At 69.9% G+C, this 57,671-nt stretch carries 49 protein-coding genes and 1 pseudogene (2 of these 50 running past the window's edge); 30 read left to right on the top strand and 20 right to left on the bottom strand.

The features are described 5' to 3' along the window. The 6 genes from pufC to ACFE8Y_RS01675 form a co-directional block, all read left to right on the top strand. Positions 1-957, top strand: partial view of a photosynthetic reaction center cytochrome PufC gene (gene pufC, locus ACFE8Y_RS01700; protein ID WP_375462645.1) — the 3' portion only. 168 nt of this gene lie to the left of the window's left edge; 957 of the gene's 1,125 nt are visible here — the last part of the coding sequence; its start codon lies off the left edge, out of view; its stop codon occupies positions 955-957. Between the two features lie 542 nt (positions 958-1,499). Next, positions 1,500-3,272 carry a type I secretion system permease/ATPase gene (locus ACFE8Y_RS01695; protein WP_375462644.1) on the top strand — a complete coding sequence of 591 codons (1,773 nt, stop codon included), beginning with the start codon at positions 1,500-1,502 and terminating at the stop codon, positions 3,270-3,272. A 2-nt stretch (positions 3,273-3,274) separates the two neighbouring features. Next, positions 3,275-4,627 (top strand): HlyD family type I secretion periplasmic adaptor subunit, encoded by a 1,353-nt coding sequence (locus ACFE8Y_RS01690; protein WP_375462655.1) that lies wholly within the window; start codon positions 3,275-3,277, stop codon positions 4,625-4,627. A gap of 173 nt (positions 4,628-4,800) precedes the next feature. Further along, on the top strand, positions 4,801-4,926 hold the full coding sequence (gene ykgO / locus ACFE8Y_RS01685; protein ID WP_003601867.1) for a type B 50S ribosomal protein L36: 126 nt from the start codon (positions 4,801-4,803) through the stop codon (positions 4,924-4,926). A gap of 110 nt (positions 4,927-5,036) precedes the next feature. After that, on the top strand, positions 5,037-5,639 hold the full coding sequence (locus tag ACFE8Y_RS01680; RefSeq protein WP_375462643.1) for a tetratricopeptide repeat protein: 603 nt from the start codon (positions 5,037-5,039) through the stop codon (positions 5,637-5,639). 8 nt (positions 5,640-5,647) lie between these two features. Beyond that, positions 5,648-6,667: an alpha/beta fold hydrolase gene (locus ACFE8Y_RS01675; RefSeq protein WP_375462642.1), complete on the top strand. Its 1,020-nt coding sequence runs from the start codon at positions 5,648-5,650 to the stop codon at positions 6,665-6,667. Between the two features lie 9 nt (positions 6,668-6,676). On the opposite strand, the gene pyk is transcribed toward ACFE8Y_RS01675, so the two are convergent. From pyk to ACFE8Y_RS01660, 3 genes are all read right to left on the bottom strand, one after another. Then, positions 6,677-8,113, bottom strand: coding sequence for a pyruvate kinase (pyk, locus tag ACFE8Y_RS01670; RefSeq protein ID WP_375462641.1), 1,437 nt, complete (start codon positions 8,111-8,113; stop codon positions 6,677-6,679). 180 nt (positions 8,114-8,293) lie between these two features. Beyond that, the gene (locus ACFE8Y_RS01665; protein WP_375462640.1) at positions 8,294-8,722 is read right to left on the bottom strand and encodes a DUF1036 domain-containing protein; all 429 of its coding nucleotides are present in this window, start codon (positions 8,720-8,722) and stop codon (positions 8,294-8,296) included. A 19-nt stretch (positions 8,723-8,741) separates the two neighbouring features. Beyond that, on the bottom strand, positions 8,742-10,049 hold the full coding sequence (locus tag ACFE8Y_RS01660) for a glycerate kinase (RefSeq protein ID WP_375462639.1): 1,308 nt from the start codon (positions 10,047-10,049) through the stop codon (positions 8,742-8,744). A 159-nt stretch (positions 10,050-10,208) separates the two neighbouring features. On the opposite strand from ACFE8Y_RS01660, the gene ACFE8Y_RS01655 reads away from it, so the two are divergent. The 14 genes and pseudogenes from ACFE8Y_RS01655 to ACFE8Y_RS01590 all read left to right on the top strand — a co-directional run bounded on the left by ACFE8Y_RS01655 (position 10,209) and on the right by ACFE8Y_RS01590 (position 28,118). Further along, on the top strand, positions 10,209-10,988 hold the full coding sequence (locus ACFE8Y_RS01655; RefSeq protein WP_375462638.1) for an N-formylglutamate amidohydrolase: 780 nt from the start codon (positions 10,209-10,211) through the stop codon (positions 10,986-10,988). A gap of 58 nt (positions 10,989-11,046) precedes the next feature. Then, complete coding sequence (locus ACFE8Y_RS01650) at positions 11,047-11,355, top strand: DUF1244 domain-containing protein (protein WP_375462637.1); 309 nt, start codon at positions 11,047-11,049, stop codon at positions 11,353-11,355. Between the two features lie 67 nt (positions 11,356-11,422). Continuing rightward, positions 11,423-11,701 carry a DUF2312 domain-containing protein gene (locus tag ACFE8Y_RS01645; RefSeq protein ID WP_375462636.1) on the top strand — a complete coding sequence of 93 codons (279 nt, stop codon included), beginning with the start codon at positions 11,423-11,425 and terminating at the stop codon, positions 11,699-11,701. Between the two features lie 486 nt (positions 11,702-12,187). After that, on the top strand, positions 12,188-13,189 hold the full coding sequence (locus tag ACFE8Y_RS01640) for a hypothetical protein (RefSeq protein ID WP_375462635.1): 1,002 nt from the start codon (positions 12,188-12,190) through the stop codon (positions 13,187-13,189). A 733-nt stretch (positions 13,190-13,922) separates the two neighbouring features. Then, the gene (locus tag ACFE8Y_RS01635; protein WP_375462634.1) at positions 13,923-14,522 is read left to right on the top strand and encodes a hypothetical protein; all 600 of its coding nucleotides are present in this window, start codon (positions 13,923-13,925) and stop codon (positions 14,520-14,522) included. Positions 14,523-14,524: 2 nt separating this feature from the next. Next, positions 14,525-16,765, top strand: a complete 2,241-nt coding sequence (locus ACFE8Y_RS01630; protein ID WP_375462633.1) for a Mu transposase C-terminal domain-containing protein — start codon at positions 14,525-14,527, stop codon at positions 16,763-16,765. 173 nt (positions 16,766-16,938) lie between these two features. Beyond that, on the top strand, positions 16,939-17,883 hold the full coding sequence (locus ACFE8Y_RS01625) for an AAA family ATPase (RefSeq protein WP_375462654.1): 945 nt from the start codon (positions 16,939-16,941) through the stop codon (positions 17,881-17,883). Between the two features lie 50 nt (positions 17,884-17,933). Next, positions 17,934-18,311 (top strand): annotated as a pseudogene (locus ACFE8Y_RS01620) (TniQ family protein); the annotation flags it as partial. A 39-nt stretch (positions 18,312-18,350) separates the two neighbouring features. Continuing rightward, positions 18,351-18,668 (top strand): hypothetical protein, encoded by a 318-nt coding sequence (locus ACFE8Y_RS01615; protein ID WP_375462656.1) that lies wholly within the window; start codon positions 18,351-18,353, stop codon positions 18,666-18,668. Between the two features lie 40 nt (positions 18,669-18,708). Beyond that, positions 18,709-19,794 (top strand): hypothetical protein, encoded by a 1,086-nt coding sequence (locus ACFE8Y_RS01610; RefSeq protein WP_375462632.1) that lies wholly within the window; start codon positions 18,709-18,711, stop codon positions 19,792-19,794. Positions 19,795-19,904: 110 nt separating this feature from the next. After that, entirely contained in the window at positions 19,905-21,197 is a 1,293-nt protein-coding gene (locus ACFE8Y_RS01605) for a hypothetical protein (protein ID WP_375462631.1), read from the top strand. Next, entirely contained in the window at positions 21,194-24,754 is a 3,561-nt protein-coding gene (locus ACFE8Y_RS01600; protein WP_375462630.1) for a hypothetical protein, read from the top strand. The genes ACFE8Y_RS01605 and ACFE8Y_RS01600 overlap by 4 nt, the downstream gene beginning before the upstream one ends. Then, complete coding sequence (locus ACFE8Y_RS01595) at positions 24,747-27,401, top strand: RNaseH domain-containing protein (protein WP_375462629.1); 2,655 nt, start codon at positions 24,747-24,749, stop codon at positions 27,399-27,401. Before ACFE8Y_RS01600 ends, ACFE8Y_RS01595 begins: the two co-directional genes overlap by 8 nt. Positions 27,402-27,773: 372 nt before the next feature. Continuing rightward, positions 27,774-28,118 carry a hypothetical protein gene (locus ACFE8Y_RS01590; protein WP_375462628.1) on the top strand — a complete coding sequence of 115 codons (345 nt, stop codon included), beginning with the start codon at positions 27,774-27,776 and terminating at the stop codon, positions 28,116-28,118. A 465-nt stretch (positions 28,119-28,583) separates the two neighbouring features. On the opposite strand, the gene ACFE8Y_RS01585 is transcribed toward ACFE8Y_RS01590, so the two are convergent. The 5 genes from ACFE8Y_RS01585 to ACFE8Y_RS01565 form a co-directional block, all read right to left on the bottom strand. After that, positions 28,584-29,885, bottom strand: a complete 1,302-nt coding sequence (locus tag ACFE8Y_RS01585; RefSeq protein WP_375462627.1) for an O-acetylhomoserine aminocarboxypropyltransferase/cysteine synthase family protein — start codon at positions 29,883-29,885, stop codon at positions 28,584-28,586. Positions 29,886-29,947: 62 nt separating this feature from the next. Continuing rightward, entirely contained in the window at positions 29,948-30,334 is a 387-nt protein-coding gene (locus ACFE8Y_RS01580; RefSeq protein ID WP_375462626.1) for a response regulator, read from the bottom strand. 86 nt (positions 30,335-30,420) lie between these two features. After that, the gene (locus tag ACFE8Y_RS01575) at positions 30,421-30,744 is read right to left on the bottom strand and encodes a YnfA family protein (protein ID WP_375462625.1); all 324 of its coding nucleotides are present in this window, start codon (positions 30,742-30,744) and stop codon (positions 30,421-30,423) included. An 80-nt stretch (positions 30,745-30,824) separates the two neighbouring features. Beyond that, on the bottom strand, positions 30,825-32,135 hold the full coding sequence (locus ACFE8Y_RS01570) for a sensor histidine kinase (protein WP_375462624.1): 1,311 nt from the start codon (positions 32,133-32,135) through the stop codon (positions 30,825-30,827). A gap of 281 nt (positions 32,136-32,416) precedes the next feature. After that, positions 32,417-34,048, bottom strand: a complete 1,632-nt coding sequence (locus ACFE8Y_RS01565) for an ABC1 kinase family protein (protein ID WP_375462623.1) — start codon at positions 34,046-34,048, stop codon at positions 32,417-32,419. A gap of 167 nt (positions 34,049-34,215) precedes the next feature. Between ACFE8Y_RS01565 and ACFE8Y_RS01560 the strand changes: the two genes are divergently transcribed. Continuing rightward, positions 34,216-35,496: an O-acetylhomoserine aminocarboxypropyltransferase gene (locus ACFE8Y_RS01560; protein WP_375462622.1), complete on the top strand. Its 1,281-nt coding sequence runs from the start codon at positions 34,216-34,218 to the stop codon at positions 35,494-35,496. A gap of 122 nt (positions 35,497-35,618) precedes the next feature. Further along, positions 35,619-36,533 carry a manganese catalase family protein gene (locus ACFE8Y_RS01555; RefSeq protein ID WP_375462653.1) on the top strand — a complete coding sequence of 305 codons (915 nt, stop codon included), beginning with the start codon at positions 35,619-35,621 and terminating at the stop codon, positions 36,531-36,533. A 331-nt stretch (positions 36,534-36,864) separates the two neighbouring features. Here the strand turns inward: ACFE8Y_RS01555 and ACFE8Y_RS01550 are convergent, their stop codons facing one another. The 5 genes from ACFE8Y_RS01550 to ACFE8Y_RS01530 form a co-directional block, all read right to left on the bottom strand. After that, positions 36,865-37,332, bottom strand: coding sequence for a YidB family protein (locus tag ACFE8Y_RS01550; RefSeq protein WP_375462621.1), 468 nt, complete (start codon positions 37,330-37,332; stop codon positions 36,865-36,867). A 78-nt stretch (positions 37,333-37,410) separates the two neighbouring features. Then, on the bottom strand, positions 37,411-38,355 hold the full coding sequence (locus ACFE8Y_RS01545) for a GAF domain-containing protein (protein ID WP_375462620.1): 945 nt from the start codon (positions 38,353-38,355) through the stop codon (positions 37,411-37,413). Positions 38,356-38,372: 17 nt separating this feature from the next. Next, positions 38,373-39,173 carry an ABC transporter ATP-binding protein gene (locus ACFE8Y_RS01540; protein WP_375462619.1) on the bottom strand — a complete coding sequence of 267 codons (801 nt, stop codon included), beginning with the start codon at positions 39,171-39,173 and terminating at the stop codon, positions 38,373-38,375. Positions 39,174-39,184: 11 nt separating this feature from the next. Next, positions 39,185-40,066 (bottom strand): nitrate ABC transporter permease, encoded by an 882-nt coding sequence (gene ntrB, locus ACFE8Y_RS01535; protein ID WP_375462618.1) that lies wholly within the window; start codon positions 40,064-40,066, stop codon positions 39,185-39,187. Next, positions 40,066-41,373, bottom strand: coding sequence for a CmpA/NrtA family ABC transporter substrate-binding protein (locus ACFE8Y_RS01530; RefSeq protein WP_375462617.1), 1,308 nt, complete (start codon positions 41,371-41,373; stop codon positions 40,066-40,068). The genes ntrB and ACFE8Y_RS01530 overlap by 1 nt, the downstream gene beginning before the upstream one ends. A gap of 464 nt (positions 41,374-41,837) precedes the next feature. Between ACFE8Y_RS01530 and ACFE8Y_RS01525 the strand changes: the two genes are divergently transcribed. Then, on the top strand, positions 41,838-43,121 hold the full coding sequence (locus ACFE8Y_RS01525) for an MFS transporter (protein WP_375462616.1): 1,284 nt from the start codon (positions 41,838-41,840) through the stop codon (positions 43,119-43,121). 97 nt (positions 43,122-43,218) lie between these two features. Here ACFE8Y_RS01525 and ACFE8Y_RS01520 read toward each other — a convergent pair whose 3' ends face one another. Both ACFE8Y_RS01520 and ACFE8Y_RS01515 read right to left on the bottom strand, forming a co-directional pair. Beyond that, positions 43,219-44,409, bottom strand: a complete 1,191-nt coding sequence (locus tag ACFE8Y_RS01520; protein ID WP_375462615.1) for a hypothetical protein — start codon at positions 44,407-44,409, stop codon at positions 43,219-43,221. A gap of 119 nt (positions 44,410-44,528) precedes the next feature. Continuing rightward, the gene (locus tag ACFE8Y_RS01515) at positions 44,529-45,329 is read right to left on the bottom strand and encodes a hypothetical protein (RefSeq protein ID WP_375462614.1); all 801 of its coding nucleotides are present in this window, start codon (positions 45,327-45,329) and stop codon (positions 44,529-44,531) included. A gap of 401 nt (positions 45,330-45,730) precedes the next feature. Between ACFE8Y_RS01515 and ACFE8Y_RS01510 the strand changes: the two genes are divergently transcribed. The 7 genes from ACFE8Y_RS01510 to ACFE8Y_RS01480 all read left to right on the top strand — a co-directional run bounded on the left by ACFE8Y_RS01510 (position 45,731) and on the right by ACFE8Y_RS01480 (position 52,881). After that, on the top strand, positions 45,731-46,144 hold the full coding sequence (locus ACFE8Y_RS01510) for a winged helix-turn-helix transcriptional regulator (protein WP_375462613.1): 414 nt from the start codon (positions 45,731-45,733) through the stop codon (positions 46,142-46,144). A gap of 286 nt (positions 46,145-46,430) precedes the next feature. Further along, positions 46,431-47,480: a ketopantoate reductase family protein gene (locus tag ACFE8Y_RS01505; protein WP_375462612.1), complete on the top strand. Its 1,050-nt coding sequence runs from the start codon at positions 46,431-46,433 to the stop codon at positions 47,478-47,480. Positions 47,481-47,484: 4 nt separating this feature from the next. Then, positions 47,485-47,790: a hypothetical protein gene (locus tag ACFE8Y_RS01500; RefSeq protein ID WP_375462611.1), complete on the top strand. Its 306-nt coding sequence runs from the start codon at positions 47,485-47,487 to the stop codon at positions 47,788-47,790. 99 nt (positions 47,791-47,889) lie between these two features. After that, positions 47,890-48,585, top strand: a complete 696-nt coding sequence (locus ACFE8Y_RS01495; RefSeq protein WP_375462610.1) for a response regulator transcription factor — start codon at positions 47,890-47,892, stop codon at positions 48,583-48,585. After that, positions 48,585-50,036, top strand: a complete 1,452-nt coding sequence (locus tag ACFE8Y_RS01490) for an ATP-binding protein (protein ID WP_375462609.1) — start codon at positions 48,585-48,587, stop codon at positions 50,034-50,036. Before ACFE8Y_RS01495 ends, ACFE8Y_RS01490 begins: the two co-directional genes overlap by 1 nt. A gap of 129 nt (positions 50,037-50,165) precedes the next feature. After that, entirely contained in the window at positions 50,166-51,680 is a 1,515-nt protein-coding gene (locus ACFE8Y_RS01485; protein WP_375462608.1) for a DUF1800 domain-containing protein, read from the top strand. A 13-nt stretch (positions 51,681-51,693) separates the two neighbouring features. Continuing rightward, positions 51,694-52,881 carry a DUF1501 domain-containing protein gene (locus ACFE8Y_RS01480; protein ID WP_375462607.1) on the top strand — a complete coding sequence of 396 codons (1,188 nt, stop codon included), beginning with the start codon at positions 51,694-51,696 and terminating at the stop codon, positions 52,879-52,881. 62 nt (positions 52,882-52,943) lie between these two features. On the opposite strand, the gene ACFE8Y_RS01475 is transcribed toward ACFE8Y_RS01480, so the two are convergent. The 5 genes in view from ACFE8Y_RS01475 to ACFE8Y_RS01455 are tightly spaced (each overlapping or abutting the next) and all read right to left on the bottom strand, a layout consistent with a single transcriptional unit that may run on beyond the window. After that, positions 52,944-54,200, bottom strand: coding sequence for a pyridoxal phosphate-dependent aminotransferase (locus tag ACFE8Y_RS01475; RefSeq protein ID WP_375462606.1), 1,257 nt, complete (start codon positions 54,198-54,200; stop codon positions 52,944-52,946). Further along, complete coding sequence (locus ACFE8Y_RS01470; RefSeq protein WP_375462605.1) at positions 54,197-54,910, bottom strand: glycosyltransferase family 2 protein; 714 nt, start codon at positions 54,908-54,910, stop codon at positions 54,197-54,199. Before ACFE8Y_RS01470 ends, ACFE8Y_RS01475 begins: the two co-directional genes overlap by 4 nt. After that, a complete protein-coding gene (locus ACFE8Y_RS01465) occupies positions 54,898-55,953 on the bottom strand; it encodes a radical SAM/SPASM domain-containing protein (protein ID WP_375462604.1) in 1,056 nt (351 codons plus the stop codon). The genes ACFE8Y_RS01470 and ACFE8Y_RS01465 overlap by 13 nt, the downstream gene beginning before the upstream one ends. Continuing rightward, entirely contained in the window at positions 55,953-57,314 is a 1,362-nt protein-coding gene (locus ACFE8Y_RS01460; protein ID WP_375462603.1) for a glycosyltransferase 87 family protein, read from the bottom strand. The genes ACFE8Y_RS01465 and ACFE8Y_RS01460 overlap by 1 nt, the downstream gene beginning before the upstream one ends. Then, positions 57,311-57,671 carry the 3' end of a TIGR04282 family arsenosugar biosynthesis glycosyltransferase gene (locus ACFE8Y_RS01455; RefSeq protein WP_375462602.1) on the bottom strand. It continues 386 nt past the right edge of the window, so only the last 361 of its 747 coding nucleotides appear in the window; its start codon lies beyond the right edge, outside the window; it ends in the stop codon at positions 57,311-57,313. The genes ACFE8Y_RS01460 and ACFE8Y_RS01455 overlap by 4 nt, the downstream gene beginning before the upstream one ends.

Genomic DNA, 57,671 nt, shown 5'->3' with positions numbered 1-57,671 from the left:
GCGGCCAACGTCGCCCCCGAGCCCGCCGACCCGGTGGAGCCCGGCGGCGAGAAGGCCTCGGCGGTCTACGAGAACGTCAAGGTCCTGGGCGACCTCTCGGCCGACAACTTCAACCGCCTGATGGTCTCGATCACCGAGTGGGTGGCGCCCGAGCAGGGCTGCACCTACTGCCACAACACCGAGAACATGGCCGACGACACCCTGTACCAGAAGCGGGTTGCCCGGCGGATGTTCCAGATGGTGCAGCACATCAACAGCACCTGGAAGGAGAAGCACGTCCACGAGGCCGGCGTCACCTGCTACACCTGCCACCGCGGCCAGCCGGTGCCGAAGAACATCTGGTTCGAGAATCCCGGCCCCAACGCCAAGTCGGGCTTCATCGCGCGCAACAACGGGCAGAACATGCCGAGCGCCCAGATCGGCCTGAGTTCCCTGCCCTACGGCGTCTACGCCGCCTTCTACGCCCACAAGAACACCCCGGAGGACGCAATTCGGGTCAACGCCACCACGGCGCTGCCCGAGACCAAGGGCAAGCCGATCCAGGACGCGGAGAAGACCTTCGCGATCATGATCAGCATGTCGCAGTCGCTCGGCGTCAACTGCACCTTCTGCCACAACACCCGCTCGGTGGCGGATTGGAGCACGAGCACGCCCAACCGCGTGGGCGCGTGGCACGGCATCCGGATGGTCCGCGACCTCAACGAGGACTACATGCTGCCGCTGACCTCGACGCTGCCGCCAAACCGCCTCGGCGCGCTCGGCGACGTGCCGAAGATCAACTGCGCCACCTGCCACAACGGCGCCAACAAGCCGCTGAACGGCGCCCACGTGGTCGAGGCCTACCCCGAGCTCGCCGGGCCGGTCGCCTCCATCGACATGCCGACCGGCGTACCGGCACAGCCCACGGCCGCTCCGACGACCGACGATCCCACGGGACCGCCGGCACGCCTGCCCTGAGCCGCCCGCCGGGCCGGATCTCCGGCCTGCACCCGGAAAGAGGAAGGGCCGCCGGACACCCGTCCGGCGGCCCTTCCTCGTAAAGCGCGGGTCAGGGCTTGCGCAGGATCGCGACCGACCGACCGAGCGGCTGCCGCTTCATCAGGCGCGCGACGTAACGCTCGTAGTCCTCCACGAAGTGAACCTGGGCCATGACTGCGGATGTTCTCCCCGTTGGCCGACGTCAAGACTGACCCAGCGCTCGGACCTGTCGACGGACGCTTCGGCCCGGACCGTCGTGGCAAGGTCGATCCGGTCAAGCGGAATACGCGACGGCGACCTGAATTGACACAGCTCGATGGACCGGGGCGGCTCGACCGAGGCGCGCGGGCGCGACCCTGTGCGGAGGCACCGAAACAAGCGGCAAGGATGCACGTGGCCCCGAGCGTGGTCTTGCCGTCGACGCATTCGGACTGGCAAGGTCGCCACGGAAGCGCGCAGGTGCCACTGGGGACCGGCGTCGGCCGGTATCGGCCGGGCGCCTCCTGCGGGAGTGGAGTGTCATGCGGAGGCGGGACTCGGATGAGCTGATCGCCGCGCTCGCGTCGTGCCGGACGGCGTTCGTGGGCGTTGCGCTGATAAGCGGGCTCGTGAACGTGCTCTATCTCACCGGCTCGTTCTTCATGCTGGAGGTCTACGACCGGGTGATCCCGAGCCGGTCGGTGCCGACGCTGATCGGGCTGATAGCGCTGGCGCTGGTGCTCTACGCCTTCCAGGGGGTGTTGGAGGTGATCCGCTCGCGCATCCTCGCTCGAGTTGGGGCGGCCCTCGACGAGGCGCTCAGCGCGCGGGTGTTCGACGTCGTCGTGCGCGCGCCGCTCAAGGGGGCGGTGCCCGGCGACGGGCTGCTGCCCCTGCGCGACCTCGACCAGTTGCGCGCGTTCCTCGCCGGCACCGGACCGTCGGCCTTCTTCGACCTGCCGTGGCTGCCGATCTATGTCGGGATCTGCTTCCTGTTCCATCCGCTGATCGGCGCGGCGGCGCTCGCCGGCGCGGCCTTCCTCGCCACGGTGACGTTCTTCACCGACCGCGCCACCCGCAGGCCCGCCCAGGCCGCGACCGGGCACGCCCTGCGCCGCAACGGGCTGGCCGAGGCCGGACGGCGCAACGCCGAGGTGCTGGCGGCACTGGGCATGCAGGACCGGCTCCAGGCGCGCTGGGCCGCGTCCAACCGCGACTACATGGGCGCGCAGCAGCGCGCGTCGGACGTGGCGGGCGGCCTCGGCGCGATCTCGAAGGTCTTTCGCATGGCGCTGCAATCGGGGGTGCTGGCGCTCGGCGCGTGGCTCGTGATCAACGGCCAGGCGACGGCGGGCATCATCATCGCCTCGTCGATCCTGGTCTCGCGGGCGCTGGCGCCGGCCGAACTCGCCATCGCCAACTGGAAGGGCTTCGTCCAGGCCCGGCAATCCTGGACCCGGCTCGCGGAGCTGCTCGGACGCATCCCCTCGGGCGAGACGCGCCACACCCTGCCGACCCCGTCCCGGAGCCTCGTTGCCGAAGGCGTCAGCGTCGCGCCGCCCGGCACGCACCGCCTCGTCACGCAGGACGTCTCGTTCTCCCTGAAGGCCGGCCAGGGTCTCGGGGTGATCGGCCCGTCCGCGTCCGGCAAATCATCGCTCGCCCGTGCGCTCGTCGGGGTCTGGCCGGCCGCGCGCGGCAAGGTCCGCCTCGACGGCGCAGCCCTCGATCAGTGGGGAAGCTGCGAACTCGGCCTCCATCTGGGCTTCCTGCCGCAGGAGTCCGAGTTGTTCGCCGGCACGATCGCCGAGAACATCGCCAGGTTCGAGCCCGGCGCCGATGCGGGCCTCGTCATCGCCGCCGCCCGGGCGGCCGGCGTCCACGAGCTGGTCCTGCGCTTGGCCGAGGGCTACGACACCCGGATCGGCGAGGGCGGGGTGGGGCTCTCGGCCGGGCAGCGCCAGCGGGTCGGGTTGGCGCGCGCCCTCTACCGCGACCCCTTCCTCGTGGTGCTCGACGAGCCCAACGCCAACCTCGACAACGAGGGCGAGAACGCACTGACCCAGGCCATCCTCGGGGTGCGCGCCCGGGGCGGGATCTGCATCGTCGTCGCCCACCGGCCGAGTGCGCTCGCCGCCGTCGACCTCGTGCTGATGATGGCCGACGGGCGCGTCCAGGCCTTCGGTCCGAAGGACGAGGTGTTCAAGCGCGTGCTGCGCCCGGCGCCTCCGATCGCCGCGGAGCCGGGCTCGCCGCGGACGGTATCCCTGCCGGATGCGGACCGCGGCGCCCGCACCTACCAGGAAAGCGCATGACCATGCCCGCTCCCGAGATCGTGGTCGCGCCGATCGCGACGCCGCCCCTGCCGCCGCGCGACCGGGCGCAATCCTCGATCCGCCGCCACCTCGCGCTGGCCGTCGGCCTCGGCACCGCCCTCGTGGTCGGGGTCGGCGGCTGGGCCTCGCTCACCGACATCGCCGGTGCCGTGATCGCGCCCGGACAACTCGTGGTCGAGTCCGACGTCAAGAAGGTCCAGCACCCGACGGGCGGCGTCGTCGGCCAGTTGCTCGTGCGCGAGGGCACGCGGGTGAGGGCCGGCGACGTGCTGATCCGCCTCGACGAGACCCAGACCCGGGCCAGCCTCGACATCGTGCTCAAGGCGCTCGACGAGCTGACGGCGCGGCGCGCCCGCGACGAGGCCGAGCGGGACGACGCCGCCGCGGTGGTGTTTCCGCCCGAGCTGCTGGCCCGCAAGGAGGGCGACCCGTCCGTGGCCCACCTCGTCGACGGCGAGGCCCGCCTGTTCAAGGCCCGCGTCGCGGGCCGCGCCGGCCAGAAAGCGCAGTTGGGCGAGCGGATCGACCAGCTCCGCCAGGAGATCGGCGGCCTGACCCAGCAGGCGGCGGCCAAGGAGCGCGAGGTCGCGCTGATCAGCACCGAGTTGACGGGCGTGCGCGAGCTCTACGCCAAGAACCTCGTGCAGCTCTCCCGCGTCACGGCGCTGGAGCGGGAGACCGCGCGGCTGCAGGGCGAGCGCGGCCAGCTCATCGCGCAGACCGCCTCGACCCGGGGCAAGATCACAGAGACCGAGTTGCAGATCCTGCAGATCGACGGCGACATGCGCACGGAGGTCGGCAAGGATCTGGCCGAGATCCGCGGCAAGTGGTCGGAGGCGATCGAGAAGCGGGTGGCCGCCGAGGACCAGCTCAAGCGGATCGACCTGCGCGCGCCGCAGGACGGCACCGTCCATCAGTTGACCGTCCACACCATCGGCGGCCTCGTCACGCCCTCCGAGCCGGCGATGCTGATCGTGCCGTCGGCCGACGACCTCGCGGTCGAGGTGCGTATCCAGCCGCAGGACATCGACAGCGTGCGCCTCGACCAGCACGCCGTCCTGCGGTTTGCCGCCTTCAACACCCGCACCACGCCCGAGATCGACGGGACGGTGTCGCGCGTGTCGGCCGACGTCAGCACCGATGCGAAGACCGGCGCGAGCTACTACACCGCCCGCATCCTCGTGCCCGAGGGCCAGCGCGACCGCCTCGGCACGGTCCGCCTCGTCCCCGGCATGCCGGTCGAAGCCTACCTCCAGATCGGTGAACGCTCGGTGATGAGCTACCTGATGAAGCCGCTGACCGACCAGATCGCCAAGGCGTGGCGCGAGAGGTGAGCGCGATGGGCCGGGGAGGCGGATCGGCGGATCACCTTGCCTCGCGGCAACGAATCCTGATAAGGCCCGTCTCTGCGCGATGCGGCTTCCGCCATCGCCGCGCCCGCTCAAGGGCACGTGCTCCCGACACCCTCGATGGACGGCCGGTCCCATCCGCGCCGCGTGCAAGGCCGATGAAGATTCGCAACTCCCTCAAGTCCCTCCGCGGCCGTCATCGCGACAACCAGCTCGTGCGACGCAAGGGCCGGGTCTACGTCATCAACAAGACCCAGAAGCGCTTCAAGGCCCGCCAGGGCTGAGTCGAAGGCCCGCCTCGGCGGGCCTGAGGCAGGGTGGGCTGCGCCGCGCGCGAGCCGACGCGGCATGCGGGCGCGTTGACGCCCTCGCGCGCACGGCCCAAGCTCCGGACATGCCGCGCACCCGCCTCCTGATTGCCCTCGCCGCGCTCGTCCTCGGCGCAGGCGCCGCATCGGCCGCGCCGCCCGGCCGCGAGACGAGCGGGCCCGAGCCGAAGGCGGCGGAGCGGAAACCGCCGTCGAGCCTGAACGAGCTGTACGACCGCCTGCGGGATGCGGACGACGACGCGGAGGCGAAGGGCGTCGCCACCCTGATCGAGCGGCGCCTCGACCGCTCCGGAAGCGCCACCGCCGACCTCCTCACCGACCGCGCGCGACAGGCGATGACGGCGCAGGACTTCCCGCTGGCCGCCGAGCTGATGGACCGGGTGACCGCGATCGAGCCCGGCTGGTCCGAGGGCTGGAACCGGCGCGCGACGGTGTTCTGGCTGCTGACGGACAAGCACGCTGCCGTGGCCGATCTCCAGCGCGCCCTCGTGCTGGAGCCGCGCCACTTCGAGGCCTGGGCGGCGCTCGGCCGGATCTACCTGTCGCTCGACGACAAGCCGCGGGCGCTGAGCGCCTATCGCCGGGCGCTCGCCCTCTATCCGCGCATGCCGAAACTGCGGGACGCCCTGGAGCGTCTCGCCCCCGAGGTCGACGGCCGCGAGCTGTGAGGCGGGCGGTGTTCGCGCTCGCCGCCCTCCTCGGCCTGTTCGCGACCCTGATCGGCGGGGTCCTCGGCGCGGGTGCGCTGGCGAGCCTGATCATCACGCTGCGCGTCGCGGCCCAGCACCCGCCGGACGGTCCCTTCGTGGCGGTTCCGGGCGGGCGGCTCGCGACGCTCCAGGCCGGTCCGGAGACCGGTGCGCGGGCGACGGTCGTGCTGCTGCACGGCGCCTCGTCCAACGCCGCCGATCCGATGGAGAGCATCGGGCGCCGGCTCGCCGCCGAGGGCTTCCGCGTCGTCGCCTTCGACCGGCCGGGCTTCGGCTGGAGCGACCGGCTGAGCGGTTCGGAGGCCGGCAAGCCCTCGGTCCAGGGCGCCGCCATCGCCGAGGCGCTGGAGCGGATGGGCATCGGCCCGGCGATCGTGCTCGGCCATTCCTGGGCTGGCTCGCTCGCCCTCAGCCTCGCGCTGGATCATCCCGAGCGCGTCGCGGGCCTGATGCTGGTCTCCCCCGTCGCCCTGCCGTTCCGCGAGGACCGCACGCCGCCCTGGTACTGGCGCCTCGCCCTCAAGCCGCCGATCGCGTGGCTGCTCAGTCGGACGATCGGGCCGCCGCTCGGCCTGTACTACCTCGACGCGGCCGCGCGGAACGTCTTCGTGCCGCAGACGGCCAGCGAGGGCTACGTCGGCCGCAGCCGTGCCACCCTGGTGCTGCGCCCCGACACCCTGCTCGCGAGCGTTCAGGACCTGATCGCCCTGCCGGCGGCGCTCGCCGCGCAGGCACCGCGCTATCCGGGCCTGCGCGTGCCCACGGTGATCGTCGCGGGCGATGCCGACCGGGCCGTGACCAGCGCGCTCCAGGCCGAGCCGCTCGCGCAGATGATCCCCGGGGCGCGGCTCGTCACGCTGCCGGGCGTCGGCCACATGGTGCCGTGGGTGGCGACCGAGGCGCTCGCCGCGGAAGTGTCGCGCTTGGCCGACCAGCTCTCGGCCGACCGGCTCGCGCCGGCGCCCGCGGGGACGGTCGCACCGTAGGCGCTTCGCTCAGGCCTTCGCCGCGTGCTCGCGGGTGACGAAGGCGATGCGCACGAGGTTCGTCGCGCCGGGCGTGCCGAAGGGAACGCCGGCCACCACGATGATGCGGTCGCCGATCTCGGCGAAGCGCTCGCGCACGGCGAACTTCGCGGCGCGGAACGCCATGTCGTCGACGTCGCTGGCGTCGTTGGTGACGATCGGGTGGGTGCCCCAGGCCATGGCGAGCCGCCGCGCGGTCTCGCGCTTCGGCGTCAGCGCGATCACCGTGGCGTTCGGGCGCTCGCGCGAGAGCCGGAGCGCCGTCGAGCCGGAATGCGTCCAGGCCATGATCGCGTCGAGGTCGAGGGCGTCGACCATCTGGTGGGCGGCCGCCGCGACGGCGTCGGCGGCGGTGTGGTCGGGCGTCGAGTGCTGCGCCCGGATGATCGACCAGTACAGCGCGTCGCGTTCCACCTGCTCGGCGATCCGGCTCATCATCGCGATGGCCTCCAGCGGAAAGGCGCCGGACGCGCTCTCGGCCGAGAGCATGACGGCGTCCGCCCCCTCGTAGACGGCAGTCGCCACGTCCGAGACCTCGGCGCGGGTCGGCACGGGGGCGGTGATCATCGATTCGAGCATCTGCGTCGCGACGACGACGGGCTTGCCGAGCCGCCGCGACCCGCGGGTGATGCGCTTCTGCACGCCCGGGACCTGCTCCAGCGGCATCTCCACGCCGAGATCGCCGCGGGCGACCATCAGGCCGTCGGAGATCTCCATGATCTCGTCGAGGCGCGCGAGCGCCTGCGGCTTCTCGATCTTGGCCATCACGAGGGCACGTCCTGCGCAGACCTTCTTGACCTCGGCCACGTCCTCCGGCCGCTGGACGAAGGACACCGCGATCCAGTCGGCGCCGGCGTTGAGCCCGGCCTCCAGGTCCGAGCGGTCCTTGTCGGTCATCGCCGGCACGGGGATCACAGTGTGGGGCAGCGACACGCCCTTGCGGTTCGAGATACGGCCGCCGACCTCGACGCGGGTGACGGCGCGGGCCTCGGTCACCGCGGTGACGGTGAGCCGCAGCTTGCCGTCGTCGATGAGAATCGCATGGCCCGGCTCCAGCGCCGAGAGGATCTCGGGGTGGGGCAGGTGGCAGCGGTGCGCGTCGCCCGGCGCCGGGTCGCCGTCGAGGGTGAAGGCCGCGCCGTTCTCGATCATCGCGGCGCCGTCCGCGAAGGTGCCGAGCCGGAGCTTGGGACCCTGCAGGTCGACGAGGATGCCGATCGGGTGCCTGAACTCGCGCTCGACGGCGCGGATCGCCTCGACCTTCTCGGGCAGCTTCTCGCGGGGCAGGTGGCTCATGTTGAGCCGGAACACGTCCACGCCCGCCTGGAAGAGCCGCGCGATCATCTCGGGGGAGTCGGAGGCCGGCCCCAGGGTGGCGACGATCTTCGTGCGGCGGGAGCGTTTCATCGGGCCTCCAGAGGGCGCTTGGGTCGCCGGCCGCGCGTCCCTTCGCGGAACATCATGAAGTCGTGACGACGGGCACAGGGTCAGAAGCACTCCGCATGCTTTCCCGTCAAGGCGAGGTCCCTCCGGCGCGCTCGATCGCGGCCGGCGATCGAGCGCGCCGCACTGCCGGGGCCGCCTCGGTCAGGGCTGCGCGGGCGCCGGCCGGTTGGGGTCGGAGAGCTGGATCGTCCAGCTCTTCTGCTCGCCGGTATCGACCTCGAAGAAGCCGTTGCGGTCGTAGCCGCGGGCGAGGCAATCCTCGACGCCGCGGATCGTGAACTCGGAATCGCGGGTGCACATCAGCGAGCGCCCGCTCCACTCGCCGCCGCGGGCGTAGTCGACCGCGAAGACGTAGTAGAAGCGGGCGGCCAGCGCGCCCTTCAGCAGGGTCTCGCAGGCCTTCGGCGTCAGGTCCCACCAGCCCTCCGTCACCCATCCTTGCGGGTCGCGGTAGCCCAGAGAGACGCCGATCTTGCTGGCGGTGAGATTGCACAGGCGCAGGTCCGCGCGGGCCGGCGACGCGCCGAGGAGCGCGGCGCCGAGGAGCGCGCCGGCGACGAGCGCCCGCATTAAAGCGTCCCAAGAAGAATCAGCCGACGAGGATGATGCGGCAATCGTTGACATTGGTCTTGGTGGGGCCGGGCTGCACGAGGTCGCCGATCGTGGCGAAGAAGCGGGTGGAGTCGTTGTCGGCGAGCATCGCGGCCGGATCGAGGCCCGCCGCGCGGGCGCGCGCGAGCGTCGTCGGGTCGACGAGGCCGCCGGCCGGGTCGGTGGCCGCGCCGCGTCCCCCGTCGGTGCCGTCGGTGTCGGCCGCGATCCCGGCGATGCCGGCCTCGCCGTCGAGGGCGATGGCGAGCGCCAGTGCATATTCCTGGTTGGGACCGCCGTGGCCCTCGCCGCGGATCGTCACGGTGAGTTCGCCGCCGGAGATCAGCGCGGCCCGCCGGCCGGACGCCTTGATCTCCCGGGCCGTCCGCGCGTGCTCGGCGCCGACCTCGCGGGCCTCGCCCTCCAGGTCGGCGCCCAGCATCACCGGCTCGTAGCCCGCGGCCCGCGCCGCGGCGCAGGCGGCCTCCAGCGCGTCGATCGGCCGGGCGACGATGCGGTACGCGGCCCGCGCGAAGGCCGGGTCGCCCGCCTTGGGCGTCTCGTTCCGGGGATCGTTCAGCAGCCGGATCGCCGCCTCGGGCAGCGGGATGCCGCGCCGCGCGCAGACCGCGCGGGCGTCCGCCAGCGTCGAGGGGTCGGGCACCGTCGGGCCGGAGGCGATCACCGCGGGATCGTCGAAGGGCACGTCGGAAATCGCCAGCGTCAGGAGCGAGCGGGCGTTGCGCGCGGCGACCGCGAGGCGCCCGCCCTTGATCCGCGAGAGGTGCTTGCGCACGGTGTTGATCTCGCCGATCGGCGCGCCGGAGCGCAGCAGCGCGCGGGTGATCGCCTGCTTCTCAGGTAGCGTCAGGTCTCCGGCCGGGGCGATCCAGTTGGCCGAGCCGCCGCCCGAGAGCAGCACCAGCACCTCGTCCTCGGGACCGGCCTCGGCGGCGAGCGCGAGCGCCGCCCGCGTCGCCTCGATGCCGGCTTGGTCCGGCACCGGATGCCCGGCCTCGACCATGCGGATGCCGGGCGCCTCCTGCCCGTAGCCGTGGCGGGCGACCGCGAGGCCGACGACGCGCGCGTCCGACAGGCCGTGCCGCTCGCGGTAGAACCGGCTCGCCACCGCGGCCATGCTGCCGCCGGCCTTGCCCGCGCCGAGGATGATCAGGCGGCCCGGGCTCGGCAGCGGCAGATGGGCAGGCAGGCACGTGTCGGGGTGGGCGGCGGCGATGGCGGTGTCGAGGAAGCCGCCGAGGAGCGCTCTCAGGTGGCGGAGGGCGGGATCGGTCTCAAGCGTCATGCGGGCATCCTCGCGGGTCGTGTCCTCATTCGTGCGGTCCTCGCCGCACGGGCGGGGGCGACGGGCCTGTTTCTTGCCGTGGGCGCACGACTCTTGGTACGTGCTCTGCCCGAGCCCCGCTGCGACGGCAAGGGCCGCCGCGCGAGACGAACCGGACCCGTGACCCCGCCCCACAGCATCGATCCGCAGCATCAGCAAGCCCCGCCCCACGCCGTCGAGATCATTCCCGGCGATCCCGCCTGCGGCCTGATCCTGGTCTGCGACCACGCCTCGAACCACGTGCCGGACGACATCGCGCTCGGCGTCGCCGAGGGCGAGTTCCGCCGCCACATCGCCTACGACATCGGCGCGGCGGGCGTGACCCGCGGGCTCGCGGCACTGCTGGGCGCGCCGGCGATCCTCACCCGATTCTCGCGGCTGATCATCGACCCGAACCGCGGCCGCGCCGACCCGACCCTGGTGATGCGGCTGTCGGACGGTGCCGTGGTGCCGGGCAACGCCCGCATCGACGCCGCCGGCAAGGCCGCGCGGATCGCCCGGTTCTACGATCCCTTCGACCGGGCGATCGACGCGGCGGTGGCGGCGGCCGGCGCGACCGGCCGGACGCCGATGCTCCTGACGATGCACAGCTTCACCCCGTACTGGCGCGGCGTGGCGCGGCCGTGGGAGGTGGGCATCCTCTACGACCGGGACGAGCGCCTGAGCGCGGCCCTGATCGCCGGCTTGCGCGCCGACCCCGCCGGGCTGACGGTCGGCGACAATGAGCCCTACGGCGGGGGCTTGCCCGGCGACACCATCGATCGCCACGCCACCGTGCGGGGCTTGGCCAACGCGCTGGTCGAGATCCGGCAGGACCTGATCGCGGAGGAGGCGGGGCAGGAGGCGTGGGCGGCCCGCTTCGCCGGGCTTCTCCGCCCTCTGCTGACCCCGCCCGCTTGACTCGGGCGCTGCCCGCGACGACCTGAGGCAATCCCTCAATGCCGCCCGCGAGATACCGATGACCGAGATCGATCCGACGACGCAGACCGAGCTGGAGGCGGCGGTCTACCGGCGCCTCGTCGCCCACCTGCAGACCCGCACCGACGTGCAGAACATCGACCTGATGAACCTCGCGGGCTTCTGCCGGAACTGCCTGTCGAACTGGCTCAAGGACGCTGCCGACGGCAAGGGCCTTCCGCTCACCAAGGACGCCGCGCGGGAGCAGGTCTACGGGATGCCGTTCGCCGCGTGGAAGGCGAAGCATCAGACCGAGGCCAGCCCGGAGCAGCAGGCCGCCTTCGCCGCGGCCCAGGCCGAGCCCCACTGAGCGGGGCCAACTAAGGTCCCGGTAAGGTTGCTCCCCTAGGAACCGGTGGAGACCTCAGGAGACCACCATGAACGCCCATGCCATGCCGACGACCGGCGACGTGTCATCCTCCGAGGGCGTGGCCGCCGACGAGTTGCGCCAGTTCATCGAGCGCTTGGAGCGCCTCGAGGAGGAGAAGGCCGGCCTGCAGGGCGACATCAAGGACGTGATGGCCGAGTTGAAGGGCCGCGGCTTCGACGTGAAGGCGGTGCGCACGATCCTGCGCATCAGGAAGAAGGATCACAGCGAGCGCCAGGAGGAGGAGGCCATCCTCGAGCTCTACATGCAGGCGCTCGGCATGGTCTGATCGCGATTGTGTGGGTTCACCCATAAAGCCGGACAGTATATTTCGTGTAACAAAATTCCTAACAGACTTTAGATGCCTCGATGAGGGCGTTGCTGCGGTCCGCGGCAACGCCCTTTTTTGTACTGCAAGTAATCATTGCAAAGGCGACGCCTATAAAAAATGCATTTGTCTTAGATTGCCCTAAGCGCTGCGCGTCCTGTGTTTTCCGCAAGTTTCCTGGCATGATGCCCTCGGTTCGTAAAATGGCCTGTGCTTCATATGTACTTCATGCGGATGAAATTACATTCACGCCATTTACGCTTTAATGCGTTTTGCCGCATTCAGGTGTCGCCCCGGCCCGTCGCAATGGAAAGAAATCCCATCGAGCTATGACGGAGGCGCGGAGCATCTCCGTCAAGGGCACGCGGTCCGTTAACCATCGGTTATCAGAAACTCCTTTTTTTACGCTTTGCTACTGTAAATCGGACTTTCAATATATAAGTAGCAATGATGACGGATGGCCTTCGACCCTACACCGATGAGCAAAGGCAGCACCTCGACGCGATGGTGCGGCTCTGGCCCCATTATGCCTTGGCGATGCGCGAGCTCGACGACCTGAGCGGCGGCATGCAGTGGAAGGCTGTTTCCGGGCACACCTACCTGATGCGCTACCGACAAGACCCCGTCACCGGCAAGAAGGTCGTTCGCTCGATGGGGCCAAGGTCACCCGAGACCGAAAAGGCCTACGTTGAATTCACTGCCGAGCGTGAGCGCACCAAGGCTGTGGTCGAGCAGTTGCGCCCGAGGATCGAGACCATGGGGCGGGTCGCCAAGGCGCACCGCCTCGGACGTGTTGCGGCCAGGTTCACCGGTCCCCTGCGCGATCTTTGGCGTTTGGGCCTCATGACTCATTCCGACAGTCGGATCGCGGTCCTGGGCGGCACCGCTTTGTCCTTCTACGAGTGCCTGTTCGGTGTCTTCATGCCCACCTCTCTTCACAAGGACCGGCGGCTCGACCTGATGGTCCGCCACGGTGCCATGGACGAGGATCTCGTCCTTACCGCCGCGGCCTGCCTCGGGCGGAGGGACCGTGTCAGCATCGACCGGGAAGGTGACCACATCGTCCGCCTGGAGCGCGATGACGGCTTGGCCATGACCCTGATCTCCAAGGCGGGCGTCGCCGAAATCCTAGATGGGCAGCCCGACCTAAGCGAGGCGACACGCGAGACCATCCTCGACGGCATCGACCTGCCGCCGACCGCTGGCATGGTCGTCGGCCGCGACGCCACGATCATGGCCATGGTGGTCCTGAATCCTTCCGCCTACGCCCTCGTGAGCCCCTGCATCGCCGATCCCAACGACGATGAGGAACGCAGCTTGTCGACCTCACGCACCGTCCTGGCCGCTGAGCTCATCCGCGGCAGCCGCACCAGCTTCACGTCCGCCCAGGAAGCGGCCCTGGGCGAGATCCTCGAACATGGGTCGGCGATGCATGGCCTGCGATTATGAGCTTAACCTGTCTCCAGCCGTGGCCATATGCCGCAAAGGACATTGCGCGCTGCTTATGGCAGCCGCCGATTTGCGGACGACCCCCCGGGATCGCTCGGACGAGTCCCGGGCCCAGGCCGGCCGATTTCGCGCGTCGTCCAGAGGGGAACATCGCGGACGGCGCCGTTATCAGCGGTTTCCGACGAGTCAAGGTGAACGCGGGCGACAGAGGCCAGGGTCAAATATCGAATCGCGCTAGGTACTTGCGGAGACTTCGCGACTGCGCATCATGACCACGGAAACGAACACACGCGGCGCAAGACTAGGGAGTTTGTGATGACGTGAACTGAAGCGTGGGGCTGCTTGTCGGCCCCAAAAGAAAACCCGCGGCCGGGAAGGGCCGCGGGCTCGTCGTAGAACGCTCCTACAAGCGCCGGCTGGTCGTTCCTGGAAAGACTCCAGTTCGGCGCTCCCAAAGGGAGTGTTTCACGCGAAGGTGGCGAGAGCTGCCTTCGTGATCTGTGGAGACTCGCATGGCCGCCGCGCGGCCGCAAGAGTCCCCGCTTAAGGTCATCGAGCCCTCCTTCCCGACCGCAAAGCCCCGCCAGCCGACGCCCGTGATCCGGGCGCCGAGCAGGCTCGCGTGTGCGTCATCCTGGAGGGAAGCGTGCGGTTCGACATTGTCACCCCGTTCACCGACGTCGCCTTCCGGCCATCCGATTGGCGGCCGGAGGCGTGGCGCAAGGCCGAGGGCATGCACTACGGCTCCGTCACGTCGTCCTTCCCGTCGCGCAAGGCCGACCGGGGCTCGATCTTCTGCGAGAGCACGCTCGAAAGCGACATGGCATGTCTGCTTGAGGTCGATGCAGGCGTGCAGCTTCTTCGTGAGCAGCCCGTCGGCCCGGCCTGGCACGACGGCTACGGCTGGCATGCTGGGACAGCGCGGGATTTCTGGGTCGAGACAGACCTCGGGAATGTCTTGGTGGAGGTGAAGGAGGCACGCGAGCTCGCCGATCCCGACGTCCGTCACCGGCTGAGCCGCATGGCGCTCTCCTACCGCGTCCAGGGCATCTGCATGGTCGTGCGCAGCGAGCGAACGATCCGGGCTCAGCCGCGGCTCGACAACGCCCGCATCCTGCACGGCTACGCCTACGGGGAAAACCGCCGCCTTGAGGCGGACCTGCGCCTCATGCTGACCCGACGGACAGCTCCCATGACCGTCCGGGAGATCCGGGCCGAGATGGGAGGCGATCATGAAACCCTGGAGGTCCTCTGCCGACTGGCCCTGGCCGGCGTGATCGACCTCGACCTCGCACGCCCGCTCGGCTCCGCCACCGTCGTCTCCTGGGGTTGAGCATGGCAGCCACGGCCACAGCCACGGCCGCCCAGTTCGGCGGCATCGTCAAGATCGCGCGGCGTCAGCGCATCCTCGTCGGCAAGGTGGTGCACAGCGTCCGCCAGCGTGTCGACAACACGCGCTTCTCCATCGAGGTCGTCGAGACCGGAGAGGCCTCGACCAAGACGTACGCGTGGCTGGATGAGGGTTGGCTCTCCGGCGAGATCACCATCCTGCCGACGCGGTGGGACGAGCTCGACGCGGGCACCCAAACGCTGCTCCAGACCGAGATGGACGCGGCCACGCCCGAGATGCGCCGCATCGCCTACTATCGCCAGCCCTACGCCGAGGCGCTGGCCGATTGGCAGGAGGGCAAGGCGGACCTCACGAAGACGCTTCACCAGCTCTTCCAGGACATCGCAAACCGTCGCAATGCCTCTTGTGCGCCGCAGGATTATGAGAGGCCGCCCAAGCGGACCCAGCTCTACGATTGGACCGCCCGCTGGAGAAAGGCGGACCGGGACATCCGTGCCCTGCTACCCAACCATCCCGGCCGCGGCAACCGGACTGCCAGGGTCTGCGGAACCCTCGCGGATATTCTCGACGAACTCATCGAGGCCGTGTTCCTCACCCCGATCGCGCGGACGAAGGTCGCCATGTACGCCGCCGCCACGCGGAACATTACGACCCTGAACGACGAGGCTGGCCGGCCCGGCGCGGAGTTGATGACGCGCATCCCGCTGCCGACCAGGACAATGGTCGAGAGGCGTTGCGACAAGCTCGAACTCTACGACAAGGCCTATTATCGCAAGGATCCGCTCAAGGCCGCCCAGGAGCACCTGCCGGTCGGTCTCGGGCCGGTGGCGCATCGGGTGAACGAGCGCTGGGAACTCGATTCCTCGCCGCTCGACATCCTCGTCATCGACGCCGGCACCGGCGCCCTGCTGGGGCGTCCGGTCATCACGGCCGTCATCGATTGCGCGACCCGCCTCATCATCGGCTGGAGGATCTCCTTCGAGGGGGAATCGACGCTCCAGATCATGTTGACGCTCCGGCATGCCATCGCGCCGAAGCTGCCCATTGCAGGAGTGAAGAACCCCAATCCGGGACGGGGCAAGCCCTCGGGTATCTGGGTCGACAACGGCAAGGCACACCGTTCCAACGCCATGACGGAAGCCGGCCGGCAGCTCGGCTTCGAAGTGTTCTGGCTCCCGCCGAAGCGCCCGCGTCTGCGCGGCAAAATCGAGCGCTGGCTCCGTACCCTGGGCGTCAGCCTCATCCACAACCTGCAGGGCACGACCAAGTCGAACCCCAAGGCCCGGGAGCATTACGACGCCGAGAAGGACGCGGTCTTCACCCTGGAAGAGATCACCTGGCTGATCTCCTACTGGATCAACGACGTCTACAACCAGCGTGAGCACCGCGCGACGCGGCGCTCGCTCGTCGGCCTGTGGCGCGAGCTCGCCGAGGAGCTTGCACCGTCGCTTCTGTCCAACGTCGCCGACCTGGATATCCTCCTCACGAAGGTCGAGGACCGGAAGGTGACCCGAAAGGGCATCGAGTGGAACGGCTTGCTCTACAACAGCCCGCTCCTCGCACTCCTCCGCAATCGACCGGATTTCGACCCCGAACAGATCCAGATCCGGGCCGACGAAAACGACATCAGCCACCTTCGCGTACTTGGCCCCGGCATGCCTCGGTACCAGTCGGTCCCGTGCACCAACAAGGCCTATGCCAAGGGCAAGAACCTCCACCGGCACCTCTGCGCGATCAAGCACGCCAAGGTACGTGCGGCCGAGGACCGGCAGCTCACCGAAGGTGATTTCGAGCTTGCCTGGGGCGAGCTCATCCTCGCCGGCAAGACGCTCATGGAGGGCAACGGGCGTCGCAAGACCCTCAAGCGGCTCGGTCGTCTCTTCGCTCTTGGGATCGATCCCGCAGCCGCACGGCCACCCGCCAGCTTCCGGATGGAGGGCGTTTTCGACGACGAGGACGATGACGGCGAGGTTGACGCCAAGCCCGAGGCGATCCTGGAGGCACCTGGGGCAACCAAGGTCGCGGCGCTCTCTGATCCTGTGACCACGCCTGATCCCGATCCGGCACCGGAGCCAGGTCTGGGTCAGGCGCCGCGCCAGGCCAAGCCGCGCGTCGCGCCGAGGAAGCAGCCGAAGCCGGCCAACGAACGCACGCCCTCCGAGCCCGTGCCGGCGCCCGCCACGCCGGTCTCCGCCCCCCTCGACATGGAGGCCGATTATGACTGAGCAGACGGGGCCGCGTACCGCTCACCTCGACGCCGCCGGCGACCTCCTGCCGAAGGACGAGCGCGAGCGCGAGCGCCGCATCATGCGCCTCAAGGCATGGCACCCGCGGACATTGGCCCTGGTGGGGCAGTTCGACTTCTTCGAGAGAATGACCAAGTCGGCACTGGAGGGTTATCCACATCTCCATCCCGGGAAGGCCTGGCGTCGGCAAGAGCCAGTTGCTGCGCAAGATCCGACGCCAGGTGCTCGACCGCGAGGCGGAGGCGTCGGGCTACCGGATTGAGGGTTATGCCCTCCAGGCACCCTGGGGCGACTGGCGCCCGATCCTGCGCGTCGCGACACCACCCGAGGTCACCATCGCGAGCATGGCCACCGCCATGCTGAGAGCCCTGGCCGACGAGGATCCCGAGTACGGCGACAAGGGCGAGAAGACGCGCCGGATCCTGGCGAAGCTCATGGAGCAACGGGTTCGGATCATCCTGATCGACGAATTCCAGCACCTCACGGACCACCGGACCGACAAGTTCGCCTATGCGGCCGCCGACTGGCTCAAGGGGCTTCTCAACGAGGAGGATGCCACCCCCGAGTGGAAGCGGGACGGCTCCGGGTTCTTCGTCCACGCGGTCTTCTTCGGCACGCAAACGATGAACGCCATGTTCGTCGGGAACGGTCAGCTCGCCCGGCGCGGGCGGGGCGTCCATCCTTTCAGGCCGTACGATTGGGTCGATCCGGCGGAGCGCGCGCTGTTCGGCCAGACGCTCGACAAGATCGACCGCATGCTGCCGTTCCCCGAGGCCTCCTTCACGGGCGACGCCATCCGCTTCGACCTCCACCGCGCCACCGACGCGGTGATCTCGCGCATCGCCGCCATCACCCAGCTTGCCGGTTTCAAGGCCCTCGACCTCGGCCAGCCCAACATCACCCCCAACCTCTTCGAACAGGCGTTCGACGAACTCCTCTGGGAGATCGGATCGGACGATTTCTACGCCCGCCCCAATCCCTGGCGCGAGAAGAACCACGAGCCGGGGATCATGAACGCCCCGGCGCCCGATCCATCGAGAAAAACGCGCATCAAGGGCAAGAAGCGGAATGACACCCCCGACTTCTCGAAGAGGTGACCCGACCTGCGAAGCCGCGAACACCCCGACATTCACGGAGGACCGATGCCATGCCTCGGAGGTTCACCCACCGCCTCGGCGCCTATGCGGACGAGCCTGCTCTCGGGTTGGTGCTTCGTCGCGGTCATGAGGCCGGCCTGAGAACGCCCCGGCGCCTCTGGCGCTTCCTCGGGGTCAGCGGGGCAGGGGACGTCAGGCAGGGTCGGCACCTTGCCGCCATCGCGGAGGCGTGCGGGGTCGACCCCGTCGTACTCGCCCATGCCTCTCCCATCGACGGAGCAGAGCGACAGACCCAGTTGCTGGGTCACGACTTGCCCAATGGCGCCCTCCACCGCCTCATGCGGCGCTGGTGTCCCGATTGCCTGTCCGAGGCGGCCTATCACCGGACGGTCTGGGATCTGACGGCGATGGCGCACTGCGTGCGTCATGCCCGCCCCCTTGAGCATCGCTGCCCGGGATGCCGGCGCATGCTGCATTACGACAAGCTCGATCTTACGCGATGCCACTGCCGGGCACGCCTGACCCGCCCGACCTGCGAACCCGTCGAAGAGGGTGCGCTTGTCGTCGACCGCTGGCTTCTCGGACGCGTCGGCCATGGCCCGGTGGCGGAGGACGGCCTGCTGGCCGGCTTACCGCTCGCCGAGGCACTGACGCTCTGCGAACGGCTGGGTGCGCACGCCCTTCATCCGACGGCGACCTACGCCGAGGCATGGCGGCGTGACGAAGCCGCGTCCATCGTGCGTGAGGGTTTCGGCATCGCATCGGGGGGGCCGCCCGTCCCTTGACGCCTTCCTGGATCGGCTTGTCGCCCATCAGCCCGAGCGGATGGCGATCGGCAAAAGGGGCGCGAACCATTGGGGCGCCGGCCTGGCCTATGGCGCCTTCGGGACGTGGATGACGTCCGCGGCCAGGAAGGGCCGCCTGGCAATCGTCGCCGCGACCGCCGCAGACCACGCCGAACGCAACGTCGTCCTCAAGACGGGCTCCGTCGTGTTCGGGCGCGAGATGCGCCCGGGCGGAACTAATCTGGAGGCCGGAAGCAACCTCGCCGGCCTGACCTACGGTCGGTTTCGGCGGCTGGTACGCGGAATGGGCCACTCGACCGAGGGCTCGCAGCAGGGACGCCCGGTACGCTTGAGCGACGCGGTCGCCCGCCAGATCCAGGCCCGCCTTGACGACCGCGTCGATTGCGGGGGCGCCGCCCTGCTGCTGGGCGTCCATCGCTCGGCCGCCGCCGAGATCATCGCCTCGGACCTGTTTCCCCCCTCCCTCGACCCGGAGCGAAGGGCGCGAGGGGAATACACGGTGGAGCGGACGGCCGTGGCGGCCTTCGTGGCCGGCTTCGAGCCAGCCCGCGAGACCGGCGCCCGGCCCGACGATGCCCGCCCGGTCATGAGGGCCGCGACCGCGGCCGGGGCAAGCTTGGTGGAGGTCTTGCGCTGGGTCAGGGAGGGGAGGGTGCCCGTCGTCGGGGTGGACGCGCAAGCGGTCGGTCTGCGGCGCCTGATGGTGCTGACCGCCGACGTGAGCCGCGCCCGCATGCCAGACGCGTCCGGCATGACCAAGAAGGAGGCCGCGGAGCGGCTCGGGACGAAGCGGGAGGCCGTCCGGCAGCTCATTGAGCTCGGTTATCTTCGGGCGGAAAACCATTCCGGCGTGCACTGGATCAGGACGGAGGACGTCCATGCTTTCGAGGCGCGTTTCGTGCGCGGACCCGACGTGGCCGCACGCTTGGGCGTCCATGCCCTGTCAGTGCCGGGGCGGCTTGCCAGGTTTGGGGTCGAGCCGGCCATCGGACGCGACCGGTGCCAGATGACGTTCTACGAGCGGGCGCGGGTGGAAGCTGTCCTGGCGGCTCATCGTAGGCGTGCGGCATGTAGGAGGCATGGTCGATTATCAGCCCAAGCGTGAGAGGTAGCTCAGGTGTGTGGCAGCTAACCAACTCGCCCAACGGAACGTGAGGTTAACCCTCTTGATACAGATGAGACACACGTGTATCGTCTGTCTCGTTGGAGGGTGCTATGTCCGCCGCGAGCAAGTTTCATCAGGATTGCGAAGCTCTGTTCGGCCATAAGCTTGGGTACGGGCGGCGTTGGAAAACGGCGGCTGCACAGGCCCTCGGAATTGGGCGAGCCACCCTCTACCGCTACTTCGAGGACGAGGATGCGGTCGCCCCTGACATCCGCGCCCGGCTCGACGAGCTCGCCGGGGACGCTAAGCCCGTTCGCAGCGACCGCGACATGGTCACACTGTTCGCTCGCGGACTCATGGAGGTCCAGCAACAGGTCGACGCCCAGGGTTGGCTCAAGGATGGCTACCCGCCCGTGCTACAGCGGTCCTTCGATCTAGCCGCGGCCCGCAACATCATGGAGCCGGGCGCCCTCTGGCCCACCGACTTGCGTGCCCTCGCCGCGGTCGCCGAGCAACCGCTCTTCGACTGGGTAACGGATCTCAATTGGGATCCCGACGGCGAGTTCACGGCCGCCAAGCTCATCGAGGATGGCGAGATTACCCCCGCCTGCGTCGAGTTGGCCATGCCGGGCAGAGATCCCGAGACGGAGCTGATCGAGCGGGCCGGCTTCGGCTTGCTACGGTCCGTCTGCGTCGACCGCCGCGATGGCCAGAAGGTCTACGCCGCCTTCCGCCGCGCCGTTGTCGAGCATCCTGTCCTGGGGAGCTGGACCACGACCATACTCACCGACCCAATCCTCGCCACGGTCGAGCGCGTCGACGAGATCGTTGAGGCCTTCTACCAGCGCGTTCCCGAGTCCCTCACGCTCGACGGCTTCCTGCCCACCTGCGTCGTGAGCGGCACCGTGCTGCGGCGGCAGGGTATCGGCTTCCACACCGAGAGCCGCGATCCGGAGGCCATCCGGCGCGCGAGATCAGGCGATTCCGCGGGCGTCAAATGGCGGCACGGCACCATGCAACTACGCCGCGCCTTCCGGCTCTACTGGTGCCTGCCGGGCAAGACCGAGCTCCTGCTCGCGGAGCGGCTTCGGAAGGCGCGCTGGACCGTCGAGCTCTGGCCGCGGCTTGACCGCGTCGACATCGCGGCCGTTTCCCCCGCGGGCCGACGCATAGCGGTCGACGTCAAGGAACATCTCTCGCCCGAGAACCTCGCGGCTCGCTTCGAGGGCTTCAAGGAATACGCCGCCGACCACGAATGCTTCCTGGTCGTGCCCGACTACATGCCCGAGATCGCTCGCGGGTACGAACGCCGCTTCGAGGCGGTCCGCCGCGCCCACGCCAAGACGCCAGTTGCCTTGCGCACCATCTCGGCCCTCCTCTCCGACCTGGACGTCGCGCGATGAGGTCCGACCGCGAATACCTCGCCGCCTACCGCGATGCCCTCTCGGCCATCGATCCGGACACGCGGGACCTCGATGGCGAGCGCGTACGCACCCTGGCCCAGACTGAGCTCTGCCTCGCCTACCTCCACCGCTACCTGCCGGACGAGCCACATCGGTCGGTGCCGTTCCTCATGATGGGTTATCCCAAACTCCTCGATGGGGCAGGCGGCCCGGGGGCCATACGCTCCCTCATGACCGTCCGGCACCTCTGCTCGCGCTTCGGATCGATCTCGGCCTGGGTAGACGCCATCCTCCAGTACGGCCGTACGCCTGAGGCCCTGCGCTGCTTCGAGGTCCGCGGGACCGCCGTGTCACCGCGGCGGGCTGCGCCGGCCGTGATGCGCGAGCTCCTCGACACCTGGCTGGACGCCACCGTCCCGTGGACACGCCGTGAGCTCAACGTGGCCTTGCCCGGCGACGCCACCGTCGTCCTCGATAGGACGCGTACCACACTCGCCTACACGATCCCTGCAGTGCCGGCGGAGCGCCGGGCGCGCCGTGAGCACGCCCTTCGGCCGCGCGCCTCCAACCCGCCTATCCAAATCACCTTCGAGCAGATGCGGGAAGTCGCCCTCAAGGTCGATACTCGCGAGACCCTGGACGACTGGCCCGCCGAGAGCCTTCCCCCGCTCCGTCTTGCCTCACGCATCGCCAATCTCCAGCCCAAGGGGCTCGACGGGTTCTACGAGGACGGTACCTTCAACCTGGACGGCGCCACCCACGTCGTCGGCATGCTCTCCTCGGGGAAGTCCACCCTCGTCTGGGCGCTGCTCATGGCCCTAACCCTGGGCGGCAGCGGCAAGCGCATCGCCATCCTCGTCAGCGACACCATCCAGGGCGCCACCTTCGCCTCGCGCCTGCGCCGGCATGGGATCAAGGCAACGGTGCTCTCCAGCCTGCGCAACCGCGAGGCCCACCTTCAGTCGATCCACTGGCAGCGCAGCCTCGACGCCACGGGCTGGAAGCTGTCGGCCCTGGGTGACCTCGCTGACGGCTTCAGCACCGCCTGCCCCCTCGACGGCGCCCAGCCCGACCCCGAGGTGGTCAAGGGCGAGCCCGAGGGCCGCCGCTTCCCCACCTTCCCGGAGAAGCAGTGCCACCGAATCTACCAGACGCCACCTACCGAGGATGACGAGGAGGGCACCAACCCCGACGACGTCGGCGACAATGTGAAGGCTCGCTCGTGCCCGCTCTGGACCGTCTGCCCGGCCCAGCAGCAGCAGCGCGATGCGGTCGACGCCCAGGTCCTCATCATGACCCCGCCGGCCTTTGTCCACATCACCCCGGACAAGTGGACGACGGAGCACCACCTCAGCATCCCGGAGCTCCTGCAGTACGAGTATGACCTCGTGATCGTCGACGAGGTAGACGGCGTCCAGAAGGCCCTCGACGACGTCTTCGCGCCTCGCTCGCCGATCATGGGCGACGAGCGGAACGTCTACGCGCCCAGCATCGGCCTGCGCTCGTCTGAGGCCCTGCGGGAGCGCTCGGGCGTCCAGTTCCGCAAGCCCGTAAACGCCAAGTGGCAATCGAATTTTTTCACGTTCTTCCGGTTGATCGGGACGATCTACGCGATCCTGCAGAACGAGCGCGAAATCCTTGGTCCCTTCTTCAAGAACACCCCGTTCACGGCGGGCAGCATCCTCTACGACCTCTGGCGCCGCCGCAGCCTCGTCCTCGGGACCGCGCGCGAGAGCATGACCTTCGACAACCCCGCCTTCGCGGAGGGCTTCCTCGACGTTGTCCGGGTAGCCGGCTCCATCAAGGGTTATTCCCGGGCGGCGTCCGTCGGCGAGGAGGAGACCGAGGACGACGCCCCCTCCTTCTCGGACCCGGCTTACGGGACTGCCGCCCTTCACCTGCAGGAGATTGCCCGTCAGATTCTCGTCGCCGACTACTACGACGCGGTCGTGCCGCTAGTGCAGGACGCCCTCGACCACGAGTTGGAGATCTTCAACGCTGTTTGCGAGGAGGGGCCGAAGAAGCTGGTCCTTGACGCTCAGGCCAACGCGCTCGCGCTCTTGCTCGCCGTCGTCACCGATCTGGCGCTCTCGCACTACAACTGGCTAATCAAGACCCAGTCGGCCGTTGCCCGCGACTTCAAGATCGACGACGGCCATCTGCTCGGCCAAGCCAACAGCCTCATCAAGAACTACAGGACACTCCTGCCGGCGAACCCGGCCGGCGCCGCCTTCGGCTTGTTCTACGACGAGCCCGAAAACGAGCAGCGCACCTCCATGGGCGGCAAGCTCACCCTCATCAGCCACCTGGGCGTCGGGCGCCACCTCCTCACCCACTTGCACGACCTTCTCGCCGCGGAGGGCCAGGCCGGGCCGCACGTCCTCATGCTCTCAGGGACGAGCTGGGCCGGTGGCAGCGTGCGCCGTAAGGACCCGAGGTCGGGCCGGCCCATCGACGCGGCATCCCCCTCCTTCGACGTGCAGGTGCCCGTGAGGGGCGTGCTGGTCCAGCCAGAGGCCGAGCTCAAGGCGATCAAGAGGTCCGTCTTCGGCCTGGTCCATGTGAAAGACGGCGAAGGCCACCAGATCCGCGTCTCGGGGCGGCCGCAGAACGAGCGTCGGGCCAACCTTGCAATCATCGCCGAGCGCCTCGCGGCCCGGCGCGACGGCCGCAATCGGTTAGAAGACGACTGGCACAAGATGGAGCGGCGCTGGGAGCCCGGTGACATCACCGGCCGCCAGCGGGCCCTCCTGGTGACGAACAGCTACGCGGACGCCGCGATTGTCGCCGACGCCCTCTCGGCCGCACTCGACGGAGCGGGCTACGCGGGCTGGAAGGTGCACTGTCTCGTCCGCGACCGGGACGATGCGGGCACCGCCGTCGAGCACATCCGCCTCGCCCAGGCTAAACCCATGCCTCGCTCACTCATCGAGCGCTTCGGGCGCGAGCCCGAGAGGTCGGTACTCGTCGCCCCCATGCAGGTCGTCGCCCGCGGGCACAACATCCTCAACGGCGACGGAAAGGCTGCGATCTCCTCGATCTACTTTCTGCACCGGCCCCATCCCCGTCCCGACGACCTCGGGCCCACCATCGGTCGCCTGAACCGCTTCGCGCAGGAACGCTACGACAAGGGCGTCAAGCCGGAGGACGGGGATGAGGACCTCGCACGCCGGACTCGCCGCGTGAGGCATGCCGCCAGCAACATCGTCAGGTACGGACTTGAGGCGGGACGTTTCGGCTACCGCAGCCTGCCACATGAATTTCAGGCCCAGTTCGCCTGGGACATGCTCACCCCGCTCTGGCAGACCATCGGCCGCGGCATCCGCGGCGGCTCCCCCGTGCGGATTGGGTTCGTCGACTACTCGTTCGCGCCCTTGTCGTTCGATGGAGACAATAAGAGCGATACGCCGGAATCGAGCGCACTGGTCCAGATCCTGCGCCAACTTGAGATGGCCATGGACCCGAACATCAATCCCAAGGAGCACGAGGTGGCGGACCTGCTGTACCGGCCGTTCCACGATGCGCTCGCCAACACAGAGGGGCTTCGCCTTGGCTAGATCGACCGACGAGCTACACGTCGCCGCGTGGACCACCACTGGCCTCGACGAGGCGCTCCTCTTGACCCGCTTCATGCTGCCGGAGCACGCCCACACGACACTGCTGCAATGGTGCGTCGAGCGGACCGGTCGAGCCAACCAGCCCACCTATATCGTGCTCGCCGGCTTGTCCGAGATCCTGGCCTTCCTGGTCCCGGAAATCGCCTACATGGACCCACGCGCCCGGTCCGTCCCCGGCGCCGGCATACGGCTCGCCCTATACATGGTCGGCGACCGGACGGGCGACCGGGACCTGCGCCGGCGTGTGGTGGCCGCCATCAACCTATGGCTCGGCACCATCTACGGGAACAAGGACCCCGAGGTGCGGGACGACGTTGCCCGTTCCGCGGGCGACGACGAGAACTGGGTCTCCATCGAGGTGCACACCCGCCTCCAGGCCCACGACGGCATCTGCGCGATCCCGGAGAACCGGCTGCTCTACGACGCTCTCGTCGCCCACGCCGTCGACCACCTCTCCGGGCGCTCGATCCGCTTCGCGTCGGGCGAGGAACGGACCCTTGTCGCCCGCACGCCGCATTCCTCGCCCTTCGAGGGCATCGACCTCGTCGCCTTCCCCCCGAAGAAGCATCCGAGCCGCGACGCCTACTATTCCGAGGTCGTCACCATCAAGGCCGCGACCTTCCCGGAGCGCAAGGAAGCGGGCATCCACATCCTGGCGCGGCCCTCGATCCGCAACTGGGCGGTCCCCGTCGGCTACGACCTCACAGGCAGCCCGGCGCGTTCCCTCGACCTGTTCATGCCCTCGGAGAAAGCGTCGGGCGGCCTCGACGACTACCGGCACACGTCCTTTCCCTTCAAGGCCCTCGTCGAGAACTGGGAGGGGGTGCGCCAGCGTCGCGAGGACAGGCGGATAGTGGCCCGGTGGGAGTCGCACCGCGACCATCGCATCTACGACCTACTCAGGCGACTTGTTTCCCCCGGGTCCCTCGCGGACGGCGACGGCATCCAGATGGTTAGCGGCCGCGATGGGCTCTGGGTGCTGCCGAGGCTCGCCCCCGGCAGCGGCGACCGCTATCTCGCCGGTGGGACGGGCGTCGGGTGGCCGGATCGCCTCGACATTTCCAACTCCCTCGATGCCCCGCTCGGCGACATGTTGCTGGAGCGCGCACCAACCATGCGGCGCATCTCGAAGACCATGTCGGTCGAGAGCCCCTTCAGCGAGGCTGCGGTCAACGCTGGCGTCCTCGAAGCCCGTCGCGCCGCCCTGATCAAGACTCTGGGCGTCCTCGGAAACGGCAAGGAGCTCGATTTCCTCGTGCTCCATGGCTTGGAGGGCACGCCCGCCACTGTCCGGGACAAGCTCGCCGTGATCCTGGGCGAGCCGGCGCGCCGCGACGGGACCATGACCTGGGAGGATGGTCTCACCATCAACATCGTGGAGGCCCCGGCCGGGATCCTCGCCGAGGCGCTCCGGCCGGCAGCCCTTACGGATGCCGAGCGGGCCGGGCGGACGGAGCGCCAGATCGGCGAGATGCTCCGAGCTCGCGAAAACGAGATCGGCGTCGAGGCGGCCCGGCGCATGGCCGCCTGGGTGAGAGGCATTCGGGTCGGGCGCACGGGCGTTGCGTGCACGATCCTGGAAATGGCCGCGAACCTGCAGGGTCAGAGGGGAGACCCCTATACCTTCGCCCGGCGCGAACTCGCCCGGCAACGTGTCCTGCCCCAGGTCGTCCTCTGGGACGACGAAGGGGTCGTTGACGACAAGTACAAGGCCGCAATCGGCGACTGCTTGCGCATGCTCGGGGTGCTCCCGCCCTACGAAGAGGACCTGCGTTACGCCCCGGCTGCCCTGTCGGTGATTCAGCGCAACGCCAGCAATGGGGTCGAGAAGCAGTCCTTCCCACTCGCAGCCCGCGTGAAGGAAGGCATCCTGGAATGCGCCGTCCCGACCGACGAGGGCGAGCCGAACTGGCAACCCTACGGCCTCGCGGCGCTCGCCATCTTCGCCGGGGAATACGGACGCTTCAACCGCGGCCGCGACGAGGAGAACCTCGGCCGATTCCACATGTTCTACGACACGGCTCTGGAGCAGATCGACGACGCGGCCGGCGCGAGCAAAGGCGGCGGCGTCGTGCTCCTCGACGGGGATCGCCTCGGGACGATCATCAAGTCGCTTCAGAACGGCAACCTCGCCCTCGACAACCTCCAGGTCGGCAACCGGAGCTTCAGGCCGGCCGACCTGCCCAACGTCCGGATGGTCCGCTTCGTCTCCGACGACGAAAAGCTGCCCACCTACTACCACCTGGAGGACACAGCCTGGCCAGGCGGGCTGTTCGCTTGGGACGATGGAGCCAGGACCGCCTACGGCCTGAAGCGCAAGCCGAAGCCCATGTCCAAGTTTATCCCGAACGCCCTGATCTCGCGCCACCTCGCGCCCGGCGACAACAAGGTGCGTGACGACAAGCCCCGGCGCCTCGCCGCCATGGACGAGATCTGCGCCGTATTCTGCCAGCCGGATGACGACCTCGCAGCCGTTAGGATGGCCGCCCACCGACTCCGGCAGGTCCACACCCAGTACGGAGGCGACACGCGGCTGCCGTTTCCCCTCCATGAGCTTCAGCTGCTCGGACGGGCCGTGACCTCCTGAGGGGTGCCGGTCTCGATGCCCGATGCCCGATGCCCTCCTGATCGGCATGGGGGCGGGCTTTGCGATGTAGGTGTTCGGCCTCGCCTACAGCCTCTTGCCGGCATTTGGCCTAGGCGGGGAACGTGCTTCGGTAGCTCGTAGGTTTGGAGGCGATCCGCAAGGAGCTCGCGGCGAACGCTGAGATCGAGAGGCTGAAGGCCTAGAGGCGGGATAGGGAGGTCCGCTCTTGAGCAGCGTGCAAGCGATCTTAGTCGCCGATTTCCGTCGGCGGCCTCCTTGACGAGCCGACGGGGCCTTCTCACCTCAGCCGAGCGTGGCCCATGAACGGGCCGCTAAGCCCCATAGACCTCAATCCGTTCTATGGAGCTAACCATGAAGACGACTTCCCTGCATCGCACGACGCAGTGCCATCGCCCGCTTTCTGTTGGGGACGCATGGCTCAGCGTGGAGCATATCTACGAGGATGAGGACGGGAAGGGGGCGGTGGTTGCTTACCGTGACCCGAGCCGGCCATCACAGCACGGGGCGCATTTCCTTCGGGGCGCCTGCATTCCGCTCGGCGAACGCCGTGAACTGTTCGCTGGAGTGTTTGTGACCATCCAGAAGTGCAGCACCCATCATAAGGTCAAACTGCGCGTTGAGGCGCCGGTGAGCGTGCCGGTCACGCCCGGCTACCCGCGCGAGCGCGGGCCGCGCCTGGCCTACTCGGCCGCCTAAGCCAGAGCCGGCGGTGTCGTTCGCCGCCGGCTCCCTTCTCCACAGGCTGGCTGAGGCAAGACCATTCGATCCTGCTCCTTTCAGTCCTTAGGGCGTGCGTGCGCTGCTCGATGTGGATTGCCTGATATCCTGCGCGGTCAGAGAGGGCGTATGCGCCTCCCTGTTCGGCTTTATGGCGAGGGAGCCAGAGGCGCATTCCGGCTTTATGGGTTGGTGCGTTCCGGGTAACCCTGAGAGGCTGCGAGGCCTCGCCCAGCGACCTAAGGGCGGGTCAGTCCGGGTTTATGGGTCGACGCACAGAAGGCCGCGGATCGGTAAGGCACCGCAGGCGAGCAGTTCCGTTCCGATTGATCCGCTTGCGGGGCCGTCCTGTGCGCTGACCCCGGAGATAGGGATGGGCATAGCCGGCCATCCGCCCCGATCGTGCCGCGCTTCAGCGCGGCGGCGCCGGATGAAGGCCACGCATCATGCCGGCGACCCGACCTTGGCCAGCGCCTGCGCGAGGTCGGCGATCAGGTCCTCGACGTTCTCCAGGCCGATCGACAGGCGCACCGCCTCGCGCCCGACGCAGGCCGCGGCCTTCTCGGAATCGGGAAGCTGGCGGTGCGTGGTCGTGGCGGGATGGATCGCCAGCGACTTGATCTCGCCGAGGTTCACGAGGTGCGAGAACAACTCCAGCCCGGTGATGAACTGCAGCGCCGCCGGCTCGCCGCCCTTCAGGGCGAAGGTGAAGATCGATCCCGGCCCACCCGGCACGTAGCGCTTGGCCATCGCCTCGCCGGGCTGACCCGGCAGGCCCGGATAGCTGACCCAGGCCACCGCCGGATGGTCCTTCAGGTAGGCGGCGACGACGCGCGCGTTGGCGCAGTGCCGCTCCATGCGCAGCGGCAGGGTCTCGATGCCGGTCAGCGTCAGGAAGGCGTTCATCGGTGAGAGGCCGGGGCCGAGGTCGCGCAGGCCGAACAGGCGGCAGGCCACCGCGAACGGGGTCTCGGGGAACCGCTCGGTGATGACGAGGCCGTCGTAGTCGGGCCACGCCCCGGTGATCAGGTCGTAGTGGTCGGTCCTGGTCCAGTCGAAGTTGCCGGCATCGCAGATCACCCCGCCGATGGTCTGGCCCGAGCCGCCCAGGAACTTCGAGGTCGAATGGACGACGATGTCGGCGCCGTGCTCGATCGGGCGGATCAGGGCAGGCGACGCCAGCGTGTTGTCGACGACCAGCGGCAGGCCGTGGCGCTTGGCCACCTCGGCGATGCCCGCGAGGTCCATCACCGTGGCGCACGGGTTGACGATCGACTCGCAGATGATGGCGCGGGTGTCGGGGGTGATCGCCGCCTCGAAGTCGGCCGGCGTCAGGCCCTTGGCGAAGTGCGGCTTCAGGTCGTAGCGGCCGTCGAGGCGCCGCATCAGGCCGAGCGAGCCGCCGAACAGGCGCGGCGATGCGACGTAGGCGTCGCCGCTGCGCATCAGCGTCAGCAGCACGAGCATGACCGCGGACTGGCCCGAGGCCACCGCGACGGCAGCCTTGGCACCCTCCAGCGCCGCGACCCGCCGTTCCAGGGCGGCCACCGTCGGGTTCGAGCCGCGGGAATACGAGAACCCGGTGCGGCGCATGTTGAAGATATCGGCCGCCTGCTCGGTCGAGTCGAACACGAAGCCGTTGGTGAAGTAGATCGGCTGCACCCGCGCGCCGGTGGCCGGATCGGGGGCCGCGCCGGCGTGGATGGCCTGCGTGGCGAAGCGGGGCTTGTGCGGGGTGTCTGACATGATCTCGGATCGGTCCTCCGTCCGGCCCTCCCGCGGCCGCCCGGACGACGGGCGGGAGGGAGTCAGGCGGCGCGGTTGATGAAGGCGCGCAGGGTCCGCACCAGGGTGTTGGGCTCGTAGGGCTTCGGGATGAAGCGCGCCCCGTCCGGCATGTCGTAGGGTCCGGGCGTGCCCATCCCCGACACGACGAGGACCGGGATCGCGGGCCAGCGGTCGGCGACGAGCCGGGCCAGCGCGAACCCGTCCATCGAGCCTTGCGGCATGTCGACGTCGGTCATCAGGACCTCGACGTCGTCGCGGTTCTCCAGCACCTTCAGGGCCTTGTCCGCGTGGCTCGCCTCCAGCACCGTGAAGCCCGCATCCGAGAGCGTGTCGGCGGCCTCCATCAGGAGAAGGCCGTCGTCTTCCACGAGGAGGACGACGGGGTGCTCTGTCGGACTATCGGTCATCGGGCCTGCGGACGATGTCTCGTGGAGCCCGGGGCGTATTCTCCGGGCTCCCCCCCGTCAAGGCGGCGGCGTCGCGGCGGCCCGCCTCACGGGCGCGGTCCCCAGAGGATCACGGCGGCCCCGGCGAGGCAGATCATCGCGCCCGACAGGTCCCAGCGATCGGGTCTCTGTCCCTCGACCAGCCAGAGCCATCCGAGCGAGAGCGCGACGTAGACGCCGCCGTAGGCCGCGTAGGTCCGGCCGGCGGCCCCGCTCCCGACACGGGTCAGCAGCACGGCGAACAGGGCGAGCGCCAGGGAGCCCGGAACCAGCCAGAGCGGCGAGCGGCCCAGCCGCAGCCACGCCCAGGCCGAGAAGCAGCCGGCGATCTCGGCGAGCGCCGCCGCGACGTAGAGGAGGATGGTGGACACGCCCCTGCCGTCTCACGAGGCGACGCCAATGCCAACCCGTGGCCGGACGGCTGGGTGGAGGCACGGGCAGGCAAGTCCCCTCAAGCGGTGGCGACCACCGCGAGCGGGGCTTCCAGGGTCAGCACGGCGCCGCTCGGCGGGAAGCCGAGATCGACGGCGCCACCGAAGCTGTGGCGGAGGCTTCGCGCGATCAGGCGGGTGCCGAAGCCGGTCCGGGTGGGCGGCGCGACGGGCGGACCCCCGACCTCCTGCCAGCGGAAGCGAAGGCGGGCGTCCGCATCCGCGCCGACGACGTCCCACGCGATCACGACGTGCCCGGCGGCGGTCGAGAGCGCGCCGTACTTGGCCGCGTTGGTGCCGAGTTCGTGCAGCATCAGCGCCAGCGTCAGGCCGTGACGGGCCTCGAGGGTCACGGCCGGCCCGCTCACCCGGAAGCGCCCAGGCACGCCGTCCCCGTGGAGTGCCACCGCCCCGGCGACGAGGCCGGAGAGCGAGGCGCTGGACCATGAACCCTGCATCAGCACGTCGTGGGCCTGCGCGAGGGCGAGAAGGCGCGCGCCCAGCGCCTCGCCCGCGGCCTCCAGGGACACCGCGTTGCGCAGCGTCTGCGTCGCCACCGCCTGCACCATGGCGAGGGTGTTCTTCACGCGATGCGCGAGTTCCTGCATCAGCAGGGTCTGACGCGCCTCGTTCCGCTTGAGTTCGGTGATGTCCCGCGACACCGCGAGGATGCGCTCGGGGCGACCATCGGCGCCATCGATGGGCGTCACGGCGATGTCCCACCACGTCGCCGCATCCTCGCTCATGCCAGTCTTCAGCCGCGCCTGGAACCGGCACGGCCGTCCCGCCCGCGCCTCGTCGAGGGCGCGCAGGATGCCGGCGCGGCTGTCCGGGCAGGACCAGAACTCCAGCCACGGCCGACCGATGAGGCTCGCGGAACTGGCGACGCCGAGCACCGCCGGCCCGCTCTCGCTCACCGTGATGAGCCGGCCGCCGAGGTCGAGGATCTTCACGAAGTCGGTCGTGGTCCAGAGGATTCGGCGGGTGAATTCCTCACTCGCGCGCAGTTGCGTGTTGAGATCCTCGGCACCGGCGAGGCGGGCGGCCCCGTCCGCGAGGTCGCGCCGGCAATGGGCGACGACGGCGTCCGCCTCGGCGCGAAGGCGCGCCGCCTCCGACAAGACGCGGCTCGCCTCGACGCGGTTGGCGCTGTGCTCCGAGATGAAGATCCGCCCGAGGCGCTCGCTGCGCTCGGCTTCCGCGTCCGCCTGCCGGGTCGCCTGCACCAGCAGGGTCCGCAGGTGCATGTTCTCGGCTTCGAGCGCGGCCATCCGCCGCTCGGGTGCGGTGCTCTCGAAGACCGGAGCCTCGAACAAGGCGCGCGTGTGCATCACAGCCCCCCTTCGCGCGCCGCGCGGCGCGCCTACGGAATCGATCCGGGGGCGCGCGACGGAGCGTCGACCCGCCGGAGCGCGACGCGGCGACAGGATGTCGAGAACCTCGGGCAGGGTCGGCGGATCGATCCGCTTCTGGCCCCGCGCCCCGGCTCGCAACCTCGCGATACGATGGGTGACAAAACCTACCATATCGATTCGGGACCGCAAGCCACGATTGCAGTTACCGCACGGCCGGATTCACCGGAATTCAGTCGAAGGCCCGCTTCGACCCGGCGTCACTTCTTCCGGCCGAGCAGAACCAGCCAGCCGACGCCCAGGGTGAAGACCATGAGGCCGATCGTCACGAAGGCCGGCGTGCCGAGGTCGATCAGCCGCGGCGCGAGCTGCGTGGCGAAGGCCGCGACCACCAGCGCGACGGCGACGCGGGCCGCCGCCCGCTCGATGCCGCGGGTCACCTTGTCGAGGCCCTTGACCTCGATCTCGACGGTGACGCGGCCCTGCTTGAGCCGTACCAGCATCAGGTGGATCAGGGTCGGCAATTCGGACGCCGCCCCGTAGAGGCCGACGCCGAGGGCCTCGGCCTTGGATTTGAGGCCGTCGAGGGAGAACTGCGTGCGCATGCTCGCCCGCACCGTCGGCCCGGCGGCCGCGAACAGGTCGAAGTTCGGGTCGAGGTGGCGCATCACGCCGTCGGCGGTGACGAGCCCCTTGAACAGGATCGCGAGGTCGGTCGGCATCGCGAGGTCGTTCTCGCGGGCCATGGTCATGAAGTCGGTGAGCACGAGGCCGAGGTTGAGCGGGATCGAGGAATGGCTCTCGACGAAGGCCTGGGCCGAGCCTTCGAGCCGTGTCAGGTCGGGGTTGCTGGTCCCGGTCCAGTCGAGCAGCACCGCCATCAGCCCGTCGGCGTCCTGCTTCAGCATCGCGCCGATCAGCACGAGGAGCTGGTTGCGCCGCTTCTGCGACAGCCGGCCGATGATGCCGAAGTCGATGAAGCCGATCCGGTTGCCGGACATCGCCAGCATGTTGCCGGGATGCGGGTCGGCGTGGAACACGCCCTCGATCAGCGCCATCTTCAGGAATGCGTCGGTGCCCTTCTGGGCGAGCAGCTTCTTGTCGAGGCCCGCGACCGCGAGGCGCGCCTCGTCGTTGGGGGGGATGCCGTGGATGAACTCCTGCACCAGCACCCGCTCGGAGCACCACTCCCAGTGGATCTTCGGGAACACGATGTCGTCCCGCCCCTCGAAGAGCGCGGCCAAGAGCTCGCAGTTGCGGGCCTCGTTCAGCAGGTCGAGCTCGCCGTTCAGTCCGGCGGCGAGGTGGCGCATCTGCTCGCGCGGCTGGTAGCGGGCCATGTCCGGCCATTCGGTCTCGACGATGCGGGCGCCGTGGGCCATCAGGCGCAGGTCCGCGTCGATGACCTTGCGCAGGCCCGGCCGCAGCACCTTGACGATGACGTCCTCGCCCGAGTGCAGCCGCGCCCGGTAGACCTGGGCGATCGAGGCCGAGGCGATCGCGTCGGTGTCGAACTCGGCGAAGACCTCCTGCGGCGGCGCCCCGAGATCGGCTTCGAGCTGGGGCCGGATCGTCTCCCAGGAGACCGGCGACACCTGGCTGTGGAGCTTGGCCAGTTCCTCCGTCCACACCGGCGAGAGCAGGTCCGGGCGGCTCGCCAGTACCTGCCCGAACTTGATGAAGGTCGGCCCCAGCGCCTCGATCGCGCGCCGCAGGCGCTCGGGCTCCGATAGGCGGGTGACGTCGACCCTGGGCTTCCGCCGCGGGATCATCGGGATGTAGCGCAGCCCCAGCCGGTCCACGACCTTGGTCACGCCGAAGCCGATCAGGATCGTGGCGATCTCCGACAGCCGCTGACGGTCGCGCGCAGCAACGAAGGCGGTTTTGAGCATAGCGCGGGTCGATCCGTGCGAACGGAGAAGGATCGATCCGGACAGCACGAGCATCGGGTCTTTTTTAGGGTCGGCGCGGATCGCGCGATGCGGGACGGCGCGCCTTGCGCCGCTCTCCCGCCGGGGCGTACACGGCTACATCGCGGCCAGTGCCCGAGGAGACGACGATGACCGACCGGCTGCCCGGCTTCAACACCCTCGCGATCCACGCCGGCGCCAGCCCCGACGCGACGACCGGCGCGCGGGCGACGCCGATCTATCAGACCACGAGCTTCGTGTTCGACGACGTCGATCACGCCGCCTCGCTGTTCGGGCTCCAGGCCTTCGGCAACATCTACTCGCGCATCACCAACCCGACGAACGCGGTGCTGGAGGAGCGCATCGCCGCCCTCGAAGGCGGCACCGCCGCGGTGGCGGTGGCCTCGGGCCACGCGGCCGAGTTCCTGACGATGCACGCCCTGATGCAGCCGGGCGACGAGTTCATCGCGGCCAACAAGCTCTACGGCGGCTCGATCAACCAGTTCAACCACAGCTACAAGAACTTCGGCTGGGGCGTCGTCTGGGCCGACACCGACGACCCGTCCTCGTTCGAGCGCGCCATCACCCCGCGCACCAAGGCGATCTTCTGCGAGTCGATCGCCAACCCCGGCGGCGTGATCACCGACATCGCGGCCCTCTCGGTGATCGCCCGCCGCCACAACATCCCCCTCATCGTCGACAACACCATGGCGACGCCGTACCTGATCCGCCCCTTCGAGCACGGGGCCGACATCGTCGTGCACTCGGCGACCAAGTTCCTGGGCGGCCACGGCAACTCGATCGGCGGTCTCGTGGTCGACGGCGGCTCGTTCCAGTGGGCGGGCGACGCGCGCTACCCGATGCTGAGCCAGCCGCGGCCGGAATACTCCGGCATGGTGCTGGCCGAGACCTTCGGCAATTTCGGCTTCGCCATCGCGATCCGGGTGCTGGGCCTGCGCGACCTCGGGCCGGCGCTGTCGCCGTTCAACGCCTTCCTGATCCTCAACGGCATCGAGACCCTGCCGCTGCGGATGCAGCGCCACTGCGACAACGCGCTCGCCGTGGCGACCCACCTCGAGACGCACCCGGCCGTGTCCTGGGTGAGCTATCCGGGCCTGGAGACCGACAGATACCACCAGCTCGCCCGGCGCTACACGCCGCTGGGCTCCGGCGCGGTGTTCACCATCGGCCTCAAGGGCGGCTACGAGGCCGGCGTCAAGCTCGTCGCCGACCTGCAGCTCTTCTCGCACGTGGCCAATATCGGCGACACGCGCTCGCTGGTGATCCATCCGGCCTCGACCACGCACCGCCAGCTCACCGATGCGCAGAAGACCGCAGCCGGCGCCGGCCCGGAGGTCGTGCGCCTCTCGATCGGGCTCGAGGACCCGGAGGATCTGATCGAGGATCTCGACGGCGCGCTCGGCGCGTAGACCGGAGGGCCGTAACGGCAACCCGCGCGCGGCCAAACGGCCCACGCCCCGGCGAATCCGGAACTTGGCTGTCGGCTGGGCGGTAGCCCTCTCAGGTGTTCATCACCCAAGAGGATTTCCTAATGTTCATGCGCATCGACAAGCTCCAGGCCGAGCTTCCGCAGCCCAAGCGACCGGACCCGAACGCGGCCGCGGCCCTTCAGGAGCTGCTCGGCGGCAAGTACGGCGAGATGTCGACGCTCGGCAACTACATGTTCCAGAGCTTCAACTTCCGCAACAAGACCAAGCTGCGGCCGTTCTACAGCCTCGTGTCGAGCATCTTCGCCGAAGAGCTCGGCCACGTCGAGCTGGTCTCGACCGGCGTCGCCATGCTGAACAACGGCCCGGGCGATCCGACCGAGGACGTCGATATCTCCAAGGCGCCGTTTGCCGACATGAAGGACATCCGCCTCGCCGGAAGCTTCCTCTCCAACGGCGGCGGCGCCATGCCGATGAACAGCAACGCCGCGTCCTGGAACATGGACATGGTCACGACCACGGGCAACCTGATCATCGACCTGCTGCACAACTTCCACCTCGAATGCGGCGCCCGCATCCACAAGCTGCGCGTCTACGAGACCCTGAAGGACGCCACCGGCCGCGAGGTCTGCGGCTACCTGCTGGTGCGCGGCTCGGTTCACGCCCACGCCTACGCCCTGGCCCTGAAGAAGCTCACCGGCGTCGAGATCGAGAAGATGCTGCCGACGCCCAACATCGATCTCTCGCGCGTGCCCGAGTGCCAGAAATACCTCGACGAGGGCAGCCACCGCCGGCTCTACACCTTCGGTTCGCCCGATTATCCGGAGATGGCGGGCGTCTGGTCGAACGACGAGGTCGCGCTGCCCGGCGACCCGCCGGGCAATCTGGAGATCGTCGACGGCATGCCCGAGGGCGGCAAGATGGCGGAGCTCGACGGCAATTACGGCGCCTTCGCCCCGGACTACGCCCCGCAGGAGATCTTCGAGATCGCGAGCAAGCTCTACAAGAAGAGCCGCTGACACCAAGCCTCGACTGCGAGGCGCCGATCATCCGCCGAAGATACCGCGACGCGAGTTTCCCCTCTCCCCTCTGCGGGAAAGGGCGGCCCGCGAGCTAAGTCGGGAGAGGGGAGCGACGGGGCCGGAACCGGTGCTCCACTCTCCCGACCCTCGCTCACGCGAGGGGCATCCTCCCCCGCAGAGGGGGGAGGGAGGATGCAGACCGAGATTTCTTCGGTGAAGCGCGGCGTATGAGGCATTCGTCCTGCCCTGCCGTGAACGAAAAGGCCCGGCGCTCTGATGGAGCGCCGGGCCTTTTGCCGGATACAATCCGCAGCGGTGCTGCGGCCGGTCAGGCGGGGATACGGCCGTCCGGCGTGTAGCGGTCCACCGCCGCGGGCAATTCGCGCGCGAGGCGGGCCAGCAATTCGTCCCGCGACAGGCCGGTGCGCTGCGTCAGCACTTGGATCACGTCGGGTCCGATGGCCTTCTCGAGGTCCGGCGCGGGCAGTTCCCGGTTCGGGCCGCGGTCCACCCACGAGGACGCGGCCTCGCCGTGGCCGGCCTGCGTGAACCGCGACAGCATCTCGCCGAGACCGCTGTTCAGGAAGCCGCCCGCGCTCGTGGCGGGGACGCCCCCGAGGATGCGGCCGAGGTCCATGCCCTGTCCGGCCACGGGTCCGGGGGCCGGTCCGCGCGTGGGGGTAGGACCGGCTTGGCCGGCGTTGCCCAGCATCTCCGCGATCTTGTCCCGGTTCTGAAAGCCCGCCAGCGCGAGCAGCCCCAGCAGGGCGGTCATGGACGGAAAACCATCGCTCATCGGAAACATCCTCCCCTGATCGGAACACTCAAGGCGCAGCCTCCACCGAGGGTTCCGTGACACGCCGGTCGGAAGGCGTCAGAACCGCCAAGCGGTCACCGCCTTCAGGGCTCCGGCCGCGTCGAGGCACGGCATGGCAAGCGCCGAATGCGCCTCGGCGGGTTCGCCGGGATCGACCAGCCACGCGGCGTCCGCCGCACAATCGGCGCTCGCGACCGGAAGCCCCGAGGCGAGCACCGCGCCAAGGAGCCCATCGCCGGCCGCGATCCGGGTCGGGCGCCCCGCGGCGGAGACGTCGGTCGCCGCCTCCGACAGGCCGGTTTCGTAGATCAGGCCGCCGCTGCCGTCGGGCACCCAGACCTCGAAGCGGCCGGCGATCGGCGTGCCGAGCGCGGAGAGGAACACCATGATCCAGGTCTTGCCCGGATCGCCGTCGAAGGGCAGGCCGAGGCCGAGGGTGAGTCCGACTTGGCGAGCCTCCTCCTGGCGCAGGAAGCGCTCGGAGCGGTAGATCTCGCGGAATACCATCGGCATCTCCGCGGCCCAGACCGTGCCGGGCAGTCCGAAGCCCTTGCCGAACCGCTTCATCCGAGACGTCATCTCGAACAGCTCGGCGCCGCCGTAATAGCCGTCGTGCAGGCCGATCTGCGCGTCCGTCTCGGGATCGTTCGACCAAACCTCGATCGCGCCGACCTGATCGGCGGCGTCGCCGCAGAACAGGACCACGACGGCCCGGATCGCATCGCCGGAGAAGATCGGCATGGCGATGCCCGAGGTCAGCCCGGCCTCGGCCGCCGCCGCGATGCGCCGGAAGGTCGAGGTCGCGAGGCTGCGCATCACGATCGGGTGGCGCGCCGCCCAGGCCTCGCCGGGCAGGCCCTCGCCCTTGCGGAACCGGGTGTCCCGGCTCAGCTCCGCGAACGCGTGCAGCGGGCCGTAGAGGCCGCTGCCGAGGACCAGTTCCGTACCGTCGGCGGTCGGCAGCCAGATCTCGGCGGCGCGGATGAACGCTGTCTTCGACACGCTGCCCCGGCCCTGCCTTAGGCCGCGATCGCCGGCCGGGCGTGGCGGGCGTAGAGGAACTCCAGGACCTCGGCGCGGCAGTGGACGTAGGCCTTGTCCTCGACAAGTTCGAGCCGGCGGCGCGGGCGCGGCATCGGCACGGTCAGCACCTCGCCGATGGTGGCCGAGGGGCCGTTGGTCATCATCACGATCCGGTCGGAGAGCAGAACCGCCTCGTCCACGTCATGGGTGATCATCATCACGGTGTTCTTCAGCCGGACCTGGATCTCCATGAGCTGGTCCTGGAGGTGGGCGCGGGTCAGCGCATCGAGCGCCCCGAACGGCTCGTCCATGAGCATGACGGTCGGCTCCATGGCCAGCGCGCGGGCGATGCCGACGCGCTGCTTCATGCCGCCCGAGATCTCGTTCGGCCGCTTGTCGGCGGCATGCACCATGTTCACGAGGGCGAGGTTGTGCTCGATCCAGGCGCTGCGCTCGGCCTTGGACTTCTTGCCCGCCAGCACCTTGTCGACGGCGAGCGCCACGTTCTCGCGCACGGTGAGCCACGGCAACAGCGAGTGGTTCTGGAACACCACTGCCCGCTCGGGGCCGGGGCTCGAGACCTCCTTGCCGTCCAGCAGCGTCACGCCGGTGGAGCTCTTCAGCAGCCCGGCGACGATGTTCAGCACCGTCGACTTGCCGCAGCCGGAATGCCCGATGATCGACACGAACTCGCCCTTGGCGACCTTGAGGTTCACGTCGCGTAAGACCTCCGTCGTGGTGCCGCCGCGGGTGAAGCTGATGCCGACCTGCGAGAGGTCGAGATGGGCCTTCGACATGCTCGTCCTCCTCAGGCTGCGCTGGTGCCGCGGGTGACGAGGCTGCCGACGGCCGCCACCAAGCGGTCGAGGATGAAGCCGATCACGCCGACATAGACCAGCGCCACGATGATCTCGCTGATGTGCGACGAGTTCCAGGCGTCCCAGATGAAGAAGCCGATGCCGACGCCGCCGATCAGCATCTCGGCGGCCACGATCGCGAGCCACGACAAGCCGACGCCGATGCGCAAACCCGTGAAGATGTACGGGGCGGCGGCCGGCAGCATCACCTTCATGAAGAACTCGATCGGGTTCAGCCGGATCACGGCGGCGACGTTGCGGTAATCCTGCGGGATGTTGCGGATGCCGACCGCGGTGTTGATGATGATCGGCCAGATCGAGGTGATGAAGATCACGAAGATCGCCGAGGGCTGGCCGTCGCGGAAGGCGGCCAGCGACAGGGGCAACCACGCCAGCGGCGGGATCGTGCGCAGCACCTGGAAGATCGGGTCGAGCCCGCGCATCGCCCAGTCGGACTGGCCGATGAGCGTGCCGGTCAGGATGCCGACGATGGCGGCCAGGGTGAAGCCGAAGGCGACGCGCTGGAGGCTCGCCGAGATGTGCCAGAACAACCCCTTGTCGGTGCCGCCGTTGTCGTAGAACGGGTGGGCGATGATGTCCCAGGCCTCGGTGACGACGCGCGAGGGCGGCGGCAGGCCGGCTGTCGGCCGCGAGCAGGCGATCTCCCAGAACAGCAGGAAGACCGCCAGCACGACGAGGGGCGGGATCAGGTTGGCGGCGAGTCCCTTCAGGGTCTTGGCCGTGACGAAGGGCCGGCGGCTCTTCGCGCCGGCGGCGTCGCGCGACGCCGTTTCGAGGGGGACCTTGGCGTCGACGCTCGACGAGGCGGCCATCACGAGACCTTCTTGATGCCGAGGCTGGCGAGGTAGGCGGCCGGGTCGGCCGGGTCGAAGACCTTGCCGTCGAACATCGTCTCCTTACCGCGCGATGTGCTCGCCGGGATGGCGACGCCGCCGAGCGCCTTGGCCGCCTCGCGCCACAGGTCCTCGCGGTTCACCTTGGCGATCAGCGCCTTGGTGTCGGTCTGCGCGTCGTACTTGCCCCAGCGGATGTCCTCGGTGAGGAACCACAGGTCGTGCGACTGGTACGGGTAGGAGGCGTTGTCGGCCCAGAACTTCATGACGTGGGGGCTGTTCTCGACGACGCGGCCGTCGCCGTAGTCGATCGTGCCCTTCATCCGGCCGGCGACGTCGGCCGGCGGGATGTTGATCCACTGGCGCTTGGCGACGATGGCCGCGAACTCGTCGCGGTTCTCAGGTCTGTCGCACCAAGCTTGCGCTTCCAGCACCGCCATCAGCAGCGCCTTCGTGGCGACCGGGTTCTTCTCCACCCACGAGGCGCGCATCGCGAAGGCCTTCTCGGGGTGGTCCTTCCACAATTCGCCGGTGGTCAGCGCGGTGTAGCCGAGGCCCTGCTGCACGAGCTGCGCGTTCCACGGCTCGCCGACGCAGAAGCAGTCCATCGTGCCGACCTTCATGTTCGCCACCATCTGCGGCGGCGGCACGACGATCGTCTCGATGTCCTTGTCGGGGTCGATGCCGCCGGCCGCCAACCAGTAGCGGAGCCAGAGGTCGTGGGTGCCGCCGGGGAAGGTCATCGCGGCCTTCACCGACTTGCCCGACGCCTTCTTCCTGTCGATGGCCGCCTTGAACACCTTGGCATCGAGGCCGACCTTCTGATCGAGGTATTCCTTGGCGACCGAGATGCACTGGCCGTTGATGTTCAGGCGCGCCAGGATGTTCATCGGCACGGGGACGCTGTTCTGCGTCACGCGGCCGGCGCTGATCAGGTAGGGCATCGGCGTGAGGATGTGGGCCCCGTCGATGCCGTTGCCCTCTGAGCCGAGCACGAGGTTGTCCCGCGTCGTGCCCCAGGAGGCCTGCTTCAGCACCTCGACGTCGGGCATGCCGTGACGCGCGAAGAAGCCTTTCTCCTTGGCGACGAAGAGCGGACCGGCATCGGTGAGCGCGATGAAGCCGAGCTTGGCCCCCTTCACCTCCGGGCCGGCCCCTTGCGCGAAGGCGCCGCCCGGTAGGGCGAGCCGCGCAGCGGCGGCGAGCGAGAGGGCGCCGGCGGCGCCCTTGAGCAGGCCGCGGCGGGTGCCCGCGCCGGGAGGGGTCTTCGTCTCGCCGTTTCGCATCGCCGATCGCATCCTCACATCACGAACACACCGAAATCCGCCGATCCGCACGACGACGGAACCCGCCGGTCGCTGGACGGAGCGAGACGGAGCGGATCGCATCAGCGGCGTTGCTGGCGGAGGCGGTGCCGTCGGCATTGACGGGCACCCGTCCCTCAGCAGATTCCGTGCCAATATCTTGGGCATGGCGGGCGAGGCCGTGGCGGCGCCCCGGCGTCCACCGGCCGCCCGAACAGCGCGACTGGGAAGCAGATCGGCGCGTGCATTGCACAAAAAATGTGCGCATGCGTCCAGGATTATGGACGGCGCAACGAACGTGCCCGGCTGGCCGGAACGCCGCCTCCCAGGATGGACCGCCGCATGCGGAACGCGCCGGCTCGCCCCGTGCTCACGAACATCGCGCTGGGCAAAGGACCTGCTCTGCACTACCGAGGCGCACCGCACGCGCACGATCCTGCAGGCCCATGCTCCAGACCGCACCGCCGACCGCGCTCTCGGCCCGCCGCATCCTGACGGCGAGCTTCGTGGGCACCGCGATCGAGTTCTACGACTTCTACATCTACGCCACCGCCGCCGCCCTGGTGATCGGGCCGGTGTTCTTCCCGTCGGGCGAGCCGGGCGTGCAGCTCCTGGCGGCGTTCGCCACCTTCGCCATCGCCTTCGTCGCGCGGCCGATCGGGGCGGCCGTGTTCGGGCATTTCGGCGACCGGATCGGGCGCAAGCGCACGCTCGTCGCCTCCCTGATGATCATGGGCGTCTCGACGGTGCTGATCGGCTGCCTGCCGACGTACAGCGCCGCCGGATGGCTGGCGCCCGCGGCGCTCTGCGCGCTGCGCTTCGGCCAGGGCCTCGGCTTCGGCGGCGAGTGGGGCGGGGCAGCCCTGCTGGCCGTCGAGAACGCGCCGCCGGGGCGGCGGGCGTGGTACGGCATCTTCCCGCAGCTCGGCGCGCCGGTCGGGTTCATCCTGGCCAATCTCGGCTTCCTGGCGCTGAGCTACGGCCTCTCGCCCGAGAGCTTCCAGAGCTGGGGCTGGCGCCTGCCGTTCCTCGCATCGGCCGCCCTTGTGGGGGTCGGGCTCTACGTCCGGCTGAGGCTCACCGAGACGCCGCTGTTCAAGGCCGCCCTCGCCGTCGAGGCGCCGGAGCGCGTGCCGTTCGTGACGATGCTGACGCAGCATGGCCGCGCCACGCTGCTCGGCACGCTCTCGATGGTGGCCTGCTACGCGGCGTTCTACCTCTCGACGGTGTTCGCGCTCGGCTACGGCACCGCGACGCTGGGCTTTTCGCGCCCGACCTTCCTGCTGTTCGAGTGCGTCGCGGTCTGCTTCATGGCCGCGGGCATCCCGCTTTCGGGGGCCGCCGCCGATCGCTTCGGGCGCCGACCGGTGATCCTGCTCGGGACGGCCCTCACCGTCCTCCTCGGGTTCCTCCTCGGGCCGATGCTCGGCAGCGGGCAGGCGCCCCTGGTGCTGGGCTTCCTCTGCCTCGGCCTGTTCCTGATGGGCTGGCTGTTCGGGCCGATGGGGGCGCTGCTGCCGGAGCTGTTTCCAACCCGGGTGCGCTACACCGGCGCCTCGGTGACCTACAACCTTGCCGGCATCATCGGCGCCTCGGGCGCCCCCTACCTCGCCCAGCGCCTCGTCGACTGGGGCGGGATCGCATGGGTCGGCGCCTACCTTGCCATCGCCGCAGCGATCAGCTTCGTGGCGGTGCTGCTGATGCCGGAGACGCTGCGCGAGCCGGTGTGACACCCGGCCACCCGTCCTCTCGGGTTCGGAGGAACGGATCCGCACGCGATCCGAAGCGGCATCCGCGATCGTTCAACCCGCGAGAGACCCGAACCCGTCAGTTCCGCTTGTCGAGGGGGCGACCGAGGAGCCTGGCGAACTCGGCCTCGATCTCCTCAACCGAGAACGGATTTGCGGACGATTTCTGGGCAGGCGCTGACGGCGGCGGTTCCGGCTGCGAAGGCGGCTCCGCGCGCGGGGGCTCGGCCTGAGCAACCGGATCCGCGGCCGGTGCGACGTGAGGGGGAGGCTCCGGCACGGGCGGAGGCGCCTCGGCCACGGGAGCGGCCGGCTCGGGCGGATCGGGCAGGAACGGTTCGGGTTCTTGCGGCGGCTCCTCGAACAGCGCGTCGTCGGGCTCGCCGTCCCGAGGCGCGGGTTCGACCGGTGTCGAGGCCGTGGCGTCGGCGACCGGGTCGGTCGCGGCGTGCTCCGCGGGGCTTTCCGTCGCGGGAGCTTGGCGCGCCGCGGGGGGCGGGGTCACCGCCGAGGCGGGACGGGCGAGCGCCTCCTCGAGCTGGCGAGCCATGTCCGCCAGGATCGCGGGGTCGATCGCACGGCGCTCGGCCGGCGGCAGCGCGGGAATCGGGTCGGCCGGGGCCGCGTCGGGGCGCTCGCGCTCGGAGGCCACGTCCGGATGCGGGCTGAGCAGCGGCGGCGCGGTCCGTCGCAGCGGCCGCCGCGCGGCGGGGTCCGGACGGGAAGCGGGCACGACCGCGTCGGCGCGCTCGGTCGCGGCGGCGAGGTCGAGGGCGGCCGCGTCGAGGGGATGCGTCACCGGCGGAGCCGCGCTCGATCCCGGCGCGGTCGGCCCCAGCACCACCGGCATCTCGAAGCTCGGCGGGAAGAACGGCTCGGGCCGCTGCTCCTCCAGGCCGGGAAGCGCGGCGTCGGATGCCCCCGGGATCGCGTCGGGACGGGGCTCGGCCATCGCCTCGGGCCGCAAGCCCGGGTCGCGCTGGCCGCGCTGGATGTGGCGTTCGATCACCACGTCGTTCGGGCCGCCGACGAGGAGCAGGTGCTCGACGTTGTCGCGCCGCAGCAGGATGAGCTGGCGCTGCCGGTCGAGCTCGTACACGTCGACGATGCCGAGTCGCGGCTGGCGCCCGCGCTGACCGCCTCGGCCGGCCTGGGCGAGGCCGCCGCCACCGAGGCGGCGCACCGCCAGCACGATCACGGTCAGCACCGCGAAGATCACGGCGAAGATGCTGACGTACTGCACGACCGGAGAGCCGTCAGATCCGAACACGGACTGCAACCATTGCAAGGCTGAAACTCTCGCTCTCACGAGCCCGCCGGGCCCTACGCAACGCGAACGCCCCACTATCACGCCGCGCCGCGCCGCGGGCAATCTTCGTTAAGTCTTCGTTAACAGGCCGTTCTTTTTCCATAGGCAACGCAGGAGCTTGCGCCGCGCGTTCCGAGGTCCTTCCTCGGTACGCTCCCGGAGCGTTCAGGCGGGCTCGGCGCCGCCGCACCGATCGAGGCGCGCGGTGGCGAAGCGCCGCCGGGCCTCCAGGCGCTGCCGGTCGTAGACCTCAGCCGTGATCCGGCTGTTGATGTGCCCGGCGACCTTCGCCGCGTCGTCGTTGACGGCCCGCCGCGGCGCCCTTCGGTGATGGCCGGGGCGCGCACGTCCCGGCTCCACAGCCCGCGCGGCCGGCCGGCCGCGGCCCGCACTTGGCGCAAGGCGCGCCGGAACTGCATGTCGGTGTCGGGCAACCCGGTGTGCTCGTTCACGATGAGCGCGGAGCGCGCCTCGGGCGGCATCTGCACGACTTCGTCGAGCCCCATCGGGCAGAGGGACAGGTCGATCAGGATCTCGGCGCTGGTCGACCCGCGCGTCTTCGACGGCAGGTCGCGGACGGCAGGTCGCGCAAGCAGCAGGTCTTGGCCGATGTGGCGCCATTCGAGCCCCGCCCACTTGGACGAGCCGTCGACCACCGGGCAGATCGCCGGACCGGCAAGCGGATACCACTGCCCGGCGGCGTCCCACTGCCGGAGCGCCGTCTCGAACTGGACGGCGTAGCAGAGCGCCAGGGACGGGCTGCCCAGCGCGTGCGCGGCGACGATCGCTCTCCGGCTCGGCGCGCAGTTCTGCGCGCACTGCTCGGTCATGCTGGCCCGGATCGCGGCGCAGGAGAAGCGCGGGAAGTAACAGGTTTGCAATCACGGATCGCGCATTCGGAGCCGTCGATGGCGCGTAGGCCACGCATCGCGGACCGGTCGGCGGTTACCGAAACCACCCCGCTGCGGCTCGCCATCACTGCCGCGCTCGCCTATCCCGATGGCGGCCTGATCGCGAGCGGGCGGCCGGCACGAATTCCTGAGCGATCGCGAGGGCGCAGGCGGTACGCCCCGGCGTTCGGGACGTGAGGGTCGCAGGTTCAGATCCTGCCACTCCAACCGAATTTCCCGAAATTGATCAACGGCTTTGATCGGCGTTCCACCGGGCCGGACAATGTCCGGTACAACCTTCCGCGCGCGATATGACCACCTGCGTGTGAGATTGCCTGCAATTCGGTAAGTAGGCACCATGAAGTGTTATAGGCACCTGACGGAGAGTGATCATGAAGCGCGCAGCGGCGATCGACAGGCGGCACGCGGACCCGGTGCCGCGCGCGGTCGATCCCGCGATCGAGGCCCTGGTCCAGGACGTGATCGGACAGGCGGCCGACAAGTGGACGATGCTGATCCTGGAAGCGTTGCAGCAGCAAGGCGCGCTGCGCTTCACCCAGCTCGGCAAGGTGGTGGGCGGCATCAGCCAGGAGATGCTCACCAAGACCGTGCGTCAGATGGAATGCGACGGCTTGGTCATGCGGACCGTCCACCCGGTGATCCCACCCCACGTCGATTACCGCCTGACCGGACTCGGCGAGAGCCTGAGCGCGGCGCTCTGCGGCGTCCGGACCTGGGCGGAGACCTACTACGACGATGTCCAGGAGGCGCGGAAGGCGTTCAGGGCGCGGGAAGGGCTCCGTTAGCGTATGAACCGAACCAAACTGTTGGCTTGCCTAGTGTTCTCTGCTTCACTGCCGCCCGCGACGGCACGAAGACGGCTGTAAGTCATGAAACCGAAGCCTTAGCAATATCTCCATTCGCTGCGGATCCTAGAGATAGGCACAAACACACTCCGTTTTTAGAAGAATTGCCGCATAGTGCAAAATCTTGTCCGATTCGTTATTTGCTATCCGAACGTATCGGAGAAATTCAACACCGACTTGTATCAGCGCTCCAAGAAATCAGCGACATAATCACCGAGAGGGAAGCATGCCACGCAAAATTCTGATCCTGGGAGCCTCATATGGCTCTTTGCTCGCGACGAAGCTGCTGATGGCTGGTCACGACGTGACCCTTGTCTGTCGCAAGAAGACCGCAGACCTCATCAATCGTGAAGGTACCGAAGTCCGCATCAAGTTGCGCGACGAAGCGGTCCATCGGTCGATCCAGTCGCGCGATCTGCCTGGAACCTTGGACGCGAGGCCGCCCGAAGACGTCGACCTGAACCGCTACGATCTGGTCGGTCTCGCCATGCAGGAGCCGCAATACACCAACCACACCATCCGCGTCCTGATGATCAAGATCGCCGAGGCGAAGCTGCCGTGTCTCTCGATCATGAACATGCCGCCCCTGCCGTATCTCAAACGAATCCCGGCGCTCGCGGAGATGGACTTGGAGGATGCCTACACCAATGCTGGCGTTTGGGACCGGTTTCAGCCGGGATTGATATCGCTCTGCTCACCCGATCCGCAGGCCTTCCGCCCGGCGGACGAAGGGGCGAACATCCTCCACGTCGGGTTGCCGACGAACTTCAAGGCGGCGCCGTTCGCGGACGAGACGCACAACCGGCTGCTCCGGGAACTGGAGGCGGACATCGACGCGGTGCGGCTCGACGGCCAGGACGTCCCGGTGAAGCTGAAGGTGTTCGAGTCGCTCTTCGTCCCGCTGGCGAAATGGTCGATGCTGCTGACCGGGAATTACCGCTGCATCACGCTGCACGAGCCGCAGTCGATCCGCGACGCGGTCCACGGCGATCTGGCACGTTCACGCGCGATCTACGAGCACATCGACACCATCGCCCGGCGTTTGGGCGCCGATCCACAGGATCAGGTGCCGTTCGAGAAGTACGCCAAGGCTGCGGAGAGCCTCCTCAAACCCTCGTCGGCGGCCCGGGCGGTGGCGAACGGGGCGCCTTTCATCGAGCGGGTCGACCTGTTGGTCAAGCTGATCTCGCATCAGCTCGGTGAGCCCGACGCCGAGATCGACCGTACGGTTCAGACCGTGGATCGGAAGCTCGGCGAGCGGATCATCGGGGGCTGAGGCGATGCCGCTCAACGGCGCGATCTGCGAGCCCGCGCGCGCCGCCGCACTGAAGGCGGGCCGGCAGCCGGTCCGCGGCTACGCCATCGCGGGCGACCGCGCGGTCGCCCGCGTCGACGTCTCCGCCGACGGCGGCCGCACCTGGGCCCAGGCCCGGATCGAGCGCGACCTCACACGCGGCGAGCACGAACTCGCGGTGCGGGCCTGGGACGCAGCCGGCCAGACCCAGGCCGCCGCACCCGACAACACCTGGAGCGACGAGGGCTGTCTCAGCGCCGCGTGGCACCGGGTGCGGGTCATCGGCGGGTGAATCGGGCGCCGCCTGCAACCGCCGGCGGATGAGGCGCCCGTGCCCGTGGTCGGCGAGACCCGTTTCCCGCCGCGCCGCTCCGCGCTATGCACCCCATCCATGCGGCTCCTGATCATCGAGGACGATCCCGAGGCGGTCGCCTACCTCGTCAAGGCGTTCCGGGAGGCCGGACACCGCGCCGACCACGCGACGGACGGCCTCGACGGCTACGCGCTCGCCCGAGAGGGCGCCTACGACGTGCTGATCGTCGACCGGATGCTGCCGAAGCTCGACGGACTCTCCCTGATCCGTAGCTTGCGCGCGCAGGCGGTGGCGACGCCGGTGCTGATCCTCTCCGCGCTCGGTCAGGTCGACGACCGGGTGAAGGGCCTTCGCGCCGGCGGCGACGATTACCTGCCCAAGCCCTACGCCTTCTCCGAGCTGCTCGCCCGCGCCGAGGTGCTGGCCCGGCGCCGCACGGCGCCCGAGGCCGCCGAGGCGACCGCCTACCGCGTCGGCGACCTCGAACTCGACCGGCTGTCGCACCGGGTGCATCGGGCCGGCCGGGAGGTCGCCCTCCAGCCGCGCGAGTTCCGGCTGCTGGAGTACCTGATGCGGCACGCGGGGCAGGTCGTCACCCGCACGATGCTGCTGGAGCACGTCTGGGACTACCACTTCGATCCGCAGACCAACGTCATCGACGTGCACGTCTCGCGCCTGCGGGCCAAGCTCGACCGGGGCTTCGAGCGTCCGATGATCCACACGATCCGCGGCGCGGGCTACATGGTTCGCGCCGACGAGCCCCGCTCGGCGTGATGCGCGCATATCCGGTTACCGTGACCCCACCCCCGTCGGCGTCCGAGAGCCCGCTCTCCAAGCTGCAGAAGCTGTTCCGGACCACGGCGTTCAAGCTGTCGATCGCCTACCTCGCGGTCTTTTCCGCCTGCGCCGTGGTCGCGCTCGGCACCATCGCCTGGAGTGCCCGCCGGGTGCTCGACGATCAGATCGTCTCGACGATCGATGCCGAGATCAACGGGTTGGCCGAGCAGTACAATGCCGGCGGCCTGCGCCGGCTGATCGCGGCGGTGGAGCGGCGCGCCCGCGAGCCCGGCGCCTCGCTCTACCTCGTGACGACGGCGGGCGGCGAGCACGTGGTCGGCAACGTCGGCGACGTGCCGGCGGCTTTGCTGGCCCTGCCGGGCTTGGCCGAGACCGTCTACGGCCGCAGCCGCGAGACCGACGACGGCGGGGACCGCCGCGCGATCGCGCGGATCTTCACCCTGCCGGGCGGGTTCCGGCTGCTGGTCGGACGCGATGTCGAGGAGCGCGACCGCCTGCGCGGGGTGATCGGCCGGACCTTCGGCGCCTCGCTCGCCCTCGTCGTGCTGCTCGGCGTCGTCGGCGGCTGGGTCGTGGCCGGCCGCGTCCTCAAGCGGGTCGACGCGATGACCGGCACCGCCCGCACGATCATGGCGGGCGACCTCGACGGCCGGCTCCCCGTCGCCGGCAACGGCGACGAACTCGACCGCTTGGCGGAGAGCCTCAACCTGATGCTGGAGCGGATCGGCGAGCTGATGCGCGGCCTGCGCGAGGTCTCCGACAACATCGCCCACGACCTGAAGACGCCGCTGACTCGCCTGCGCAACCGCGCCGACGCGGCCCTGCGCGCGGACGGCGCGCCGGACGCCCTGCGCGGCGCCCTGGAGGGCGTGATCGACGACAGCGACGGCCTGATCCGGGTGTTCAACGCCCTCCTGATGATCGCGCGGCTGGAAGCCGGCGCCCGCGAGAGCCGGGCGCCCTTCGATCTTGGGCCGGCGGTCCGCGGCGTCGGCGAGCTCTACGAGGCGCTGGCGGAGGCGCGCGGCCTGCACCTCGCCGTCTCCGCGCCGGACGGCCTCGTTCTCGACGGCAACCGCGAGCTGATCGGGCAGGCGCTGGCCAACCTGATCGACAACGCCATCAAGTACGCGCCCGCCGAGCCGCCGGGCGGCGGGATCGCGGTGGCGGCAGCGCGCGCAGGCTCGAACATCGTGCTCACCGTGGCCGACCACGGCCCGGGCATCCCGGAGGCCGAGCGCGGGCGCGTGCTCGACCGCTTCGTGCGGCTGGAAGAGGCCCGCTCGCGGCCGGGCTTCGGCCTCGGGCTGAGCCTCGTCAGCGCGGTGGTCCGCCTTCACCAGGGCAGCCTCACCCTGGAGGACAATGCGCCGGGCCTGCGCGTGGTGATCGGTCTGCCGGCGGACCTCCCGGATCGCGGGACCTGAGCGGCACCGCACGGGACACCGAGACGCGCCCGGGGCGTCGCGGACCGCACAGCGTCCGGGGAACCGCACCGGTGCCACAATCCGAGTGCCGTATGGCGCAGCCGGCCCGAGCGAGGGGGAGATCCGAGGGTGCCGCCAGCGCTTTCCGTCCTGCGCCGTCTCGCCGCCGTCCTGGCCTTCGGCGCCACGATCGCGAATGCCGCCGCCGGCTCGCCGGCCGATGACGCCCGGTTCCTCGACGCGCTGACCTGGGGCGTCACCCCGTCGAGCTTCGCCGAGCTCCGCGGCATGGGCCGCGGGCGCTGGCTGCACGAGCAACTGCATCCGCAGCCGACCCCGGCGCTGCCGGACGCGGCCCAGGCGCAGGTCGACGCGCTGCGTCCGCACACCTCGCTGCTCGAGCGCGTCGCGGCCTTCGAGGCGCAGGCGAAGGCGGCCAACGCGGAGTCCGATCCGGACACGAAGAAGGCCGCCCAGCAGGCCTATCAGGCCACCCTCTCCGCGGCGGCACGGGACGCGGCCGCCGCGACGATCCTGCGTGCACTCTCAGCTCCCGATCAGGTGCGCGAGCGGCTGACGTGGTTCTGGTTCAACCGCTTCAACGTCCACCAGGGCAAGGCGAACCTGCGCGCGATGGTGGGCGACTACGTCGACGACGCGATCCGGCCGCACGCGCTCGGGCGCTTCCGCGACCTGCTGGCGGCGACGCTCCGGCATCCGGCGATGCTGCGCTACCTCGACAACGCCGAGAACGCCGCCGGTCACCTCAACGAGAACTATGCCCGCGAGCTGATGGAACTGCACACGATGGGCGTCGGCTCCGGCTACGCGCAGGACGACGTCGAGAGCCTCGCCCGCATCCTCACCGGGATCGGCATCGACGCCCGCCCGGACGACCCGAAGGTGAGACCCGAGCGGCAGGCCGATCTCGTCCGGGCCGGCCTGTTCACGTTCAACCCGAACCGGCACGATTACGGAGACAAGACCTTCCTCGGGCACGCGATCCGCGGGCGCGGCTGGCCGGAGATCGAGGAGGCGCTCGACCTGATCGTCCGCCATCCGGCCACCGCCCGCAGCGTGTCGGGCGCGCTGGCGACGTACTTCATGGGGACGGCACCGCCGGACGCCCTGACCGACCGCCTCGCCGCCGCCTTCGCCCGCAGCGACGGCGACATCGTTGCGGTCCTCGACGCCCTGTTCCGCGCGCCGGAATTCGAGGCCGCCCTCGGCGGCGGGTTCAAGGACCCGGTGCGCTACGTGCTGTCGGCAGTGCGCCTCGCCTACGATGGCCGGGTCGTGCGCAGCACCGCGCCGGTGCAGGGCTGGCTCAACCGGCTCGGCGAGGGCCTGTTCAACCGCTCGACGCCCGACGGATACCCGCTCGCGCAGGGCGCCTGGAACGGGCCGGGACAGATGACGACGCGCTTCGAGGTCGCGCGCCAGATCGGCTCCGGGCCGGCCGGCCTGTTCAAGCCGGCACCTGACGCGGTCGAGGAGCCGGCCTTCCCCCTCCTGCAGAACGCCCTCTACTTCTCGACGCTGTCGGCGACCCTGAGCGAGGCGACCCGCGCGGCGCTCGCCCGCGCCGTCTCCCCGCAGGACTGGAACACGCTGTTCCTGTCCGCCCCCGAATTCATGCGGTGACGCGAGGCTTGCCGTGGACCGTCGCGACCTCCTCCGAGCCTCCCTCGCCCTGGGCCTCTCCACCGTCGCCGGCCGGGTCTGGGCGGCGCCGAAGGCCGATGCGCGCCTCCTCGTCGTGTTCCTGCGCGGCGCCTACGACGCGGCCAACGTCATCATCCCGACGGGCAGCGATTTCTACTACCGCGCCCGGCCGAACCTCGCCGTCGCGCGGCCCGATCCGGGCAACCCCGCTGCGGCGCTGGCGCTCGATGCCGACTGGAGCCTGCACCCGGCGCTGCGCGAGACCATCCTGCCGCTCTACGCCCGGGGGCAGGCCGCCTTCGTCCCGTTCGCGGGCACCGACGACCTCACCCGCAGCCACTTCGAGACGCAGGACACGATCGAGCTCGGCCAGACCGTGGGCCGGTCGCGCGACTACAATTCGGGCTTCATGGCGCGGCTCGCCGCCGAGCTGACGCGGGTGCGCCCGATCACCTTCACGGAGCAGGTGCCGCTGATCTTCCGCGGAACCGAGACCGTGCCCAACATCGCGATCAACGGCGTCGGCAAGCCCGGCATCGACGAGCGGCAGGCCAAGCTGATCACGGCGATGTACCGCGACACGCCGCTCGCGCAGGCGGTGAGCGAGGGGTTCCGGGTGCGCGATGAGGTCTACCACGCGATCTCGGACCACCCGGCCGAGGCCGACCGCGGCGCCGTGTCGCCGAAGGGCTTCGAGCTCTCGGCCCGCCGCATCGGCCGCCTGATGCGCGAGCAGTTCAACCTCGGCTTCGTCGATGTCGGCGGCTGGGACACGCACGTCAACCAGGGGGCCGGCACCGGCTACCTTGCCGACCGCGTCGGGGAGCTCGGTCGCGGCCTGGCCGGCTTCGTCCAGGAGATCGGGCCGGCCTGGAGCGACACCGTGGTGGTGGTGCTCTCGGAGTTCGGCCGCACCTTCCGCGAGAACGGCAGCCGCGGCACCGATCACGGCCACGGCAGCGTCTACTGGGTGCTCGGCGGCGGCGTGCGCGGCGGCCGCATCGCCGGGCGGCAGGTCGCCGCCGACGAGGCGAACCTGTGCCAGAACCGCGACCATCCCGTGCTCACCGATTACCGGGCGCTGCTCGCCGGCCTGCTCCGGCGCCTCTACGGCCTCGATCAGCCGAGCCTACGCCGCATCTTCGCCGACGCGGAGCCTGCCGACCTTGCCCTGATCTGACCGGGGCCTGCCGCGACCGCCTTCGTGCGATGGAACTTGGCGGGCGCAGCGCGCCGCCGCGTCTACGTCGACGCCGTGTCGACGCCGATCGACTCCGATCGCATCCGGGCTCCCGCGATGGGGGCTGCCGCGGATCGCGCCGGCTGCGCCGCATCGACCGCGTGCAGGTCCCGCGGGGACCGAGCGGTGCCGGCCGGTATCGGGTCGAGGTGGTGCTCCAGGGTGGCGAGGGCGGCCTCGCAGGCGGCGTGGCCGAGGCCGATCCGCAGCCGGTCCGTCGGTATCGGCGCGAGCGGAGAGCGCCACAGAGCGGCGGGGAGGACCAGCAGGTCGGCATCGCGGGCAAGCCGCAGGGCGAAGCGATCGGCGCCCTCCGGGCCGCGCAGGCGCGGGAAGGCGAAAGCGAGGTTGCGCGTCGGCTCAGGCTCGAAGAGATCCGGGCGCCGCGCGATGAGCGCCCGCAGGACGGCGTGGTTGCGCTGTCCGATCGCCCGCGTCCGGGCGAGGATCTGCGCCTCGGCCCGGAGCGCCACCCGGGCCAGCACCTCGCTCGGGGCCGAGAGGCAGCTCGACAGCACGCTCTTGGCGCCGAGCGCCCTCGCGAGCAGGCCGGAATCGCGGCACACCGCCCAGCCGACGCGCAGGCCCGGCAGGCCGAACCCCTTGGACAGGCCGTTGATCGAGACGCCGCGCTCGTAGAGATCGGCCACCGTCGGCACGTCCCCGGACAGGCCGCAATCGGTCTGCCGGTAGACCTCGTCGTTGACGAGCCACAGGCCGTGGCGGCGGCACAGATCGACCAGCGCGCCGAGCCGGGCTGCGTCGATCGCGGCGCCCGTCGGGCTGTTGGGGAAGTTCGTCAGCACGAGCCGCGTGTTCGGCCGGATCGCGGCGGCGACGCGGTCGATGTCGAGGGACCAGGCGCCGTCGTCCTCCAGCGGCACGCCGCTCGCCGCGCACGAGCCCGTCACCGCCTGCTCGGAGGGCTGGTAGATCGGCAGTACGACGACCGCGTGGTCGGCCGGCGTGAGGACGGCGCGCACGACGCAGGCCACGGCCTCCTGCGCGCCCGCGCAGCACAGCACGTCGCCGGGGGTCGCATCCGCGTGGCGCGCGGCGATCAGCGCGCGCAGGCCCGGCGCGCCGCTCGGGTCGGCGTAGCCCAGCGCGAGGTCGTTCCACCGGGCGAGGTCGTCCGGCTCGGCCAGCGCGAGGAGACCCGCGAGCGGCAGGGTCTCGGAATCCGAGGCCGCAAGTTCGTGCCGGCCGGCATGATTCCAGCGCGCGAGGTAGGCGCCGAGGGCGAAGGGTTCGCTCACGGGCCGGGTGCCGGCCCGGCCGCCACGCGCACGAACGTCGCCCCGATCCGCGACGCGGCCCGCAGCGTCCCCTTGAGCGAGCCCGCGACCTTCGACGCGCCGCCGGCGCGGCGGCGGTAGGGCATCGGCACCTCCAGGATGCGCAAGGACGCGCGGGCGGCCTGCATCTGCATCTCGATGTTCCAGCCGTAGGTCATTTCCCGGAGCGACAATCGTTCCAGGGCGGCCCGGTCGATGGCGCGGAAGGCGCACATGTCGCTGTAGCGCACGCGGGTCAGCGCCCCGATGCCCCAGCCCGCGAGGCGGCCTGCGAGGATCTGGTGCCAGAGCATCGAGCCCGGCTCGCGCTTCCCTCGCGTCCGCGAGGCGATGACGAAGTCGTGCGTGCCGGCGAGCACCGGGCCGGCGATCTGCCCGATCAGGTCGCCGCGGTCGGCGCCGTCGCCGTCGAGGAACGCCACGACGCGGTTTACGGGGAAAGCCGCAGCCGCCCCGAGGGCGCAGGCGCGCCCGTAACCGCGGCCGGCTTCGATGACCCGTGCGCCGGCCGCCCGCGCCGCGCCTTGCGTCCCGTCGGTGCTGCCGCTGTCGGCGACGATGATGTCGGCGGCGTAGGCGCGCGGGATCTCGCGGATCACCGCGCCGATCGTGTCGGCCTCGTTCAGGGTCGGGATGACCACGCTGACGGGCTCCCGGCTCACAGGCTCCATCGCATCCCGCAATTCTGGCATGGGGCGGGGGGCGCGTCGGAGAGGAGCGCGGTGCGGAAGTCGCGGTAGGCCGGGCTGTCCCAGATCTCGCGGAGCGTCGACTGGGTGGCGTCGCCCAGCGTGTAGTTGCCGTAGCCCCGCACGGAGAACGGCGCGATGCAGCAGGGCAGCGCCCGCCCGTGGGCGGTGAAGTACATCAGCGACCAGGGCCGGCGGCAGGTCGCCCAGGGCTGGTCTTCGGACTGGCGCTTGAGGCTCATGCCCGGCTCGGTGGCGCCCGACGCGTCGAGGCTGACGCCGAGCTCGGAGCCCAGCGCCTGCGCCGCCGCGATCGCCGCGTGCTCGTCGGCCTGCGTGCTCTCGAACAGCGACAGGTCGGCCCGCGCCATGCCGTAGCCGCCCTCGTCGAAGACGAGCCGCTGCAGGTGGACCTCGCCCACGCCCATGGAGGCGGCAAGCCGCACGAAGGCCGGCAACTGGTCGACGGTCTCCTTCAGGCCGGTCAGCCACAGGGAGACGCGGGGCGTCGTGGCGCCGGCCTGCTTCTGGAAGGCGATGAACTTGCCGACGTCGCGCACGATGCGGTCGAAGAAGTCCTTGCCGCGCACCCGCGCGTAGGAGGCGCGGTCGGCCGCATCGAGCGAGACGCGCAGCTCGTCGAGGCCGCTGTCGATCAGCTCCCCGAAGCGCCTGGGCTGCATCAGGGTGCCGTTGGTGTTGAACAGCACGTAGGTGCCGCGGTCCTTCAGGTAGCGGATCATCCGCGGCAGCGCCTCGACCAGCATCGGCTCGCCGACCCCGTGCAGCACCACGCGGGCGACGTTGGGCACTTGGTCGACGATTCCCGTGAACAGCTCCCAGCTCATGTCGGCCGGAGGCTCCAGGGTCTCGAAGGTGCGCGGGCAGGTCTCGCACAGGAGGTTGCAGCGGTTCGTCACCTCCAGGTAGAGGCAGACCGGCGGCGCCTCCGCCGTGGCGCCGCGCCGGGCGCCGATCTCCTCGAAGTAGCGGCGGGGGTCCTTCAGGGCGACCGAGGCCTGCATCAGGCGGTTCCTTCCAGGGCTTTGGCGGGGATCGGGACGGCCGGCCGATGGCGCACGACGGAGCGCAGCGCGAGCGCGGCGGCCGGAACGAAGACCAGGGCCGGCCACAGGAAGCGCTCGTTGAACGGGTCGATCAGGAACAGCACCGGGGCCGCGGAGAGCCAGATCACGGCGGGGATCGGCGCGACGGTCGCAGGGACCGCGAGCCACGCGTAGTACCACGCGTAGTGCGGGTTGGCCGCCGCGGTGGCGCAGGCCGCCAGGATCGCGGTGTCGCGGCAGAGGGCGACCGCGGCCGGGCTGGCGTCGGCGGTCCTGCGCCGGACGATCCACAGGGCCAGGGCACCGAATCCGACCGCGACGGCGAGCGCGTAGGCGCGGCCCGCGAAGGCCGGCAGAGGCACGAGGTGGGACAGGCCGGCCACCAGCCAGAAGCCGGCACCGGTGTCGTAGCCCTCCTCGCTGCCGTAGGCGCCGAGGAACCCGAACAGGTCGCGTCCCGCCGAGAGGTAGGGCAGGTAGAGCGCCGCCACGACCGCGGCGCCCGCCAGCGCCGGCGCCCGGAAGCGGCCGCGCCGCAGGAAGGCCGGGGCGACGACGATCGGCAGGAACTTGACGAGGACCGCGCCGGCCAGGATCGCGCCGGCCCATCCGTCCCTGCGGCGGGCACGGACCAGCAGGGCGAGGCCGAGGAGCCCGATCGCCACAGCGTCCACGTGGCCGTCGCAGGCGAAGGACCAGAGCACCAGCGGATTCCAGGCGTAGATCGCGATGCGTTCGCGCGGCAGCCCCGAGAGCGACAGCAGGCGCAGCAGGCACATCACCGCGACGACCTCGAAGCCCAGCATCGCAACCTTCATGCCGGTGACGCTCGCGCTTGCCCGGCCGACCAGGCCGAACACGGCCTCGGCGGCCGGCGGATAGATCGTCCGCGCGTAGGTCGCCCGGTTGATCAGCGGGAACACGGCCGGATCGCGTAAGTGCTCCAGCGCGGGATCGACGGGCAGGTAGCGGTAGGGGTTGATACCAGCGGCCTGGACCTGTCCGTCCCAGACGTAGCGGTAGATGTCGCTCGACAGGAACGGCAGCGACGGCAGCAGCGCCATTCGCATCAGCACCGCGAGGCCGAGCACGAGCCAGAGCGCGGAGCGGGGGAGGTCGGCCCGCAGCACGAGGCGGATTGCTGCGAGGTAGAGGGCCACGCCCAGGGCGAGCACCGCGACGAACAGGTTGGCGCGGGTCGGCGTCCCGACGGTGTCGGCGCCGGGAACGTGCAGCGCGAGCGCGCCGATCATCAGCAGCGCCAGCGCACCGCCGAGGCTGGCCAGACGCGCCGTCGGACTTCGGAACGCGGCCCTCATGCGGGGATAACGTCCCAGGCGATGCGGCCGGCGCTCAGGCCGAATTGGGCGAGCACCGCCCGCGTCTCGGGCGCCGCGTAGCCGCCGGCCTCGGCGAGCAGGGCCCTGAGCGCGTCGGCGTCGTCCACGTCGGACCAGGGCTCGAGCTCGACCAGGTCCAGCCCGAGGCCGCACGCCCGCTCCCGCGTCGCCGCGGCCACGGTCTCGGTGCTCCAGGCGATGTCGGAGAACATGTCCGCATGCGCCCGCTTGAGGCCGAGCAGGTAGTAGCCGCCGTCCCCGCAGGCCCCGAGTACGGCGCGATCGCCGGGCGCGAGGAGCAGGCTGGCGGCCTGGACCAGGATACGGGTCGGCAGG

The organism is uncultured Methylobacterium sp., from assembly GCF_964242245.1.
GTDB lineage: Bacteria > Pseudomonadota > Alphaproteobacteria > Rhizobiales > Beijerinckiaceae > Methylobacterium.
Note: the sequence above shows the minus strand (reverse complement) of the source record. Positions and strands in the feature narration are given on the sequence as shown.

Bases quoted from the DNA above. Each gene is read 5' to 3' on its own strand.
- ACFE8Y_RS01695 (WP_375462644.1), top strand. From the start codon at position 1,500: ATGCGGAGGCGGGACTCGGATGAGCTGATCGCCGCGCTCGCGTCGTGC.
- ACFE8Y_RS01690 (WP_375462655.1), top strand. From the start codon at position 3,275: ATGCCCGCTCCCGAGATCGTGGTCGCGCCGATCGCGACGCCGCCCCTG.
- ykgO (WP_003601867.1), top strand. From the start codon at position 4,801: ATGAAGATTCGCAACTCCCTCAAGTCCCTCCGCGGCCGTCATCGCGAC.
- ACFE8Y_RS01680 (WP_375462643.1), top strand. From the start codon at position 5,037: ATGCCGCGCACCCGCCTCCTGATTGCCCTCGCCGCGCTCGTCCTCGGC.
- pyk (WP_375462641.1), bottom strand. From the start codon at position 8,113: ATGAAACGCTCCCGCCGCACGAAGATCGTCGCCACCCTGGGGCCGGCC.
- ACFE8Y_RS01665 (WP_375462640.1), bottom strand. From the start codon at position 8,722: ATGCGGGCGCTCGTCGCCGGCGCGCTCCTCGGCGCCGCGCTCCTCGGC.
- ACFE8Y_RS01660 (WP_375462639.1), bottom strand. From the start codon at position 10,049: ATGACGCTTGAGACCGATCCCGCCCTCCGCCACCTGAGAGCGCTCCTC.
- ACFE8Y_RS01650 (WP_375462637.1), top strand. From the start codon at position 11,047: ATGACCGAGATCGATCCGACGACGCAGACCGAGCTGGAGGCGGCGGTC.
- ACFE8Y_RS01645 (WP_375462636.1), top strand. From the start codon at position 11,423: ATGAACGCCCATGCCATGCCGACGACCGGCGACGTGTCATCCTCCGAG.
- ACFE8Y_RS01640 (WP_375462635.1), top strand. From the start codon at position 12,188: ATGATGACGGATGGCCTTCGACCCTACACCGATGAGCAAAGGCAGCAC.
- ACFE8Y_RS01635 (WP_375462634.1), top strand. From the start codon at position 13,923: ATGCACTACGGCTCCGTCACGTCGTCCTTCCCGTCGCGCAAGGCCGAC.
- ACFE8Y_RS01630 (WP_375462633.1), top strand. From the start codon at position 14,525: ATGGCAGCCACGGCCACAGCCACGGCCGCCCAGTTCGGCGGCATCGTC.
- ACFE8Y_RS01615 (WP_375462656.1), top strand. From the start codon at position 18,351: ATGCTGCATTACGACAAGCTCGATCTTACGCGATGCCACTGCCGGGCA.
- ACFE8Y_RS01610 (WP_375462632.1), top strand. From the start codon at position 18,709: ATGGCGATCGGCAAAAGGGGCGCGAACCATTGGGGCGCCGGCCTGGCC.
- ACFE8Y_RS01605 (WP_375462631.1), top strand. From the start codon at position 19,905: ATGTCCGCCGCGAGCAAGTTTCATCAGGATTGCGAAGCTCTGTTCGGC.
- ACFE8Y_RS01600 (WP_375462630.1), top strand. From the start codon at position 21,194: ATGAGGTCCGACCGCGAATACCTCGCCGCCTACCGCGATGCCCTCTCG.
- ACFE8Y_RS01590 (WP_375462628.1), top strand. From the start codon at position 27,774: ATGAAGACGACTTCCCTGCATCGCACGACGCAGTGCCATCGCCCGCTT.
- ACFE8Y_RS01585 (WP_375462627.1), bottom strand. From the start codon at position 29,885: ATGTCAGACACCCCGCACAAGCCCCGCTTCGCCACGCAGGCCATCCAC.
- ACFE8Y_RS01580 (WP_375462626.1), bottom strand. From the start codon at position 30,334: ATGACCGATAGTCCGACAGAGCACCCCGTCGTCCTCCTCGTGGAAGAC.
- ACFE8Y_RS01570 (WP_375462624.1), bottom strand. From the start codon at position 32,135: ATGCACACGCGCGCCTTGTTCGAGGCTCCGGTCTTCGAGAGCACCGCA.
- ACFE8Y_RS01565 (WP_375462623.1), bottom strand. From the start codon at position 34,048: ATGCTCAAAACCGCCTTCGTTGCTGCGCGCGACCGTCAGCGGCTGTCG.
- ACFE8Y_RS01560 (WP_375462622.1), top strand. From the start codon at position 34,216: ATGACCGACCGGCTGCCCGGCTTCAACACCCTCGCGATCCACGCCGGC.
- ACFE8Y_RS01555 (WP_375462653.1), top strand. From the start codon at position 35,619: ATGTTCATGCGCATCGACAAGCTCCAGGCCGAGCTTCCGCAGCCCAAG.
- ACFE8Y_RS01550 (WP_375462621.1), bottom strand. From the start codon at position 37,332: ATGAGCGATGGTTTTCCGTCCATGACCGCCCTGCTGGGGCTGCTCGCG.
- ACFE8Y_RS01540 (WP_375462619.1), bottom strand. From the start codon at position 39,173: ATGTCGAAGGCCCATCTCGACCTCTCGCAGGTCGGCATCAGCTTCACC.
- ntrB (WP_375462618.1), bottom strand. From the start codon at position 40,066: ATGGCCGCCTCGTCGAGCGTCGACGCCAAGGTCCCCCTCGAAACGGCG.
- ACFE8Y_RS01530 (WP_375462617.1), bottom strand. From the start codon at position 41,373: ATGCGAAACGGCGAGACGAAGACCCCTCCCGGCGCGGGCACCCGCCGC.
- ACFE8Y_RS01525 (WP_375462616.1), top strand. From the start codon at position 41,838: ATGCTCCAGACCGCACCGCCGACCGCGCTCTCGGCCCGCCGCATCCTG.
- ACFE8Y_RS01510 (WP_375462613.1), top strand. From the start codon at position 45,731: ATGAAGCGCGCAGCGGCGATCGACAGGCGGCACGCGGACCCGGTGCCG.
- ACFE8Y_RS01505 (WP_375462612.1), top strand. From the start codon at position 46,431: ATGCCACGCAAAATTCTGATCCTGGGAGCCTCATATGGCTCTTTGCTC.
- ACFE8Y_RS01500 (WP_375462611.1), top strand. From the start codon at position 47,485: ATGCCGCTCAACGGCGCGATCTGCGAGCCCGCGCGCGCCGCCGCACTG.
- ACFE8Y_RS01495 (WP_375462610.1), top strand. From the start codon at position 47,890: ATGCGGCTCCTGATCATCGAGGACGATCCCGAGGCGGTCGCCTACCTC.
- ACFE8Y_RS01490 (WP_375462609.1), top strand. From the start codon at position 48,585: ATGCGCGCATATCCGGTTACCGTGACCCCACCCCCGTCGGCGTCCGAG.
- ACFE8Y_RS01470 (WP_375462605.1), bottom strand. From the start codon at position 54,910: ATGGAGCCTGTGAGCCGGGAGCCCGTCAGCGTGGTCATCCCGACCCTG.
- ACFE8Y_RS01465 (WP_375462604.1), bottom strand. From the start codon at position 55,953: ATGCAGGCCTCGGTCGCCCTGAAGGACCCCCGCCGCTACTTCGAGGAG.
- ACFE8Y_RS01460 (WP_375462603.1), bottom strand. From the start codon at position 57,314: ATGAGGGCCGCGTTCCGAAGTCCGACGGCGCGTCTGGCCAGCCTCGGC.